59 protein-coding genes and 1 tRNA gene (1 of these 60 running past the window's edge) are annotated in these 55,835 nt (G+C 66.2%); 24 read left to right on the forward strand and 36 right to left on the reverse strand.

Annotation, left to right across the window (positions count from 1 at the left end):
* Positions 1–249 precede the first annotated feature (249 nt).
* Positions 250–1,503, reverse strand: a complete 1,254-nt coding sequence (murA, locus tag AC3A6P_RS24040; RefSeq protein ID WP_487694391.1) for a UDP-N-acetylglucosamine 1-carboxyvinyltransferase — start codon at positions 1,501–1,503, stop codon at positions 250–252.
* A 68-nt stretch (positions 1,504–1,571) separates the two neighbouring features.
* On the opposite strand from murA, the gene AC3A6P_RS24045 reads away from it, so the two are divergent.
* Positions 1,572–2,153, forward strand: coding sequence for a cob(I)yrinic acid a,c-diamide adenosyltransferase (locus tag AC3A6P_RS24045; RefSeq protein WP_487694392.1), 582 nt, complete (start codon positions 1,572–1,574; stop codon positions 2,151–2,153).
* Here AC3A6P_RS24045 and AC3A6P_RS24050 read toward each other — a convergent pair.
* From AC3A6P_RS24050 to fadD1, 16 genes are all read right to left on the reverse strand, one after another.
* A complete protein-coding gene (locus AC3A6P_RS24050) occupies positions 2,150–2,593 on the reverse strand; it encodes a DUF2550 domain-containing protein (protein ID WP_487694393.1) in 444 nt (147 codons plus the stop codon). The two genes, AC3A6P_RS24045 and AC3A6P_RS24050, sit on opposite strands and share 4 nt — an antisense overlap.
* Before the next feature lie 9 nt (positions 2,594–2,602).
* On the reverse strand, positions 2,603–2,968 hold the full coding sequence (locus AC3A6P_RS24055; protein WP_487694394.1) for a F0F1 ATP synthase subunit epsilon: 366 nt from the start codon (positions 2,966–2,968) through the stop codon (positions 2,603–2,605).
* Positions 2,969–3,004: 36 nt separating this feature from the next.
* Positions 3,005–4,435 carry a F0F1 ATP synthase subunit beta gene (atpD, locus tag AC3A6P_RS24060; RefSeq protein WP_487694396.1) on the reverse strand — a complete coding sequence of 477 codons (1,431 nt, stop codon included), beginning with the start codon at positions 4,433–4,435 and terminating at the stop codon, positions 3,005–3,007.
* Positions 4,436–4,460: 25 nt separating this feature from the next.
* The gene (locus tag AC3A6P_RS24065) at positions 4,461–5,384 is read right to left on the reverse strand and encodes a F0F1 ATP synthase subunit gamma (RefSeq protein ID WP_487694397.1); all 924 of its coding nucleotides are present in this window, start codon (positions 5,382–5,384) and stop codon (positions 4,461–4,463) included.
* 31 nt (positions 5,385–5,415) lie between these two features.
* Positions 5,416–7,065 carry a F0F1 ATP synthase subunit alpha gene (gene atpA / locus AC3A6P_RS24070; protein ID WP_487694398.1) on the reverse strand — a complete coding sequence of 550 codons (1,650 nt, stop codon included), beginning with the start codon at positions 7,063–7,065 and terminating at the stop codon, positions 5,416–5,418.
* A gap of 58 nt (positions 7,066–7,123) precedes the next feature.
* Positions 7,124–8,464, reverse strand: a complete 1,341-nt coding sequence (locus AC3A6P_RS24075) for a F0F1 ATP synthase subunit B/delta (protein WP_487694399.1) — start codon at positions 8,462–8,464, stop codon at positions 7,124–7,126.
* Positions 8,465–8,959 (reverse strand): F0F1 ATP synthase subunit B, encoded by a 495-nt coding sequence (locus tag AC3A6P_RS24080; protein ID WP_487694400.1) that lies wholly within the window; start codon positions 8,957–8,959, stop codon positions 8,465–8,467. It lies immediately after the preceding gene.
* A 9-nt stretch (positions 8,960–8,968) separates the two neighbouring features.
* The gene (locus AC3A6P_RS24085; RefSeq protein WP_192860403.1) at positions 8,969–9,223 is read right to left on the reverse strand and encodes a F0F1 ATP synthase subunit C; all 255 of its coding nucleotides are present in this window, start codon (positions 9,221–9,223) and stop codon (positions 8,969–8,971) included.
* A gap of 85 nt (positions 9,224–9,308) precedes the next feature.
* A complete protein-coding gene (gene atpB, locus AC3A6P_RS24090) occupies positions 9,309–10,088 on the reverse strand; it encodes a F0F1 ATP synthase subunit A (protein ID WP_487694401.1) in 780 nt (259 codons plus the stop codon).
* Between the two features lie 10 nt (positions 10,089–10,098).
* Positions 10,099–10,554, reverse strand: a complete 456-nt coding sequence (locus AC3A6P_RS24095) for an ATP synthase subunit I (protein WP_487694403.1) — start codon at positions 10,552–10,554, stop codon at positions 10,099–10,101.
* A gap of 259 nt (positions 10,555–10,813) precedes the next feature.
* Positions 10,814–11,986: a glycosyltransferase family 4 protein gene (locus AC3A6P_RS24100; protein WP_487694404.1), complete on the reverse strand. Its 1,173-nt coding sequence runs from the start codon at positions 11,984–11,986 to the stop codon at positions 10,814–10,816.
* 4 nt (positions 11,987–11,990) lie between these two features.
* Entirely contained in the window at positions 11,991–12,644 is a 654-nt protein-coding gene (locus AC3A6P_RS24105; RefSeq protein WP_487694406.1) for an L-threonylcarbamoyladenylate synthase, read from the reverse strand.
* Positions 12,644–13,498 (reverse strand): peptide chain release factor N(5)-glutamine methyltransferase, encoded by an 855-nt coding sequence (prmC, locus tag AC3A6P_RS24110; RefSeq protein WP_487694408.1) that lies wholly within the window; start codon positions 13,496–13,498, stop codon positions 12,644–12,646. The genes AC3A6P_RS24105 and prmC overlap by 1 nt, the downstream gene beginning before the upstream one ends.
* Positions 13,498–14,571 (reverse strand): peptide chain release factor 1, encoded by a 1,074-nt coding sequence (gene prfA, locus AC3A6P_RS24115; RefSeq protein WP_487694409.1) that lies wholly within the window; start codon positions 14,569–14,571, stop codon positions 13,498–13,500. The genes prmC and prfA overlap by 1 nt, the downstream gene beginning before the upstream one ends.
* Positions 14,572–14,671: 100 nt before the next feature.
* Positions 14,672–14,893 carry a 50S ribosomal protein L31 gene (rpmE, locus tag AC3A6P_RS24120; RefSeq protein ID WP_487694410.1) on the reverse strand — a complete coding sequence of 74 codons (222 nt, stop codon included), beginning with the start codon at positions 14,891–14,893 and terminating at the stop codon, positions 14,672–14,674.
* Positions 14,894–15,029: 136 nt separating this feature from the next.
* Positions 15,030–16,613 (reverse strand): fatty-acid--CoA ligase FadD1, encoded by a 1,584-nt coding sequence (fadD1, locus tag AC3A6P_RS24125; RefSeq protein ID WP_487694411.1) that lies wholly within the window; start codon positions 16,611–16,613, stop codon positions 15,030–15,032.
* A gap of 144 nt (positions 16,614–16,757) precedes the next feature.
* Here fadD1 and AC3A6P_RS24130 point away from each other — a divergent pair, with 144 nt between their 5' ends.
* The gene (locus AC3A6P_RS24130) at positions 16,758–17,369 is read left to right on the forward strand and encodes a TetR/AcrR family transcriptional regulator (RefSeq protein ID WP_487694413.1); all 612 of its coding nucleotides are present in this window, start codon (positions 16,758–16,760) and stop codon (positions 17,367–17,369) included.
* Here AC3A6P_RS24130 and AC3A6P_RS24135 read toward each other — a convergent pair.
* Positions 17,344–17,949 carry a maleylpyruvate isomerase family mycothiol-dependent enzyme gene (locus tag AC3A6P_RS24135; protein ID WP_487694587.1) on the reverse strand — a complete coding sequence of 202 codons (606 nt, stop codon included), beginning with the start codon at positions 17,947–17,949 and terminating at the stop codon, positions 17,344–17,346. The two genes, AC3A6P_RS24130 and AC3A6P_RS24135, sit on opposite strands and share 26 nt — an antisense overlap.
* Before the next feature lie 72 nt (positions 17,950–18,021).
* On the opposite strand from AC3A6P_RS24135, the gene AC3A6P_RS24140 reads away from it, so the two are divergent.
* Positions 18,022–18,453, forward strand: coding sequence for a MarR family winged helix-turn-helix transcriptional regulator (locus AC3A6P_RS24140; RefSeq protein ID WP_487694414.1), 432 nt, complete (start codon positions 18,022–18,024; stop codon positions 18,451–18,453).
* Here the strand turns inward: AC3A6P_RS24140 and AC3A6P_RS24145 are convergent.
* From AC3A6P_RS24145 to argS, 8 genes are all read right to left on the reverse strand, one after another.
* Positions 18,434–18,985, reverse strand: a complete 552-nt coding sequence (locus AC3A6P_RS24145) for a PadR family transcriptional regulator (RefSeq protein ID WP_487694416.1) — start codon at positions 18,983–18,985, stop codon at positions 18,434–18,436. The two genes, AC3A6P_RS24140 and AC3A6P_RS24145, sit on opposite strands and share 20 nt — an antisense overlap.
* Positions 18,982–19,692, reverse strand: coding sequence for a VOC family protein (locus AC3A6P_RS24150; protein ID WP_487694417.1), 711 nt, complete (start codon positions 19,690–19,692; stop codon positions 18,982–18,984). Before AC3A6P_RS24150 ends, AC3A6P_RS24145 begins: the two co-directional genes overlap by 4 nt.
* A 93-nt stretch (positions 19,693–19,785) precedes the next feature.
* The gene (gene rho, locus AC3A6P_RS24155) at positions 19,786–21,798 is read right to left on the reverse strand and encodes a transcription termination factor Rho (protein WP_487694418.1); all 2,013 of its coding nucleotides are present in this window, start codon (positions 21,796–21,798) and stop codon (positions 19,786–19,788) included.
* 297 nt (positions 21,799–22,095) lie between these two features.
* Complete coding sequence (gene thrB, locus AC3A6P_RS24160) at positions 22,096–23,043, reverse strand: homoserine kinase (RefSeq protein WP_487694419.1); 948 nt, start codon at positions 23,041–23,043, stop codon at positions 22,096–22,098.
* 4 nt (positions 23,044–23,047) lie between these two features.
* A complete protein-coding gene (thrC, locus tag AC3A6P_RS24165) occupies positions 23,048–24,112 on the reverse strand; it encodes a threonine synthase (RefSeq protein ID WP_487694420.1) in 1,065 nt (354 codons plus the stop codon).
* On the reverse strand, positions 24,109–25,443 hold the full coding sequence (locus AC3A6P_RS24170) for a homoserine dehydrogenase (protein WP_487694422.1): 1,335 nt from the start codon (positions 25,441–25,443) through the stop codon (positions 24,109–24,111). Before AC3A6P_RS24170 ends, thrC begins: the two co-directional genes overlap by 4 nt.
* Positions 25,444–25,448: 5 nt before the next feature.
* A complete protein-coding gene (gene lysA / locus AC3A6P_RS24175) occupies positions 25,449–26,831 on the reverse strand; it encodes a diaminopimelate decarboxylase (protein WP_487694588.1) in 1,383 nt (460 codons plus the stop codon).
* A 35-nt stretch (positions 26,832–26,866) separates the two neighbouring features.
* Positions 26,867–28,519, reverse strand: a complete 1,653-nt coding sequence (gene argS / locus AC3A6P_RS24180; protein WP_487694424.1) for an arginine--tRNA ligase — start codon at positions 28,517–28,519, stop codon at positions 26,867–26,869.
* Between the two features lie 109 nt (positions 28,520–28,628).
* Here argS and AC3A6P_RS24185 point away from each other — a divergent pair.
* Positions 28,629–28,704: transfer RNA gene (locus tag AC3A6P_RS24185), tRNA-Arg, on the forward strand.
* 59 nt (positions 28,705–28,763) lie between these two features.
* Here AC3A6P_RS24185 and AC3A6P_RS24190 read toward each other — a convergent pair.
* The gene (locus AC3A6P_RS24190; RefSeq protein ID WP_487694425.1) at positions 28,764–29,951 is read right to left on the reverse strand and encodes a site-specific integrase; all 1,188 of its coding nucleotides are present in this window, start codon (positions 29,949–29,951) and stop codon (positions 28,764–28,766) included.
* A complete protein-coding gene (locus AC3A6P_RS24195; RefSeq protein WP_487694426.1) occupies positions 29,944–30,549 on the reverse strand; it encodes a helix-turn-helix domain-containing protein in 606 nt (201 codons plus the stop codon). The genes AC3A6P_RS24190 and AC3A6P_RS24195 overlap by 8 nt, the downstream gene beginning before the upstream one ends.
* A gap of 79 nt (positions 30,550–30,628) precedes the next feature.
* Between AC3A6P_RS24195 and AC3A6P_RS24200 the strand changes: the two genes are divergently transcribed.
* Positions 30,629–30,823, forward strand: a complete 195-nt coding sequence (locus tag AC3A6P_RS24200; protein ID WP_487694427.1) for a helix-turn-helix domain-containing protein — start codon at positions 30,629–30,631, stop codon at positions 30,821–30,823.
* Positions 30,824–31,583: 760 nt separating this feature from the next.
* Here AC3A6P_RS24200 and AC3A6P_RS24205 read toward each other — a convergent pair.
* Complete coding sequence (locus tag AC3A6P_RS24205; protein WP_487694428.1) at positions 31,584–31,949, reverse strand: hypothetical protein; 366 nt, start codon at positions 31,947–31,949, stop codon at positions 31,584–31,586.
* 159 nt (positions 31,950–32,108) lie between these two features.
* On the opposite strand from AC3A6P_RS24205, the gene AC3A6P_RS24210 reads away from it, so the two are divergent.
* The 7 genes from AC3A6P_RS24210 to AC3A6P_RS24240 all read left to right on the forward strand — a co-directional run bounded on the left by AC3A6P_RS24210 (position 32,109) and on the right by AC3A6P_RS24240 (position 36,029).
* Positions 32,109–32,603 (forward strand): hypothetical protein, encoded by a 495-nt coding sequence (locus AC3A6P_RS24210; protein ID WP_487694430.1) that lies wholly within the window; start codon positions 32,109–32,111, stop codon positions 32,601–32,603.
* A gap of 56 nt (positions 32,604–32,659) precedes the next feature.
* A complete protein-coding gene (locus AC3A6P_RS24215) occupies positions 32,660–32,959 on the forward strand; it encodes a WhiB family transcriptional regulator (protein ID WP_487694431.1) in 300 nt (99 codons plus the stop codon).
* The gene (locus AC3A6P_RS24220; protein ID WP_487694432.1) at positions 32,952–33,269 is read left to right on the forward strand and encodes a hypothetical protein; all 318 of its coding nucleotides are present in this window, start codon (positions 32,952–32,954) and stop codon (positions 33,267–33,269) included. The genes AC3A6P_RS24215 and AC3A6P_RS24220 overlap by 8 nt, the downstream gene beginning before the upstream one ends.
* Positions 33,266–33,793, forward strand: coding sequence for a hypothetical protein (locus AC3A6P_RS24225; RefSeq protein WP_487694433.1), 528 nt, complete (start codon positions 33,266–33,268; stop codon positions 33,791–33,793). The genes AC3A6P_RS24220 and AC3A6P_RS24225 overlap by 4 nt, the downstream gene beginning before the upstream one ends.
* 124 nt (positions 33,794–33,917) lie before the next feature.
* Complete coding sequence (locus AC3A6P_RS24230; protein ID WP_487694434.1) at positions 33,918–34,787, forward strand: phage major capsid protein; 870 nt, start codon at positions 33,918–33,920, stop codon at positions 34,785–34,787.
* A gap of 609 nt (positions 34,788–35,396) precedes the next feature.
* On the forward strand, positions 35,397–35,777 hold the full coding sequence (locus AC3A6P_RS24235; RefSeq protein WP_487694435.1) for a hypothetical protein: 381 nt from the start codon (positions 35,397–35,399) through the stop codon (positions 35,775–35,777).
* On the forward strand, positions 35,778–36,029 hold the full coding sequence (locus AC3A6P_RS24240) for a hypothetical protein (protein WP_487694436.1): 252 nt from the start codon (positions 35,778–35,780) through the stop codon (positions 36,027–36,029).
* Between the two features lie 2 nt (positions 36,030–36,031).
* Here AC3A6P_RS24240 and AC3A6P_RS24245 read toward each other — a convergent pair whose 3' ends face one another.
* The gene (locus AC3A6P_RS24245; RefSeq protein ID WP_487694437.1) at positions 36,032–36,358 is read right to left on the reverse strand and encodes a hypothetical protein; all 327 of its coding nucleotides are present in this window, start codon (positions 36,356–36,358) and stop codon (positions 36,032–36,034) included.
* Between the two features lie 440 nt (positions 36,359–36,798).
* Between AC3A6P_RS24245 and AC3A6P_RS24250 the strand changes: the two genes are divergently transcribed.
* The 6 genes from AC3A6P_RS24250 (at position 36,799) to AC3A6P_RS24275 (ending at position 43,613) form a co-directional block, all read left to right on the forward strand.
* Positions 36,799–37,461, forward strand: coding sequence for a hypothetical protein (locus tag AC3A6P_RS24250; protein WP_487694438.1), 663 nt, complete (start codon positions 36,799–36,801; stop codon positions 37,459–37,461).
* Positions 37,462–38,731: 1,270 nt separating this feature from the next.
* Complete coding sequence (locus AC3A6P_RS24255; protein WP_487694439.1) at positions 38,732–39,391, forward strand: response regulator transcription factor; 660 nt, start codon at positions 38,732–38,734, stop codon at positions 39,389–39,391.
* Position 39,392: 1 nt separating this feature from the next.
* Positions 39,393–40,790, forward strand: a complete 1,398-nt coding sequence (locus AC3A6P_RS24260; protein ID WP_487694440.1) for a sensor histidine kinase — start codon at positions 39,393–39,395, stop codon at positions 40,788–40,790.
* Positions 40,791–40,885: 95 nt separating this feature from the next.
* The gene (locus AC3A6P_RS24265; RefSeq protein WP_487694441.1) at positions 40,886–42,241 is read left to right on the forward strand and encodes an MFS transporter; all 1,356 of its coding nucleotides are present in this window, start codon (positions 40,886–40,888) and stop codon (positions 42,239–42,241) included.
* Between the two features lie 17 nt (positions 42,242–42,258).
* Positions 42,259–43,182: a TAXI family TRAP transporter solute-binding subunit gene (locus AC3A6P_RS24270; RefSeq protein WP_487694443.1), complete on the forward strand. Its 924-nt coding sequence runs from the start codon at positions 42,259–42,261 to the stop codon at positions 43,180–43,182.
* Positions 43,183–43,328: 146 nt separating this feature from the next.
* A complete protein-coding gene (locus tag AC3A6P_RS24275) occupies positions 43,329–43,613 on the forward strand; it encodes a hypothetical protein (RefSeq protein ID WP_487694444.1) in 285 nt (94 codons plus the stop codon).
* 4 nt (positions 43,614–43,617) lie between these two features.
* Here the strand turns inward: AC3A6P_RS24275 and AC3A6P_RS24280 are convergent, their stop codons facing one another.
* On the reverse strand, positions 43,618–44,553 hold the full coding sequence (locus tag AC3A6P_RS24280; protein WP_487694445.1) for a lytic transglycosylase domain-containing protein: 936 nt from the start codon (positions 44,551–44,553) through the stop codon (positions 43,618–43,620).
* Positions 44,554–44,595: 42 nt separating this feature from the next.
* Between AC3A6P_RS24280 and AC3A6P_RS24285 the strand changes: the two genes are divergently transcribed.
* On the forward strand, positions 44,596–45,429 hold the full coding sequence (locus tag AC3A6P_RS24285; RefSeq protein ID WP_487694446.1) for a DUF1460 domain-containing protein: 834 nt from the start codon (positions 44,596–44,598) through the stop codon (positions 45,427–45,429).
* A 15-nt stretch (positions 45,430–45,444) separates the two neighbouring features.
* Here AC3A6P_RS24285 and AC3A6P_RS24290 read toward each other — a convergent pair whose 3' ends face one another.
* The 4 genes from AC3A6P_RS24290 to AC3A6P_RS24305 form a co-directional block, all read right to left on the reverse strand.
* Positions 45,445–46,059: a cation efflux transmembrane domain-containing protein gene (locus AC3A6P_RS24290; RefSeq protein ID WP_487694447.1), complete on the reverse strand. Its 615-nt coding sequence runs from the start codon at positions 46,057–46,059 to the stop codon at positions 45,445–45,447.
* Positions 46,050–46,388 (reverse strand): ArsR/SmtB family transcription factor, encoded by a 339-nt coding sequence (locus tag AC3A6P_RS24295; protein WP_487694449.1) that lies wholly within the window; start codon positions 46,386–46,388, stop codon positions 46,050–46,052. Before AC3A6P_RS24295 ends, AC3A6P_RS24290 begins: the two co-directional genes overlap by 10 nt.
* A gap of 71 nt (positions 46,389–46,459) precedes the next feature.
* Complete coding sequence (locus AC3A6P_RS24300) at positions 46,460–47,128, reverse strand: pyridoxamine 5'-phosphate oxidase family protein (protein WP_487694450.1); 669 nt, start codon at positions 47,126–47,128, stop codon at positions 46,460–46,462.
* Positions 47,129–47,181: 53 nt separating this feature from the next.
* The gene (locus tag AC3A6P_RS24305) at positions 47,182–48,852 is read right to left on the reverse strand and encodes a glycoside hydrolase family 13 protein (protein WP_487694452.1); all 1,671 of its coding nucleotides are present in this window, start codon (positions 48,850–48,852) and stop codon (positions 47,182–47,184) included.
* Positions 48,853–49,055: 203 nt separating this feature from the next.
* Between AC3A6P_RS24305 and AC3A6P_RS24310 the strand changes: the two genes are divergently transcribed.
* From AC3A6P_RS24310 to AC3A6P_RS24330, 5 genes are read left to right on the forward strand one after another with little or no spacing between them, the layout of a single operon-like run.
* A complete protein-coding gene (locus tag AC3A6P_RS24310; protein WP_487694453.1) occupies positions 49,056–50,351 on the forward strand; it encodes an extracellular solute-binding protein in 1,296 nt (431 codons plus the stop codon).
* Complete coding sequence (locus AC3A6P_RS24315; RefSeq protein ID WP_487694454.1) at positions 50,348–51,280, forward strand: carbohydrate ABC transporter permease; 933 nt, start codon at positions 50,348–50,350, stop codon at positions 51,278–51,280. The genes AC3A6P_RS24310 and AC3A6P_RS24315 overlap by 4 nt, the downstream gene beginning before the upstream one ends.
* Positions 51,277–52,110 (forward strand): carbohydrate ABC transporter permease, encoded by an 834-nt coding sequence (locus AC3A6P_RS24320; RefSeq protein ID WP_487694455.1) that lies wholly within the window; start codon positions 51,277–51,279, stop codon positions 52,108–52,110. The genes AC3A6P_RS24315 and AC3A6P_RS24320 overlap by 4 nt, the downstream gene beginning before the upstream one ends.
* A gap of 2 nt (positions 52,111–52,112) precedes the next feature.
* Positions 52,113–53,312, forward strand: coding sequence for an ABC transporter ATP-binding protein (locus AC3A6P_RS24325; RefSeq protein WP_487694456.1), 1,200 nt, complete (start codon positions 52,113–52,115; stop codon positions 53,310–53,312).
* Between the two features lie 4 nt (positions 53,313–53,316).
* Positions 53,317–54,582: a DUF4032 domain-containing protein gene (locus AC3A6P_RS24330; protein ID WP_487694457.1), complete on the forward strand. Its 1,266-nt coding sequence runs from the start codon at positions 53,317–53,319 to the stop codon at positions 54,580–54,582.
* 35 nt (positions 54,583–54,617) lie between these two features.
* Here the strand turns inward: AC3A6P_RS24330 and AC3A6P_RS24335 are convergent, their stop codons facing one another.
* Positions 54,618–55,835, reverse strand: the 3' portion of a protein-coding gene (locus AC3A6P_RS24335) for an HNH endonuclease signature motif containing protein (RefSeq protein ID WP_487694458.1). The gene runs 516 nt beyond the window's last position; 1,218 of the gene's 1,734 nt are visible here — the last part of the coding sequence; its start codon lies off the right edge, out of view; its stop codon occupies positions 54,618–54,620.

Consider the following 55,835-nt stretch of genomic DNA (forward strand, 5'->3'; position numbering starts at 1 on the left):
GTCCCCCACAGGATGTGGCAAAAACAAACAAAAACCACCAAACACACTATTGAGTTCTCAAACAACAGACCTGCAGTGAAAATCTTGTCCCGTTTCAGGGCAACCCTGCCAGCTTAAACTATCTGGTCGAGCGAGTCAAGCTTTTCTGTCTCGCGTCTCCGCGGCGACTTCAAAAGATTAGAACTACCCGCGTTCCGAAGTCAAATCCCCTGGTCAGAGCGGTTTTGCTCGTTCCGAGGCCGACCCGTACTAGCTTACGCGCTCGATCTCGGCACCCAGGCTGACCAGGTTCTCGACGAACAACGGGTAGCCGCGATCGATGTGGAACACGTCGTGTACCTCGGTGTCGCCGTCAGCAACCAGGCCGGCGAGAACCAGCCCAGCGCCGGCACGAATGTCTGATGACCAGACGGGTGCACTCGACAACTGCGGGATACCGCGCACCACGGCGTGATGACCATCGGTGCGTGCGTCGGCACCCAGCCTGATCATCTCTTCGACGAATCGGAACCTCGCCTCGAAGACGTTCTCGGTGATCATCGAGGTGCCCTCGGCGATCGATGCCAGCCCGATCGCCATCGGCTGCAGGTCCGTCGGGAAACCCGGAAACGGCAGCGTCGCGACATTGACGGCCTTGGGCCGCTCGTACTGCACCACGCGGAAGCCGTCGTCACTCTGGGTCACCGTGGCCCCGACATCGTGCAGTTTGTGCAGGACCAGCTGCAGATGCGCGGGATCCACGCCCGTCACCGAGATGTCCCCTCGCGTCATCGCGGCCGCAATCCCCCAGGTCGCCGCGACGATGCGGTCGCCGATCACCCGGTGTTCGGTCGGATACAGCTTTGGCACGCCGGTGATGGTCAGAGTCGACGATCCCGCGCCGGTGATCTGCGCACCCATCTGGCTGAGCATCGTGCAGAGATCGGCCACGTCGGGCTCGCGTGCCGCGTTGTGGATCGTCGTCTCGCCCTCGGCGAGCACCGCCGCCATCAGGATGTTCTCGGTTGCCCCCACGGAGGGGAACTCCAGCTGGATCTCGGCTCCCCGCAGCGTGTCGGCATGGGCGACGACGCAGCCGTGCTCGATATTGCAGGTCGCGCCCAGTTGTCGGAGGCCGGCTTGATGCATGTCCAGGGGCCGCGAACCGATCGCGTCACCCCCGGGCAGGGCCACCCTGGCTTTTTTGCACCGTCCCACCAACGGGCCGAGGACACACACCGAGGCACGGAACTGCCTGACCGCGGCGAAGTCGGCGTCGTACTTCGGCTCATCGGGTGACGTGATACGCACGACATCCCCGTCGAGTTCGACGTTGGCGCCCAGCCCGCGCAGCACCTCCGCCATCAGGGGCACGTCCAGGATGTCCGGGCAGTTCGTGATGGTCGTGGTGCCCTCAGCCAGCAGACTCGCCGCCATCAGCTTGAGCACGCTGTTCTTCGCTCCCCCAACAGCAACTTCGCCGGACAATCGGCTCCCACCGGTCACAACGAAACGCTCACTCACGCCGGTCAGTGTAAGCAGCCCAGAGCCCGAAGGCAGACTCCCTGGACGGACTGCCGTACGGTTTTTCCATGGCTGTGCACCTGACCCGCATCTACACCCGTACCGGCGACGACGGGACCACAGGTCTGAGCGATTTCTCCCGGGTTTCCAAATCGGATCCCCGACTGGTCGCGTACGCCGACTGTGACGAAACCAACGCCGCGATCGGCACCGCCATTGCGCTCGGCGCACCCGATCAACGCATACTCGCCGTGCTGCAGCAGATCCAGAACGACCTCTTCGATGCCGGTGCAGACCTGTCGACGCCCGTGGTCGAAGACCCCAAGTACCCGCCGCTGCGCATCACTGGTGAGTACATCGACCGGCTCGAGGGCTGGTGCGACGAGTTCAACGAGTCACTTCCCGCGCTGAACTCGTTCATCCTCCCGGGCGGGACGCCGCTGTCGGCTCTGCTGCATGTCGCCCGCACGGTCGCGCGCCGGGCCGAACGCTCGGCGTGGGACGCCATCGATGCGCACTCGGACGACATGAATGTGCTTCCCGCGAAATACCTCAACAGGCTCTCGGATCTGCTCTTCATCCTGTCGCGGGTGGCCAATCCGGACGGCGACGTGCTGTGGCGGCCCGGCGGCACTGCAACCAAGAGCTAGACGATCCGGCGCCGTGCGCGGGGGTTCGGACGCGACTCCAACCAGGACAGGAACGCCGTCAAGGCGCCGCGGTCCAAGGCGAGTTCGTAACCACGACGCCGATCCGGTGAGGAGTCGCGCAATTCGAGGACGACGATCTCCTCGGTCATGATGTCGAACTCGTCGCCGCGTGGTGAGCGACGAGACACGATCTCGATCCCGCGGCGGCTGAGCCGGCGGTTGGGCCACCACCGCATGCTGGAGAGCTGGTAGAAAACCGCTTCTCCCCCGCGGTAGCGGATGACGCCGTGACGCCATCCGTGACCGCCGACTGCGGGGACGTCCCGCAGAATCGCCGCTGTTCCGCCCTGGCGCAGATTCCACAACCGGTAGGCCATCACGCCCACCAGCAGTAGCAACACACCGACGAGCACGACCATGAAGATCATGGACGCGCTCACCGGCCGCCCCTAGTCCAGCTGGCCGACGGCGCGCAGACGCGCGCGTCCCCGGGCCGCTACTTCGGGGTCATCAGACTGCGAATCGGTCTTGGCGGCGTCCGCGTCGATCTCCGATTCGAACTCGGCCGACTCGGCGAGGATGATCACGCCTTCCTCGGTCACCGACAGAAAGCCCCCGTCGACGGCGATACGAAGGTCATCGTCGCCTTCACGCTCGACCCGGACCATGGCGTCTTCGACGAGCTGTGCGACCAACGGGATGTGCCGGGGCAGGATGCCGATTTCACCGGCGGTGGTGCGGGTGAAGACGAACGTCGCCTTACCTGACCAGATCTTGCGTTCGACGGCAACGATGTCGACGTCCAATTCAGCCACCACACACCACCTTTCGGGCCCTCATCGTCAGAACGATCACAGCTTGGCGCCGAGGCTCTCGGCCTTCTTGGCCAGATCGTCGAGACCACCGATGAGGAAGAAAGCCTGCTCCGGCACGTGGTCGAAGTCGCCCTTGGCCAGCTTGTCGAAGGCCTCGACGGTCTCCTTGAGCGGCACAGTCGAACCCGGCTGGCCGGTGAACTGCTCGGCCGCCATCATGTTCTGGCTCAGGAAGCGCTCGATGCGACGGGCACGGTAGACCAACTGCTTGTCCTCTTCGGACAGCTCGTCGATACCGAGAATCGCGATGATGTCCTGAAGGTCCTTGTAGCGCTGCAGGATTCGGATGACTTCCTGGGCCACGCGGTAGTGCTCGTCGCCGACGACGCTGGGGTGCAGAATCGTCGAGCTCGACGCCAGCGGATCCACCGCGGGGAAGATGCCCTTCGAGAACACCGCACGCGAGAGCTCGGTGGTGGCATCGAGGTGCGCGAACGTGGTGGCCGGCGCCGGGTCGGTGTAGTCGTCGGCGGGCACATACACGGCCTGCATCGAGGTGATGGAGCGACCACGCGTCGAGGTGATGCGCTCCTGCAGCTCACCCATCTCGTCGGCCAGCGTCGGCTGGTAACCCACCGCCGAAGGCATACGACCCAGCAGGGTCGAGACCTCGGAACCGGCCTGCGTGAACCGGAAGATGTTGTCGATGAACAGCAGCACGTCCTGGTTCTGCTCATCGCGGAAGTACTCCGCCATGGTCAGCGCCGACAGCGCGACGCGCATACGCGTGCCCGGCGGCTCGTCCATCTGACCGAACACCAGGGCGGTGTCCTTGAGCACGTTGGCGTCCTCGAGCTCGACCCAGAGGTCGTTGCCCTCACGGGTGCGCTCACCGACGCCGGCGAACACGGAGGTACCACCGAAGTTGCGGGCGATGCGGTTGATCATCTCCTGGATGAGCACCGTCTTGCCCACGCCGGCGCCGCCGAACAGGGCGATCTTCCCGCCACGCACGTACGGGGTCAGCAGGTCGACGACCTTCAGACCGGTCTCGAGCATCTCCGTGCGGGGCTCGAGGTCGGCGAAGGCCGGCGGCTTGCGGTGGATGGACCAGTGCTCGAAGTCCTTGGCGTAGCCCGGGTCGTCCAGGCAGTCTCCGAGGGCGTTGAACACGTGGCCCTTCACGCCGTCGCCCACGGGCACCGAGATCGAGGCACCAGTGTCGGTGACCTCGACGCCGCGGACCAGTCCGTCGGTGGGCTGCATGGAGATGGTGCGCACCAGGTTGTCACCGAGGTGCTGCGCGACCTCCAGGGTCAGGGTCTTGGCCAGTTCCGAGTAGACGATCTCGGCATGCAGAGCGTTGAACAGCTCGGGTACCGAGCCACGGGGGAACTCGACGTCCACAACGGGGCCGGTGATTCGAACGACGCGCCCTGTCACGGACTTTTCAGCGGTGGCAGTCATATCTTTCTTCGCTTCCTGGGTGGGCTTACTTGGCGTCGGCGAGCGCGTTGGCGCCACCGACGATCTCGCTGATTTCCTGGGTGATCTGCGCCTGGCGTTCGCGGTTGGCTTCCAGCGTCAGCGCCTTGATCAGGTCGTCGGCGTTGTCGCTCGCGGACTTCATGGCGCGCCGTCGCGACGCGGATTCCGACGCTGCGGCCTCCAGCAGCGCGGAGTAGACGCGGGTGGCCACATACCGGGGTAGAAGCGCTCCGAAGAGGGTTTCTGCGTCGGGCTCGAAGGAGAACAGGGTGTGCGGCCCGGTCTCCTCCTCGCCGACGTACTCCACCACCATCGGTGCGATCCGGCGAGCCTCGGCGACCTGCGAGAGCATCGACCGGAACTCCGTGGTGACGATGTGCAGCTCGTCGACACCGAGGATGCCGTCGTCGCCGGCGTCGTCACCTTCGTCGTCGGCGCCGGACATGAAGGTCGTCACCAGTACGTCGGCGATCTCCCTGGCGTTCTCGTAGGTGGGCCGCTCCGAGAAGCCCGTCCATGACTCGACGACTTCGCGTCCGCGGAAGCTGTAGTAGCCCAACGCTTTACGGCCCACGGCGTAGAGGACGGGCTGCTTGCCCTCGTCACGCAGCAGAGCGAAGAGCTCCTCGGCGCGCCGCAGCACGTTGGCGTTGTAGGCGCCGCAGAGCCCGCGGTCCGACGACACCACCAGGACGCCGGCACGCTTCGGGTTCTCCCGCTCGACGAGCAGCGGATGATCGAGCGCGCTGGCGCCGGCCAGGTTGGTGAGTGTGTTGGTGATCTCGTCGGCGTAAGGCCTGGCCGCTTCGACCCGCGCCTGTGCCTTGGCGATCCGGGAGGTCGCGATCAGCTCCTGGGCCTTGGTGATCTTCTTGATCGACCCGGCGGAACGGATGCGGCCTCGTAGCTCACGAAGTGTTGCTGCCATCTGATTCCAGACTCTCCAGTGCCGCTTTTCGTTACTTCTTCTTGGGAGCCGGCTTACGGACCTTGACCGATTCCTGTCCGAGCTCATCGGCGTCCAGTGCGTCGGCCTCGGCCTCGTTCACCACGACCGAGCTGCCGTCGGTTGCCGAGAAGCCCTTCTTGAAGTCGTTGATGACCTCGACGAGCTTGTTCTCGGTGTCCTCGGAGAGCTTCTTGGACTCCCGGATCTCGCTGAGAATGCCGTCGTGCGAGGCCTTGACGTGCTCCAGCAGGTCTGCCTCGAAGCGCTGCACGTCCTCGACGGGCACCGAGTCCAGATGGCCCTTGGTACCGAGGAAGATCGCGACCACCTGCTCCTCGACGGACAGGGGGCTGTACTGCGGCTGCTTGAGCAGCTCGACCAGGCGGGCACCGCGGTCCAGCTGGGCCTTCGAGGCCGCATCCAGGTCCGAGGCGAAGGCGGCGAACGCCTCCAGCTCGCGGTACTGCGACAGATCGAGACGCAGCGAGCCCGCCACCTCTTTCATGGCCTTGATCTGAGCGGCACCACCGACGCGGGACACCGAGACACCGACGTTGATGGCCGGTCGCACGCCCTGGTTGAACAGGTCGGACTCCAGGAAGCACTGGCCGTCGGTGATCGAGATGACGTTGGTCGGGATAAACGCCGAGATGTCGTTGGCCTTGGTCTCGATGATCGGCAGCCCGGTCATCGATCCACCGCCCAGTTCGTCGGACAGCTTGGCGCAACGTTCCAGCAGGCGAGAGTGCAGGTAGAACACGTCGCCGGGGAAGGCTTCGCGGCCCGGCGGCCGGCGCAGCAGGAGCGAGATGGCGCGGTAGGCGTCGGCCTGCTTGGACAGGTCGTCGAACACGATGAGGACGTGCTTGCCGTTGTACATCCAGTGCTGACCGATGGCCGAACCGGTGTACGGCGCGAGCCACTTGAAGCCGGCGGCGTCGGAAGCGGGCGCGGCGACGATGGTGGTGTACTCCATCGCGCCACCCTCTTCGAGGGCGCGCTTCACGCTGGCGATCGTGGTGCCCTTCTGGCCGATCGCGACGTACACGCAGCGCACCTGCTGCTTCGGGTCGCCGGTCTCCCAGGCGGCCCTCTGGTTGAGGATGGTGTCGACGCAGACGGCGGTCTTGCCGGTCTTGCGGTCGCCGATGATCAGCTGACGCTGGCCACGGCCGATGGGTGTCTGCGAGTCGATGGCCTTGATGCCGGTCTGCAGCGGCTCGGAGACTCCTTGGCGCTGCACCACCGACGGCGCCTGCAACTCGAGGGCCCGACGGGTCTCGTGCTCGATGTCGCCCTGGCCGTCGATGGGCTCACCCAGCGGGTTCACCACCCGGCCGAGGAAGCCGTCGCCGACGGGCACCGAGAGCACCTCGTTGGTGCGCTTGACCTGCTGGCCCTCTTCGATCTTGCCGAATTCGCCGAGGATCACCGCGCCGACGCTGTGCTCGTCGAGGTTGAGGGCGACGCCGAGTACGCCGCCTTCGAACTCGAGGAGTTCCTGGGTCATCACCGAGGGCAGGCCCTCGACGTGGGCGATGCCGTCACCGGCGTCGACCACTGTGCCGATTTCCTCGCGCTCGGACTCGGCGCTGAAGGAGGAGACGTAGTCCTCGATAGCGCCTTCGATATCAGCAGCTGAGATTGTCAACTCTGCCATGGCTTTTCGTCTTCCTGCCTTCGTGTTGGAGCAAATGTTCTGGGGTGCTTGGCGTGCGTCAGTCCGGCAGCCCGCTGCGGGCGGCATCCAGCCGGGTGGAGATGGATCCGTCGATCACTTCGTCGCCGACGGTGATCAGGAGCCCGCCCAGCACTGCCGGATCAACGTTGAGCTGGATCGACACCGGATGGCTGTAGATCCGGCCGAGGACCTCCGAGAGCCGGGCGCGCTGCTCGGCCGAGAGATCGGCGGCGGCGGTGACGTGAGCGACCACTTCGCCGCGCCGGGCGACAGCGAGTTCAGCCAGATCGGCGACGGCCTCATCGGCGCGTTCGCCGCGGAGCAGCTCCACTGTCTGCGCGAGCAGCGCAGCAGCGGTGTCATTGACGTCGCCACCGGTACGGCTGAGTACGTTGCGCAGCAGGCTGACTCGACCCTGTGCGTCGGTGGTCTCGTCGGTGAGCAGGCTGCTCAACCGCGGCTGCGCGTCGAGGACGCGACCGAAGCGGAACAGCTGATCCTCGACCGCCTCGCCCTCGTTGTTCTTTTCCGCACGCACCAGCAGAGCAAGGCGGGCGACGTGCTCGATGGCGTCGACCAGGTTGCCTTCGGCCGACCAGCGTTGCGAAACCGCGGTTTTCAGCAGATCCACCGCCGGGGCGCTGATCTTCCCGTCGAACAACCGTTGCGCCAGCTCCACCTTCGGCGCGGGGTTGTCGGTGGGGTCCGCGAGATGCTTGTTGAGGATCGGTTCAGCCAGCAGAAGCTTGGCAACCGAGGTCAGGTCGTCGGCCAGTGCGGTGAGGGCACCGCTATCGAGGCCGCCCGCGATGTCGTCGAACTTCTTGACCACTTCGGCCAGGGCCTCGCGGCTGGCGGCCCGCAGGTTCAGAGAGGCGCCCGCCTCGAGCACCGCCGCCGACGGGGCCATGGACTCGAGCTCACCGAGGAAGCGGTCGACGGTGGCCGACTGCCGAGCCGGGTCCGCCACGTAATCGCGGACCAGATCCTCGGCCTTCTGCACGGATTCGGCACCGAGCTCGTGCCGCAGTCCACGGATGGTCTGCTGACGCAGCAGATGCACCTGCTGGTGCCCCTGGGCCTTGATGCGCTCGGCCTCCGTGCCGGCCTGCTCCTCGAGCTGGGCGGCGATGCGCTCCGAGTCCGACTTGGCCTCCTCGGTGACCTTTGCGGATTCCGCCTTGGCGTCGGCGAGAGCCTTGGCATGCATGGCGTCGGCGTCGGCGAGCTTGCGTGCCGCCTCGGCACTTTCGGCCAGCGCCGTGCGAACGGCCTCCTGTTGCTTCTGCATCAGGCCTTTGACGGGCGGCACGACCCACTTCACGATGATGAACACGATCACCGCGAAGCCGATCAGCTGGCCGATGAAGGTCGACATTTAGCTGCTCCCACCTGATTTCACGTCAACGCCGAGGATGCGGCTGGCCAGGACGGCCGAGAGGCCGTCCACGGACGACCGCAGTTCGGTCTGGGTAGACGAGCGTTGTGCGGACAGTTGTTCGTCCGCCTGTCGCACGGTCTCGGCGACTTCACCGCTGGCCTCGGCCCGCTTCTCGTCGATGACCTGGCGACCGGCTGTGCGCGCGTCGTCACGGATGGCGGATGCCTCCGAACGCGCGCCGGCCATGGTCTCGTCATAGTCGGCTTGGGCGGCTGCCACCTGTTCGGCCGACTTGCGGTTGTCCGCAGCGGTCTTGGCCAGCATGGCCTCGCGCTCGGCGAGGACCTTGCTGACCGGGGGCACCACCCATTTCCAGATCACGGCCAGCGTGATCAAGAAGATGAGCAGCACGACGAAGAAGGTGCCGTTGGGGATCAGGAAGTTACTGGTCCCCCCGCCTTCTTCCGCTGCGAGGATGGTTAGTTCACTCATGCCGACGGTTTACTGCAGGCCCGGCGTCGCGAAGACGAACAGCGCCATGAAGGCAAGGTTGATGAAGTAGGCGGCCTCGACCAGACCGACGGTGATGAAGAAGGGCGTGAACAGCCGGCCCTGGGCCTCGGGCTGACGGGCGATGCCGGAGATCAGCGCGTTACCCGCGATACCGTCGCCGATGCCGGCGCCGATGGCACCGCCACCCAGGATCAATCCGCCGCCGATCAGAGCGCCGGCCGTGATGATGGCGTTGGGATCGATTTCCATTCCTATTTTCCTCCTTGGTAACTGGCGGCAGTACCGCCAGAGTTCATGTGGTCGTTCGGTCTGTTGTGGTGGTCAGTGCTCAGTGTTCGTCGTGATCGAGTTCCATCGCCTGGCTGAAGTACAGGATGGTCAGCAGCGAGAAGATGAACGCCTGGATCAGACCGACGAAGAGGTCGAAGGTCTTCCAGATGGCGTTGGGTGCCCACTGGATGTACCAGGGGAACATCGCGATCAGCGCCACCAGGATGCCGCCGGCGAAGATGTTGCCGAAGAGTCGCAGTGCCAACGAGATCGGCTTGGCGAGTTCCTCGACGATGTTGATCGGGGCCAGGAACGCCACGTGACCCTTGACCACCTTGATGGGGTGGCCGATGAGGCCGCGACGCTTGATACCTGCGGCGTGGTAGAAGAAGAACACGAACAGCGCCAGGGCCAGCACGAAGTTGATGTCGGACGCGGGCGGCTTGTAGAGCTCGGCCGCGGCACCGTCGGATCCGCCGTACTGCAGCGGCAGGACCGCCAGCCAGTTCGAGATCAGGATGAACGCGAACAGCGCGACCGCCAGCGGCAGCACGAACGGGGCCACCCGCATACCGACGGAGCTCTCGATCTGCCCCCGCATCTGGATGGTCAGCGCCTCCCAGAACAGCTGCACGCCACCGGGGACGCCGGTCGAGGTGACCTTCGCCTTCAGGAAGAACGCCAGGCCGATGATGATGACGGCGGTGATGGCGGTGGCGAGGATGGTGTCACCGTTGAACGTCATCCCGAACATCTCGAACACCAGGGTGTGGTGTCCGACGTGGATGGCGGCGCCGCCCTCTTCGGCAGCCAGAACGGTCTCATGCACTTGAGACATGCGAGTCAGCTCAACCCTTCGATTCCGATGCAGATACGTCTTCGACATCCAGGCCGCCCGCGCGGATCTTCTTCAGCACGGGGATGCTGGTGCTCATCACCAGCAGTGCCTGGAAGATCGCGAGTCCGAACAGCACTGCGATGCCGCCGTGGTCCTTGAAGAAGATCGCGATGGCCAGTGCGATCACCGAGATGATCATCAGGCGCATCGCGGAGTTGACGGCCATCTTCTTCTTGAGCGGGTGGTCCTGGGCCGTGATCGCTTCCACCGCGCGGCGCACCATGAGCGCGTTGAGAAGACCCAGCCCCAAGCCGGCGCCGAAGAAGAGGCCGAACCAGACGGTGCCCACGAAGGCGGCGGCCGCCGTGGCGACAGCGGTCAGCAGAACGCAGACGATGAGCAGACGAACGGGCCGGAATGCCACGGACGGAAACACCAACGGCGCTTCGTGCGCTGGTGTCGTCACTTTGTCACCTCTATCCCCACGGTCACGGGAACGGTCCCCCAATGGTCAGGTGCCTCGCCCGTCTGAGCGTATCGGAGGGCGGTGGGCGCGCTGGAATCACCCAAGGGGTAGCTCCCTAAATGTCGGTCGTGTTTCGGCGCCAGGCGACTCTCTCGCCACCGGGCCGGGCCGGCAACCCGCGAGGTTTTTCGGGTTCTGCCAGAACCGTACCACATGGTAGAGCGCCGAAAAGGGCCCCCTACTACAAACGGTCGTACGCTCAGCCCGACCGGCTCTCGCGGCGCCGCAGCAACGGAATCAGCGTGACGATCACCGCGACGGCGATCGCTGCGAGCATCACCGCACCGGTGTCGGCGGGATCGAAGAAAATGGTGCTCGCGGCACCGAACGCCACGATGCCCACCCACAAATAGATGAGCAGGACGACGCGGCGATGCGAGTGCCCGATCTGCAGCAGCCGGTGGTGCAGATGCATCTTGTCGGGGCTGAAGGGACTGCGGCCCGCCCGGGTACGGCGCACGATGGCCAGCAGCATGTCCAGGGCCGGTACGAACACCACTGCGACGACGAGCAGGAACGGGGACAGCAGCGCGAAGACGTCGCGCGCACCGTAGGCGTTCTGCGAGATGGGGCCGGCCGCCGTCGTCGCCGCGGCGGCGAGCATCAGCCCGATCAGCATCGAGCCGGAGTCGCCCATGAAGATCTTGGCGCGGTGGAAATTGTGCGGCAGGAATCCGAGGCACGCGCCGGCCAGCACCACCGAGATCACTGCGGGCGGGTAGAACAGCACGTCGCCGCCGTGATCGCGCAACAATCCGACAGAGAACACGCAGATGGCCAGCGCGGTGATCAGGCCCAGCCCGGCGGCCAGGCCGTCGAGTCCGTCGACGAAGTTCATCGCGTTGACGATCGACACCGTGAGCGCCAGCGTCAGCAGGATCGACGCCGTCTGATCCAGCACGATGGTGCCGACACCGCCGATCGGGATGTACAGGACGCTCCACGCCACACCCATGGTGACCAGCACACTGGCCGCGGTGATCTGGCCGGCGAACTTGGTCAGGGCATCCAGGCCCCAGCGGTCGTCGATCAGCCCGATCCCCATGATGAGCCCGCCGGCCACGATGACGGCAGGCATACCGGTGGAGTACACGAATCCACGGGTGAGCGCCGGGAGTTGGGAGGCCAGGAAGACGGCGGCGGCGACACCGAGGTACATCGCCAATCCGCCCATCCGCGGGGTGGGCTGGACGTGGACATCCCGTTCGCGCGGATAGGCCACCGCCCCGACCCTGGTGGCGAATTTCCGGACGGCGCCGGTCGCGAAGTAGGTGATGATGGCCGCGGTGAGGCCCACGAGCGCGAGTTCGCGCAGCGGTACGCCGGCGCCTCGATCGGAGAGTGCGAGCAGTTCGGGAGCGGCGCTCAACACCGGATCAACCGTACAGGCCGGCGGGATCTATCCCGAGAACCTCGCCGACGCGTTCTGCGGTCACCGGGCCCTGGCGCAGGATCTTGGGCGCAGCGCCGGTGAGGTCGACGATGGTGGACGCGGCAGCCTGTTCGGAGGGGCCACCGTCGAGGTACACCTCGACGAGATCGGCGAGCTGGTTGCGGGCGTCGTCCACCGTGACCGCCGGCGGGCGACCGGAGATGTTGGCACTCGACACGGCCATCGGGCCGACCTCGCGCAACACGTCGATGGCCACCGGATGCAACGGCATCCGCAGCATGACGGTGCCATTGGCGTCGCCGAGGTCCCAGTGCAGGGACGGCGCCTGCCGCACCACCAGACTCAGCGCACCGGGCCAGAAGGCGCGAATGAGCTCGCGTGCGGTGTGCGGCACCGTGTAGACCAGGCCGTCGATGGTGTTCCACGACCCGACCAGCACCGGCACCGGCATATCGCGGCCGCGGCCCTTGGCGGCCAGCAGTGCCGCGACGGCCGAGGCGTCGAACGCATCGGCGCCGATGCCGTACACCGTGTCGGTGGGCAGGACGACCAGCCTGCCGCCTTTGGCAGCGCTGACCGCCGAGGCGATACCCGCGTCACGCTGCGTCGGATCGGAGCAATCGAACACCGTGCTCATCAGGGGCACCTTTCCTCATTCCGCGTCGCGGTCACGAATCGGGGGCGACCGGCGAGGTCTCGCCGTGGCACCACGTCGCGGAACAGGCCGGTGCCGGTGAGCGCGTCGACGGTTTCGGCGGAGGTGGTGTCATCGTGTTCGATCGCCACGTGACCGCCCGGGCGCAGCCATCGGCCGGCGTGCCGCACGATCGGGTGGATCACCGCCATACCGTCCGGACCGCCGAACAGCGCGTGGTGCGGATCGTGCTCGGCGACCTCGGGGTCCAGCACGGCACCGTCGGGAATGTAGGGAGGGTTGGCCACCAGCAGGTCGACCCCGCCGTCGAGGTCGGGCATCAGAGCCGGTGCGGTGACGTCGGCCCGCACGAACTCCACGGCGGTGCCGTGGGCGTTGCGCCGCGCGTAGTCCAAGGCGGTGGGCGAATCGTCGACGGCGATCACCCGGGCGTCGGCGCGGTGCCGGGCCAGCGCCACCGCCAGTGCACCCGAACCGGTACACAGGTCGACCACCACGGGGGCCATCGAGACTTGTTGTGCATCAAGCACTTTCGTGGCCCACTCGAACATCGCCTCGGTCTCGGGGCGGGGAATGAAAACCCCGGGCCCGACGTGCAGGGTCAGCGGACCGAAGGGGGCGGTGCCGGTGAGGTGCTGCTGTGGGATGCGCTGGGCGCGGGCGGTGACGAGTTCGCGGAATCGGGTGTAGAACTCCGGGCCGGGTTCGTCGACGAAACGCAGCCGGCCGCGCTCGATTCCGAGCACATGCGCGGCCAGTTGTTCGGCTTCGGCTGCGGCCGAGCCGATTCCGGCGGCCGCCAACGTCTGCTCCGCTGCGTCGAGGGCCGCGCGCATCACGCCTGCTGGAGCCGGGCCTGTTTGTCGGCGTCCGCCAGTGCGTCGAACAGCGGGTCCAGCTCGCCGTCGAGTACCTGATCGAGGTTGTGCGCCTTGAAGTTGATCCGGTGGTCCGCGATCCGGTTCTCCGGGAAGTTGTAGGTGCGGATCCGCTCACTGCGGTCGACGGTGCGGATCTGGCTGGCGCGATCGGCGGAGGCGTCGGCCTGGGCCTGCTCCTCCTTGAGCGCCTGCAGACGGGCCGCCAGCACCTGCATGGCGCGCGCCTTGTTCTGCAACTGCGACCGTTCGTTCTGGCAGGTGACGACGATGCCGGTGGGCAGGTGGGTGATCCGGACCGCGGAATCGGTGGTGTTCACGCCCTGGCCACCCTTGCCGGAGGACCGGTAGACGTCGATGCGCAGGTCGGATTCGTCGATCTGGACCTGTTCGACCTCTTCGGGTTCGGGGTAGACGAGCACGCCGGCGGCGGAGGTGTGCACCCGGCCCTGTGATTCGGTGACCGGGACCCGCTGCACGCGGTGCACGCCGCCTTCGAATTTCAGCCGGGACCACACCCCGTCGAGGGAGTCACCCTTGCTGGCGATGGACAGCGTCGCGTCCTTGTAGCCGCCCAGATCCGAGGTGGTCTCCCCCAGCATCGTGACCGACCAGCCGTGGCGTTCGGCGTAGCGGATGTACATACGCGCGAGGTCGGCGGCGAACAGCGCCGACTCCTCGCCGCCTTCACCGGATTTCACCTCGAGCACCACGTCGTCGGCATCGTGCGGGTCACGCGGGGCCAGCTGATCGGCGAGTTGGGACTCCAACTCCGACACCCGGGTCTCGAGATCGGTGACTTCCTGCGCGAACGACGGGTCTTCGGCGGCGAGCTCACGCGCGGCCTCGAGATCGCCGCGCGCCGCTTCGAGCTTGCGATGCGTGGAGACGATGGGCGCCAACTGCGCGAAACGCCGACCGACGCGGCGGGCGTTCACCGCGTCGGCGTGCAACTCCGGGTCGGCCAGCTGACGTTCCAGGTCGGCGTGCTCAGCCACCAGCGCGTCGATCGCGGTTGCGCTCTGCGTCATCACTCACCTCCATGGGTCAACTGCGGGAGAACCGGCTGGAAAGACAAAACCGACGCCCGTCCTGTGCGTGCGAGACGACAGGCGGGCGCCGGTCCGGTGGCTACTTGTCGGCAGTCTTGCGCTTGCCGTAACGAGCCTCGAAGCGGGCAACGCGGCCGCCGCTGTCGAGGATCTTCTGCTTGCCGGTGTAGAACGGGTGGCACTGCGAGCAGACCTCGACCACGATGTGGCCGCTGTCCTTGGTGCTGCGGGTGGTGAAGCTGTTGCCGCAACCGCAGACCACAGTGGTCTCGTTGTAGGCAGGATGAATGCCGGTTTTCATAGTGTCCTCTTCAATCGATGGCCGCCGGGTCGCCCTTGTCGAACCTGGCTAGCGGGCGTGAACCGGAACCTGAGGTGGTCGACGGTCGATTATGCCAGGTCAGCCGTCGCTCTCCCAAAACGCCGGATGGGCGCCTCTAATTCCCGTGGCGATAAACCCGGGACCGCGCGTCCCGTACCCAGAGCTGACCGCCGGGAGGCGTCGTGCCGTAGGCCACCAGTTGGCGTTTGAGCACCTTGTTGGTGGCCGTCGCGGGCAGTTCGTCGGTGACCCACACATGGCGCGGCCACGCCTTGGGCGACAGATCGGGCTGGCCGGCCAGGAAGTCTCCGAACTCCTCGGGATTCAGCGTCGAATGGTCGCGCAGGACCAGCGCGGCCATCACCTGATCGCCGACGTGCTCGTCGGGAACCGCGTAGACCGCCACCTGGGCCAGCACCGGTAGCCGCATCAGGATGCGTTCGATGGGTGCCGATGTCATGTTCTCGCCGTCGACGCGCATCCAGTCCGCGGTGCGCCCGGCCAGGTAGATCCAGCCGTCGGCGTCCCGGTAGGCCAGGTCGCCCGACCAGTACATGCCGTTGCGGAGCCGCTCGTCGGTGGCGGACTTGTCGTTGTAGTAACCCTGGAACAGTCCGGCACCGGTGGTGTTGACCAGTTCCCCGATCGCTTTGTCGCCGTTCACCAACGCCCCGGAGGTATCGAATTCGGCGACCGGGCACTCGGCGAGTGTGTCCGGGCTGTAGATCGCCACACCGGGGAAGCCTCTGCCCACCGAGCCGCTCGGGCAGTCCGCTTCCCTGGTGACGATCACCGCCCCCTCGGTGGATCCGAAGCCGTCCCAGACGGTGCATCCGAAGCGCCGGCCGAACTCGGCGATATCGCGGTCGCCGGCTTCATTGCCGAACGCCACCCGCAGCGGATTGTCGGCGTCATCCGGGCCTTCGGGGGTGGCCAGGACATAGGCCAACGGCTTACCGACGTAGTTCATGTAGGTGGCGCCGTAATGGCGCAGGTCATGGACCAACCTGGAGGCCGAGAACGTCGCCGGTGCCATGGCGGCGCCCGCGGCGACGGCCACGCTCCAGCCGGCCAGCAGTGCATTCGAGTGGAACAGCGGCATCGACAGGTAACAGACGTCGTCGGCGCCGATGTCGAAGCGCTGCACCAGCGCCGTGCCGGCGAACAGCACCGTCATGTGCGCCACCTGCACCGCCTTGGGATCGCCGCTGGTGCCCGAGGTGAAGATCATCATGAAGGTGTCGGTGGCCGTCACCTCGCGGTGCGGCGCGAACGGCCCCGCGTTGTCCACCAACTCGTTCCACTCGGCGGTCGCGGTGTCGAGGATGCGTACCCCGGGTAGGTCGAGTCCGGCCAGCAGCTCGCGGTGTTCGGCGTCGGTGAGCAGGATCTGGCAGTCCGACCGCAGGATGTCACCCGCGAGGGCGCTGCCGCGGCGGGTGTTGTTGATACCGCAGAGCACATAACCGCCCAGGGCCGCCGCGGCCATGGCGGTCAGCATGTCGGGGGTGTTGCCCAGCAGCGCGCCGATGTGCAGCGGCCGAGCCTGGTCAGCGACCCCCAAAAGGGCGGCGGCGTGCGCCTGCGCGTCGGCGAGGTGCTGGCGCCAGGTCCATTCCCGATCGCCGAATCGTACGGCCACCGCCGGATCGTCCAAGCGCTCCCGCAGCAGCTGCTGCACGGTTGTGCAGTCGGACACTGATTCACCCCTCGTGTCGTAGTGAACAGATTGGCAGATCTGTTCATCGTCACGGTGCCACATCTGGCACGGCCGGGTCATGGGTTCTGTCAAGATATTCAGCGTTACACCAGCTATGTCGGGGGAATCGAGGAATCGACAACGGTGACCGCCAGTCCAGACACCCAACCGCGCGCGGGGGCGCGCTCCGTTCGCGATCGGTTGATCGACGCCGCCGAAGCCTGCCTGCACGAGAAGGGCATCCGCGCCACCACCGTGTCGGAGGTCGCCGAGGCCGCGGGTGTGTCCCGGGGATGGCTCTACCGGCACTTCCCCGACAAGGCCACCCTGTTGGGCGCCGCGATCGTCCGCCTGAACGACGCGTTCTGGGGTGAATCCCATGCGGTGCTGGCCGAAGTCGACGGGTTGGCCGACCAGATCGCCGCCGGAGTGAAACTGGGCCGCAGCGCCTACGACTCCCCCGGTGCCCTGTTGATGAAATTACGACGCGACGAACCCGAGGAGTTCGCGGCGTGCGCGGGAGCCGGCGTGCAGGGTCTGGTGCCCGACCTGGGGGCCTTCTGGACTCCCTACCTCACGGCGGCGCAGGACCGCGGCGAGATCCAGGTCGAGGATCTGGCCGAAGCCGCCGAGTGGGTGGCGCGCGGCCTGCTGACCATCGCTACCGTGCCGGGCAACACCCTCGACCCCGACGACTCCGCCGCGGTGCTGCGTTACGTGCAGCGCTATGTCATGCCGGGTCTGCGGCAGAGCTGATCGCACCCGGTGCCCATCGACCACCGAGCACCAGCACCAGGTCACGTATCGGGGCGCGCAGAGGGGTCCCGGTACCCACGGCGAAATCCGCGTCGTCGGCCACCAGGCGGTAACCCGCAAGCTCTCGGCGAGGGCTCATCGGAAACCGCATGTGCCGCAGGTGATGTGCGACAGCGACCGCCGCAGGAGTGGGCATCGGACGGTCGATACCCAGGGGCTTTGCGATGTCCTGCCCGTGCACCAGCACGTCCATCAGCGGATCGAGCGGCGTGCGCGTGGGCGGACGGCGTCGAGACCCCACGATGGCGCGCAACGCCGCGGTGATTTCCTCACGAGTTCGGCCATCCATCGCCACGAGCCGGTCCATCATGGCGTCGAACCGGAATCCGGACCGCAGGCCCGCGACCATCATGCGCCGGACGTCGGCATGCAGATGTGTGAGGTGAGCCGCGACGTCACGCACGCTCCACCCTTCGCACAGTGACGGCGCGTCCCACTGTTCGGCGGTGAGCCCGTCCAGCATGTCGGCCAGATCAGCCCGTTGCTCATCAACACAGCGCCAGATCTCAGCGGAGGACAGACCCATGGAGATCACCTCATCTAATCAGGCAACCTGACTATTTTGGTCAGGACTTCGTACTAAAGTCAACCCATGGGCCAACCGAATTCACCGCTGCTGATGTTCACTGCGCACCGCGCGGCGGAGAGCCAGGTGTTCAGCGCCCTGCACGGCGCGGGCTTCGGCGATCTCACCTTGGCGCAATGCCGGTTGGCGCAACGACTTTCACCCGACGGCATCCGCCTCACCGAACTGGCCGAGCAGGCGCAGATCACCAAACAGACCGCGGGTGCGTTGGTCGACGAGCTGGAACGGAACGGCTACGTGACGCGGCAGCCCGATCCCGACGACGCCCGCGCGCGGCGGGTGGTGCTGACCGCACGAGGCGTCGACCTGTGCCGCGCCGCAGCCGCCGAAGTGGAGAAGGTGGAGGCCGGCTGGCGCGCACACCTGGGTGCGGCCGACTACCGCCGGCTCCGCGAATCCCTGATCCGCCTACGCGAGATCACCGACCCGTACCAGTGAAGGTGAAGTCGTCGAGCCTCTCCAACAAGTGCGCCGTCCAGGAAGATTGGGAGGCGAACGTCCCCCGCCACAGCTCGAGCAGATGCTGGGCGTGCGGTGGCGCAGCCGGATCCGGCCACAGTGCCTTCATCTCCTCGAGTTGGCCGTCGATGGCCCGCGTCGTCTGCAACCGCTGGTCCAGCAGGTGGCGCACCCGGCTCTTCGGGAGGCACTGCATGAAGGCGATGCCGGCGCCGAACTCCTCGATGTCCGGGTTGGTCAACGCGGCTTCCAGCAGCGTGAAGAATTCGTCGGCGCCGGCGGCGGTGATCCGGTACGCCACTCGCGCCGGTCCCCGAGGACTGCTCTGCGGCCCGGTGGCGCTCAGCTTGCCCTCGCGCTCCAACTGTTTCACCGCGTGATAGATGGACGGCGGTTTGACCGCGGTCCAGGTGTCGACGCGCCACGACATCAGCTCACGGTGGACGGCATACCCGTGCGCCACGCCGTGCATTCGCACCACACCCAGCACCAACAGCCGGACCGCGCTCACTGCACCCACCTCTCGATCTGATCCAGGGCGGTCAGCTCGGATGCCAGCTGCGTCTTTTCGTCGTCGGTCAGCGCCATCGCCGAGAGTTCGGCGCGCATGGCGCCCGCCAACTGGAGGTCGCCGAGCACAACCGCCAGCTCGGCACGATCGGCCAGCGCCCGAGCGATGTCGAGGCGGCCGGCGTCGGCACGGTGCCGGCGCAGCGCCACGTCGAGCGCGCGTGCCGCGAGCACGTCGTCGTTCTTGAAATCGCGGAAGATGCGCACGTTGTCATGGGCCTTGGCCAGCCCGGAAAGCTGGCGGGACCCGCCGTACTCGACATCGGGTTCGTCGCGGTTGATCACGATGAGGCAGTTTCCCGACGGGTCGTACAGGCAGAACCTCGTCTGACCGGGCCGCAACCGCGTCAGCCGTGGCAACCCGAGGGCCAGCACCCGTCCGTAGCAGGCTCGTAGATTCGCGACGAACCGGGCATGGACCGGCGCCACGTCGTCAACCAGGACCAAGCAGCCGCCCGAGTTCTCCTCGGTGCGATCCAGGTTCGGCGACGCGTCCTTGAAATGCACTTCCACGTCCTCGAGTTGCAACGCCAGATACAGATACGGCCGTTCCTGACGGTGAGTGACGAGGAAACCCAACGCTTCGTAGAACTCGACGGTGGCGGCGAGGTCGAGGCAGGGCAGGACCGGCACCGTGGTCATCGTCATGACCCCACACTACTCAAGTTTGACTAGCCATCAGGGGAAACGAAAAGCCCCCACCGGAGGTGAGGGCTTCTCGTTACGGCGAACCGGACGGGACTAGTCGCGGTCGTCCATCGAACCAGGTGCGGTCTTGGAGACCTGGACCAGGAACTCGTAGTTCGTCTTCGTCTTGCGCAGCTGGCTCATCAGCAGGTCGATGGCCTGATGCGAGTCGAGTCCCGACAGCACCCGGCGCAGCTTGTGCACCACGGCGAATTCGTCCGTCGAGAGCAGCAGCTCGTCCTTGCGGGTACCGGACGGGTTGACGTCGACGGCCGGGAACACCCGGCGCTCGGCGATCTTGCGGTCGAGCTTGAGCTCGGCGTTACCGGTGCCCTTGAACTCCTCGAAGATCACCGTGTCACCGGTGGAGCCGGTCTCGACCATGGCCGTGGCGATGATGGTCAGCGAGCCGCCGTGCTCGATGTTGCGGGCGGCACCGAGGAATCGCTTCGGCGGGTACAGGGCGGTGGAATCCACACCACCGGACAGGATGCGACCCGAGGCGGGCGAGGCGTTGTTGTACGCGCGGCCGAGGCGGGTGATCGAGTCCAGCAGCACCACCACGTCTTTGCCCTGCTCGACCAGGCGTTTGGCCCGCTCGATGGCCAGCTCCGCAGCCTGGGTGTGGTCTGACGGCGGCCGGTCGAAGGTGGAGGCGATGACCTCACCCTTGACCGAACGCTGCATGTCGGTGACCTCTTCAGGGCGTTCGTCGACGAGCACGACCATGAGGTGGCATTCGGGGTTGTTGCGGGTGATCGCGTTGGCGATGTCCTGCATGATCGTGGTCTTACCGGCCTTGGGCGGGGACACGATCAGCGCACGCTGGCCCTTGCCGATCGGCATGATCAGGTCGATCACACGTGTGGTCAGCTTGTCCGGGCTGGTCTCGAGACGCAGCCGCTGATTCGGGTACAGCGGGGTGAGCTTGCCGAATTCCGGCCGGTTCTTGGCGGCCTCGACCGGTCCGCCGTTGACCGTGTCCAGGCGGACCAGCGGGTTGAACTTCTGGCGCGTGTTCTGACCACCGCCTTCGCCTTCGCGGGGAACACGCACCGCGCCGGTGACCGCGTCACCGCGGCGCAGACCGTTCTTACGGACCATGTTCATGGACACGTAGACGTCGTTGGGCCCCGCGAGGTAGCCGGAGGTCCGGACGAACGCGTAGTTGTCCAGCACATCGAGAATGCCCGCGACGGGCTGGACAACGTCGTCTTCGCGCAGCTCGGTGTCGCCACCGCCGCCTTCGCCGCCACCACGTTCACCGCGGCGCTTGCGGTCACGGAATCGACGCCCGCGCCGGCCCTGCCGACCGTCACCGTCGTCGTCGTCACTGTTGCGGTCGTTGTTCCGATCGCTGTTCCGATCGCTGTTCCGATCGCTGTTCCGATCACTGTTGCGGTCGTTGTTTCGATCGCTGTTGCGGTCGTTGTTCCGATCGGTGTTGCGGTCGTTCCGGTTGCGGTTCGGCTGCTCACCGCCCTGCTGGTCACCGCGGTCACCCTGTTTGGGCGCTTCGGTGTCAGTCCTGCTCTCGGCGCGGTTGTCCGACTTGGCACCGCGACCGTCCTCGGTAGCCGGTTTCTCGTCGGCCCGGGTCCGGTTGTCCTGTTTGGGCTGCTCCTGTTTGGGCTGCTCCTGTTTGGGCTGCTCAGGAGCGGCCTCGGCGGGAGCGCCGGACTGCCGTGAGGCGCTGCGACGTTCACGGCGCCGAGGTTCGGCGGGCGCCTCCGGGGTCTGGGTGGCGGCTTCTGCCACGGGTGCGGGTGCGGCCTCGGCGGTGCCGCCATTGCGGCCGCCGCCGTCGGCCGGGGCAGCGCCACCGGCGCTGGACTGCCGCTCACGAATGGCGGCGATCAGGTCGCCTTTACGCATTCCCGACGTGCCCTTGACGCCCACTTGAGCGGCCAGAGCGCGGAGTTCCGGCAGCACCATCGAGGTCAGAGACCCGCTCGACTTGCCGGAGGCAACCTCCGCGCGACCGCGGGGCGCCGAAACGTCGGAGGTCACAACCGGCAGCTCGGTCTGGGAGGCGCTGTCAGCCGTGATGAGGTCCGTATCAGTCACGGATTTCCTTTCTTCCCCCACAGCGAGTGGTGTGGAGGTTTAGCTGCGATCAGCAAAACGCTGAGCGCGACGTCCCACCGTCGACTCTGCAACGGTGATCGCCGGGATTCGCGGCAAGGGGCGAACCGTCAGTCCACAAGTTGATCACGAGAAAGTTGGTGGTCGTCCTAGTGTCGGCGCAGAAGATGCTGCGATTGCCGGGACGGCACCGAGGATAACCCGCTTCTTGGGCGGAAGCAAGAATGTGGTGATCGGCGTGTGCTTCTCCGGGCCGCCACTTCGGCGGCTTCGGCGGCCTCAGGCTCGGGCCGCCACCCCGGAACTCCAGCGAACTCCGTCGCCTACGTTCACTTCCTTGACGGTGAATCCATGCGCGGCGCCGAACTCCAGCGCTTCGGCAGGCAGGTCCTGCGCTGCGCTGAGGGCCATCACCGCAGGTCCGGCTCCGGACAGCACCGCTGCAATGCCACAACTACGCAGCACCCGCAAATATTCCGCCGAGGCCGGCATCGCCGCCGCGCGCTGCGGTTGGTGCAGGACGTCCTCGGTGGCCGACATCAGCAGGTCGGGACGCTCGGTGAGCGCGACGACGAGCAACGCGGCCCGGCTCAGGTTGAAGCGGGCATCGGTGTGGCTGACGTTCTCGGGCAGCAGCACCCTGGTCTCGGCCGTCGACGACCGCACCTGGGGAATGGCCGAGAACAAGCGAATCTCCGGATGCACCCGGATGGCGGCTGCCTCGTAACGGGGCTCATCGCCACCGGTCTCCTCGGTCCAGGACACCACCGCACCACCGAGCACAGCGGCGGCAGCGTTGTCGGGATGTCCCTCGAACTCCGATGACAGCTGCACCAACTGGCGCGTGTCCATGGTCGTCGAATTGACCTGCGCCGCAAACCCATTCACCGATGCCAGACCGCCCACCACGGCCGCTGCCGACGAACCGAGACCCCGCGAATGCGGAATCACGTTGCGACAGCGCACGATCAGACCCGCAGCGCGCAGACCCGCAGCAGCCAACCCTCGTTCGATCGCCCTGACCACCAGATGCTCGGACCCCAGCGGCACCTGCCCGGCGCCCTCACCCTCGACCTCGACAATCAGGCCGGAATCCGTTGTCTCGACGATGATCTCGTCGTACATACCGACAGCCAGACCAAGGCTGTCGAAACCGGGACCGAGATTGGCGCTGGACGCGGCGACGGTGGCGCTGGCGGTCAGTCCAGCAGGCAGGACCTGAGTCATCGAGTCAGCCCAGACCCAACTGCGCCACAACGGCAACGGGGTCGACGGGCACGGCCGTGACGGTCGGCATGCCCTTGAGTGCGGTGTCGGGATCCTTGAGTCCGTTGCCGGTGACGGTGCACACCACTTCTGAGCCACGCTCGACCCAGCCGTCTTCCACCGACTTGAGCAGCCCGGCGATGCTGGCCGCCGATGCGGGTTCGACGAAGACACCCTCACTGCTGGCCACCAGGTGGTAGGCCGCGAGAATCTCCTCATCGGTGGCGGCGAGGAAGCGGCCACCGGACTCCTGCTGGGCGGCGACGGCCCCACTCCACGAGGCGGGTGCGCCGATCCGGATGGCGGTGGCGATGGTCTCCGGGTTCTTCACCGGCTCGCCGGTCACCAGCGGTGCGGCCCCGGCGGCCTGGGTGCCCAGCATCCGCGGCAGCTTGTCGGCCAGTCCGTCGCGGTGGTATTCGCGGTAGCCCTTCCAGTACGCGGTGATGTTGCCCGCGTTGCCGACCGGAAGCGAGTGCACATCGGGGGCGTGACCCAGGGCGTCGACGATCTCGAAGGCGGCGGTCTTCTGCCCCTCGATGCGCACCGGGTTGACGCTGTTGACCAGTGCGATGGTCGGGAAGTCGGCGGTGAGCTTGCGGGCCAGTTCCAGGCAGTCGTCGAAGTTGCCGTCGATCTGAATGATCTTGGCGCCGTGCATCACTGCCTGCGCAAGCTTGCCCATCGCGATCTTGCCCTGCGGGATCAGCACCGCGCAGGTGATACCGGCCTGGGCCGCATACGCCGCCGCCGAGGCCGAGGTGTTACCGGTCGAGGCGCACAACACCGCTTTCTGGCCGCGGGCCACCGCGTCGGTGACGGCCATGGTCATGCCGCGGTCCTTGAAGGAGCCGGTGGGGTTGAGCCCTTCGACCTTCAGATGCACTGTGCAGCCGGTGTGTTCGCTCAACCGCTTGGCATGGATGAGCGGGGTGGCCCCCTCGAGCAGGGTGATGGCCGTCCAGTCGTCGCCGATCGGCAACCGGTCGCGGTAGGCCTCGATCAGGCCAGGCCATGGCTTGTGCGTCATTCGCCGGCCCCTTCCATGCGCAGAACGCTGGCCACGCTGGACACCACGTCGAGGTCCTCCAGCGCGGCGATGGTCTCGGACAACGCCGCGTCGGTGGCCTGGTGGGTCAGCACGGCGATCCGGGCGCCCACCCGCTGGCCGCCTTCGTTGACGACGCCTTCCTGGCGCACTTCGGCGATGGAGACCTCGCGTTTGGCGAATTCGGCTGCGACCGAGGACAACACGCCGGGGCGATCCGCGACATAGAGGCTGACGTAGTAGCGCGTCGGGATCACGCCGATGGAGGCGATGGGCAGCTTCGCGTACTTGGACTCGCGCGGCCCGCGTCCACCCTGCACCCGGTTGCGGGCAGCCATCACCAGGTCACCCATCACCGCCGAGGCGGTGGGGGCTCCGCCGGCACCCTGGCCGTAGAACATCAGCCGGCCGGCCGCCTCGGCCTCGACGACCACCGCGTTGAAGGCACCGCCCACCGACGCCAGCGGATGATCCAGGGGCACCAACGCCGGGTAGACCCGCGCCGACACACGCTGTTTGCCTTTGCCGGTGGTCAGCCGTTCGCAGATGGCGAGGAGCTTGATGGTGCAACCCAACGCTTTCGCCGACTCGAAGTCCTCGGCGGTCACCTTGGTGATGCCCTCGCGGTACACGTCGTCCGCGGTGACCCGGGTGTGAAAAGCGATGGACGCGAGGATGGCCGCCTTGGCGGCGGCGTCGTATCCCTCGACGTCGGCGGTCGGGTCGGCCTCGGCGTATCCGAGCGCACTGGCATCGGCCAGTGCGTCGTCGTAGCTGGCACCCGTCTCGTTCATGGCGGACAGGATGTAGTTGGTGGTCCCGTTGACGATGCCGGCCACCCGCAGCACCGTGTCACCGGCCAGCGATTGTGTCAGCGGGCGGATCACCGGGATCGCCCCGGCGACAGCCGCTTCGAAGTACAGGTCGACGCGCGCCTTCTCGGCGGCCTGGGCCAGTTCTCCCGTGGACTGCGCCATCAGCGCCTTGTTGGCGGTGATGACCGACTTGCCCCGCTCCAGCGCGGTGAGGATGGCCTTGCGCGCCGGTTCCACCGGACCCATCACCTCGACCACGATGTCCACGTCCTCGCGGGCCACCAGCGCCTCGATGTCCTCGGTGAGCAGCTCCACGGGCACCCCGCGGTCCTTGGCCACCCGCCGGACACCCACACCGCGCAGCACCAGTGGCGCCCCGATGCGGGCGGCCAGGTCGTCGGCGCTCTCCTCGATGATGCGCACGACTTCGCTGCCGACGTTGCCGAGTCCCAATACCGCTATGCCGACCGGCTTTTCCGTGTTTGCCTCGTTGGCCACGTCTTCTACCCCTTCACTTCCAAACTCAGTAGGTCATCGACCGTCTCCCTGCGCAGGATCAGGCGTGATCGCCCGTCGCGCACGACCACCACCGCAGGGCGGCCGAGCAGGTTGTATCGGCTCGACATGGAATAGCAGTAGGCGCCGGTGGCCGCGACGGCCATCAGGTCACCCGGTGCGACGTCATCGGACACCCACGTGTCACGCACGATGATGTCTCCGCTCTCGCAGTGCTTTCCGACGATGCGGGCCAGCGTGGGCGCCGCCTCGCTGGTGCGCGACACCAACCGGATGTCGTAGTCGGCGCTGTACAACGCCGGGCGGATGTTGTCGCTCATACCGCCGTCGACGCTGACGTAGCGCCGGGCCGCGGTCGGGCTGATCGCCACGTCCTTGACGGTGCCGACCTCGTAGAGCGTCACCGTCCCAGGGCCCGCGATGGCACGGCCGGGTTCGACGACGAGCTTGGGTGTGGGCAGGCCCACCGCCGCCGACTCGTCGGCCACGATCGCTTTCAGCTTGGCCGCCAAGTCCTCCATGGGCGGCGGATCGTCCTGTGGCAGATACGAAATGCCCAATCCCCCACCGAGATCCACCGTCGAGATCTGCGCGGTCTTCTCCACCCCGAACTCGGCGACGACATCACGCAGCAGACCGAGAACGCGGTGCGCCGCGATCTCGAAGCCGGCCACGTCGAAGATCTGCGAGCCGATGTGACTGTGCAGGCCGACCAGTCGCAGGTTGTCGGTTTCGAACACCCGGCGCACCCCGGCCAGCGCCGCGCCGGAAGCCAGTGACAGGCCGAACTTCTGGTCCTCGTGGGCGGTGGAGATGAACTCGTGGGTGTGCGCTTCGACGCCGACGGTGACGCGCACCAGCACGTCCTGCACCACGCCCGCTTCGCCGGCGATCTTGTCCAGGCGGTCGATCTCGATCATCGAGTCGACGACAATGTGCCCGACGCCGGCTTTGACGGCGGTGGTCAGTTCGGTCACCGATTTGTTGTTGCCGTGCAACGCGATTCGCTGCGGCGGGAAGTCGGCGTTCAACGCGACGGCGAGTTCCCCGCCGCTGCACACGTCCAGCGCGAGGCCTTCCTCGTCGACCCAGCGCGCGATCTCGGTGCACAGGAAGGCTTTTGCCGCATAACGCACGTACTCGCCACCGCCGAACGCCGTCGCGATGTTGCGGCACCGGAACCGGAAGTCGTCCTCGTCGATGACGAACAGCGGCGTGCCGTAGTCGGCAGCCAGTTGCGAGACCGTGACACCGGCGATGCTGACTTCACCGTCGGCGCCGCGAACCAGATTGCGGGGCCACACATTCGGGGCCAGCCGCAGCACCTCGTCGGAGGTCTGCGGTTTCGGCGGCGCACCCGCGTGGTGGATCTCCTCGGCGTGCCGGGGTCCGGCAGGGTGGACGTTCACATGCGCTCCGGTGCACTGACGCCGAGGATCGCCAGGCCGTTGGCGACCACCTGGCGGGTGGCCTGGCACAGCGCCAGGCGCGCGGCGTGCAGGTCGCCTGCCTCTTCGTCACCTTGCGGCAGCACCCGGCAGGAATCGTAGAAACGGTGGTAATCCCCGGCGAGGTCCTCGAGGTAGCGGCACACCCGGTGCGGCTCACGCAGATTCGCCGCGGTCTCGAGCACCCGCGAGAACTCCCCGATGTTGCGGATCAGGGTGCCCTCTTTGTCGTGGGTCAGCAGTTCCAGGTGCTCGGTGCTGGGAATCACGCCCAGCTCCGCAGCATTGCGGGCCAGCGCCGAGAGCCGCGCGTGCGCGTATTGCACGTAATAGACCGGGTTCTCGCTGGAGGCCGAGGACCACAGCTCGAGGTCGATGTCGATCGCGGTGTCGACCGAGCTACGGATCAGTGAGTACCGGGCGGCGTCCACGCCGAGGGCGTCCACCAGGTCGTCGAGGGTGATGACGGTGCCCGCCCGCTTGCTCATCCGCACCGGTTGGCCGTCGCGCACCAGATTGACCATCTGGCCGATCAGCACCTCGACGGTGTTGGGGTCGTCACCCAGGGCGGCCGCGGCGGCTTTGAGGCGCGCGATGTAACCGTGGTGGTCGGCGCCCAGCATGTAGATGCACAGGTCGAATCCGCGCTGCCGCTTGTCCAGGTAGTACGCCAGGTCGCCGGCGATGTAGGCGGGCTGCCCGTCGCTCTTGATGACCACCCGGTCCTTGTCGTCGCCGAACTCGGTGGTGCGCAGCCAGGTGGCCCCGTCTTTTTCGTAGATGTTGCCGGTTTCGCGCAGCCGCGCGATGGCCTGGTCCACCCGGCCGGAGGTGTGCATCGAGTCTTCGTGGGTGTAGACGTCGAAGTCGGTGCCGAATTCGTGCAGCGATTCCTTGATGTGGTTGAACATCAAGTCCACGCCGATCGAGCGGAACGTCTCCTGCTGCTGCTCGGCGGGCAGGCTCAGCACGTCGGGCGCCTGCTCCAGCACCTTGGCCGCGATATCGGCGATGTAGGTGCCGGCGTAGCCGTCCTCCGGGGCGGGCCGGCCGGTGGCCGCCGCCACCAGGGAGCGGGCGAACCGGTCGATCTGGGCGCCGTGGTCGTTGAAGTAGTACTCGCGGGTCACCGCGGCGCCCTGCGTGGACAGCAACCGGCCCAGCGCGTCGCCGACCGCTGCCCAACGGGTGCCGCCGATGTGGATGGGGCCGGTGGGGTTGGCCGAGACGAACTCGAGGTTGACGCTCAACCCGTCCAGCAGCGCGGAGTTCCCATAGGTGTGGCCGGCGTCGATGACATTGTTGACGATGCGCCCCTGGGCGGCCGCGTCGATGCGCAGGTTGACGAACCCGGGCCCGGCCACCTCGGCCGAGGCGATACCGTCGGCAGCGGCCAGCGCCTCGGCCAGCCAGCCGGCCAGCTCACGGGGGTTGGCGCCGACCAACTTGCCGACCCGCAGGGCCAGGTTGGTGGCGTAATCGCCGTGCTCGGGGTTGCGCGGGCGCTCAACGGTGACCGTCGCGGGGAGAGCGTCGGTGTCCAGGTCATGGGCGGCCAGCACCCCAGCGGCGGTGCTCTTGAGCAGCTCGGCCAGATCGGCGGGTGTCACGGGGGTCCATCCTATGGTCTGGGGTGGTCGGGGCCCGAATCGATTACCGCGGACGAAGCAGTCACTTCGATGCGTTAGGCTGTGCAGGCCCAATGGCGCATAACTCAGCGCCCCCGTAGCTCAGGGGATAGAGCGTCTGCCTCCGGAGCAGAAGGCCGCAGGTTCGAATCCTGCCGGGGGCACCATCTCACCAGGCGATTCTCTGCGCCTTAGGGTTATGAGCCGTCACGTACAGACGTCAGTGTCACGTCGATGTCACAACTGCGCTCAAACTCTTCGCGGCTGCCGTAAGTGCGTCCGGTTGCGAGTGGACGTACAGCTCAGTGGTGATCGTCGGATTCGCGTGGCCCAGCCACTTCGCAATGACGGCAATCGGGACACCACGTAGGTGCATTGCAGTCCCGCAGGAGTGCCGTGCGTCGTGCAGGCGGATCGGGGTGACCTTGGCGTCCTTCCCCAGCTTCCGCCACATCCTGGTCAGCGCATCCGGGGTGTAGGGGTCTCCGATCTCGTTCACCGCGACATAGCCGGAATCGCGATGCTCGACGCCGAGCGCCAGCCGCTCCTGCGCGTAGCGCGCCGAGGCCTTCTTCAACACCATGGCGAGGCCATCATCGAGAGGCAGTGTGCGCCGGGACGACGCCGTCTTCGGATCGTTCTCCACGACGACACCTGAACCGGCCTGCACGCGGTTCCGCTCGATCCTGATGGTCCTCGCTTCAAGGTCCACATCCGACCACCGCAGCCCGGCGATCTCCCCCCGTCTGAGGCCGGTCAGCGCCAGATACCACAGGTGCCCGTTGCGGTCGATGTCGGCGGCCCTGAGCACCTTCCTGATCTCGTCCGGGGTGTAGGTCGCCATTTCGGCATGTGCCTTGGGCGGTTTCTTCATGGCGGCAGCGACGTTGTGCGCCAGTTCCCGGCGTTCCATCCCGTAGGCCAACATCGCGCGCCAAGCATCGACGGCCTTGTTCAGCGACCGGGCCGACCACTTGCGGCGGGCGGTGCCCTTGGCCGTGAGCGTGCCACCGTCGCGCAGTTCCACCAGGAGGCGATCTAGATCCGGCCGGATGAGCTTCTGCACCGGCAACCCACCGTGACGCTCACGCAACGGCGCCAGGCTGTAGCTCAGCGCGTTGATCGACGTGGCGCGGGCATGGTGCAGGGACGCTAGGAAGTCGACGGCCAGCTCCTCGACCGTGACGGCCTTGCGTGGGACGAATGTTCCGGTGGCGGCTGCGGAGGTCACCTCGGACAGCCCATCGCGGGCGAGTTTCTCTGTGGCGTAACGGCGTCGGACCTGTCGACGCTTGCCCGTCGCCGGGTCGATCCCGGCGTCGACGGTGACCTGGTACCGCACGACGGGCTTGCCAGTCTTGCGGTCGACCACCTCGATCTTCTTGATCTGCGGTGGCAGCTGTTGTCTAGGCATCGTCAGTGTCTTCCTGTTGCGTCCCCCAGATCTGCGCCTGGGCGGTTGTTATCCGTTTTTCGGTGGCTGCCAATTGAGCCGTCAGATCCGCGACGGCCGACTCGCGCAAGTCGGCGGGCAGTGCACTATGCGAGGTGGAAAGAATCTGTTGGCGGAGGTCCCGCAGGCGGGCAACGTCTTCGACGAGACCGGTTCCAGCGTTGTCCGGGGCTACCTGCCACCCGCTGCGCCCGCTGACCCATCCGAGCGCCGCCTGGGAGTCGACCACCTGCCCGGGCAGCACCTCCACCAGCTCCCCAGGGAACTGATGGAAGACGAGGAGCACCGGCGGGAGGTCCAACGCACGTGCGAGTACCAGAAGCTCGGCGGCGTCCAGCTTTCCAGCGCGTGCGTTGTTCTCGATCTTGGAGACGGCTACCCGGGTGATCGGGTAGCCGAGATTACGCGTGAGCTCGGAAAGCTGAACTGCAGACAGGCCCAGGGCTTTTCGCCTTCGCAATACCGCCTCGCCCACCCGTCCGGCCAGATCCATTTCCCACTGCTTGGCGACACCATCGACGTTCGGCATTGCTACACCCTTACGCAGTTTCTGATGCATGTCAGCACTATCCGATACACTTTCGCATATCGATCACATTACATCAGAATGTGTCGCATTTCAGAACACTCGAGGTGACATGGAAAGCCACAAACGACTACTCCCGATGGAGACGGTGCAGGACCGCCTAGGCGTCGGGAGGTCCACCGCCTTCGGACTCGTCCTGCGCGGTGAACTGCGCAGCGTCAAAATCGGCCGTCGACGCCTCGTTCCGGAGACGGCCTTGGCGGACTACATCGCGCAGCTGGAGACCGCGACAGGGGAAGCACCTTGAGGATGCGTGCCGTCTACCCGGACTTCTACAGCGCCCGAGAGTTCGCGCCCCTAAGCCTGGAACATCGTTTCGGACTCATCTCGCTGTGGTCCTACGTCGAGGACAACGGCGTGGGGCGCGATGACGTGAACCTCATCGTGGGTGCATGCTTCCCCTTCGAGATGCGTGACCCAGCCTTGTACGAGTGGGTCGACACCCTCCTCAACACCCTGGCGGCCACGAAGATCATCCGCCGGTTCTCCGCCTACGGCGTGGCGTACTTCGAGTTCGTGGAGTGGGACAGGTGGCAGAAGCCGAAGAATCCCGCGAAGGTCAAGTACCCCCGATCGGACCAACTTCCTACGGAGGCGGTGGGTAGTTCCTCGGTAGACGCTACGGAGGATGTCCGTACGGTCTCCGGCGAGCCTACGAACGGTCTACCGGAAAGTCGCTCCGTAGTTCGGAGGTTGGAGGTTGGAGATCGGAGTACGGAGACTGGAGGTAGGAGCCCGGGGGGTGCAGGGGGGTGGATTAGCGACGGATCTGACCTTGACGGTCAATCGCCACCCGATGCGCCACCGCAAGCGGATGGCGCCGAGGCGGATGATTCCCGTCTCGATGCAGATGGACATCAAGCTGATTGTGCTGATTGCCATCAGCCAGCTACACCAGGCAAGCGTCTTTGCGATCGCGATGCTGCGCTACGGGAAAAGGCCGTCTACGGAGCACGGACAGGACGACTGCCACGGGTTGGGGCGCGACCATGAGACCTGGGACAGACTCACCTTCCGATCGGATCGACAACCGGCGTGCAGCACATCTCAATGATGTGGGCAGCCCTGGGTTCATCGCTGCTGTCGTAGTAGGAGTTGATGGACTCGAATATCCCGTCCTGGTCTCCGAGTCGCATATCGGAGATCGTGCCGCCAAGGTGAACCCCAAGACGCCCCAGGCTCCACACGAGCAAGTGGGTCCTCTGCCGGACGTGTGGCGCGCCCGCGTCGAACACTCTCGCTTCCGGTGTAACCGCATAACCACTGCCGGGACCCCATGCAGGATCGTGGTCGCCGCCAATTCGCTTGCCTGCTGGCATCACCGCACCGCCGCCGACACCGGCGATGCCGGAGCGTTGGAAGTCGATCAGCACCTCCAGGATGGTTCGCGATGAGTGTCGACTATGCCGTTCACCTGGTGGTCGACCCAACCAAGCCCATGGTGCGCAGTTGTCCCGGCTGCCTATCCGCCCACCACCTACACCCCTGCTTTCCCCAGTGCTGGCATCGCCAAGAAGAGGACACCCACCCCGATGACTGAACCGAACTGGCTCCGTGAACCGCCCGCTGAGGCATACGCCGCAGTCCTCGATGCCGCCGAACACTGCGCCGCGATGCGGCCCGAGGAAGGCAGGCTGCTGGTGGCCGCCGCCGCCTTCGAGGTCGAGCCCCGATGGCTTGCCAACGCGGGTGCGCGTGCCCTTGCCCGCACGGTGGCCGGACCCCACGCCAGCACGTGGTGGACGAAGTTACGCGCCGAACTGAACACCTTCACCGACGCTGAACGGTCCCTGGAGGTGGTCGCCAACTTGGAGGTGATCGCAGTCGCCGAAGCGATGGAGCGCGGCGCATTCGCCCGGGTGGAGCAACTGGTTCTTGGAACACATTTCCTGCCTACCGATTACGCGGCCATTGCTGCCCAGCACATCGGCCTCATCGTGGCCCATCTGGAAGCCGAGGGCATCGATAGCGCCTCAGGGCTAATGTCGCGCCTCCGGGCAGCTTGTGGGCTTGGCGGTGCCCCTTGACGGCTCGACCACGATCATCGAGACGTGGTGTACCGGATCGGGCTGCCGCCGAGGGGGTGGTCGGATTGCTCGGTGAGATCTTGAGTGGAGTTCCGAAGCTCCCAGGAGCTGCCTGCCGTGGCCATCACCCGCAGTTCGACGGGGCCACACCAGGAGACCGCGCTGCCGCCCTGGCGATGTGCGCCCGGTGTCCAGTCGAGGCTGAGTGTTCGGCTTGGTCGGAGATCGAGCGGCGTCCCCTGGTTGGAGTTCTCGCCGGGCAGTTCAGAGGTACCGGCAAAGATGGATCGTGGTGCAGCCGGCGCGATGTTCATGATGTAGACGATTCCAAATCTGAAGGGGCGGACAATGACTGACAGCATTGACCTGACCGGCATCGGCGAGCACCGACCCGACAACAGGCGCGGGTACCTCGTCTTCACCTCGTTGCCCGGCCCGATCCAGGACGCCGAGGACAGTACCCAGGCCTTCGACTTCGACCACCGGTGCAGCTTCGCCAGCATCGTGTCCGTGCGGCCCGCCAGCGCCACGGAGAAAGCTCTCCTCGGCTACCTCGGGCACTCACTACCTGCCAACCTCGAAACCCGCGTCGAATGGCTCACGGACGGCGTGAGGAACCGCAGCTGGCCATCGTTGAAGATCACCCCGGAAGGAATCGCAGAATGACAATCCCCAACAACCCCACCCCACCCGTAGGCGAGCCCAGTTCGGCCGGCAACGGAGACCCCCAGGACCCGGCTGCCGACGACCCACAGCACGATCCGGCCGGTGATCCCGACGACGCCAGCGATGATCCGGCCGACGATCGTGCCGACGATCCGAGCGACGGTAGCCCCAACACCGAGGCCCGCCGCTACCGGCTGCGACTCCGTGAGGTCGAGGCCGAACGCAATGCCCTCCAGGACATCCTGGACCGCACCCGTCAGAGCATTGTGAACAACGCGCTGGAGTCGGTGCAGCTCGACATGCGGCTCCTCACGGCGGCGAAGTACACCGTCGACGGGTTGATCGGTGAGGATGGACTCATCGACGCCGACCGACTCGGGGAAGCCATTGAGGGCACCATGGCCGAGTTCCCGACTAGGCGTACTCCGGGCATCCAGCCAAACGTCATGCAGGGGTTCCACGCCGCCGACCATGGCCGCCGGGCAGGGAACTGGAAGTCCGCTATCGATGGTGCTCGCGGGTAGACTCCCAACTGCGCCAGCACGTACGGCCTGTGGCCAGTCCTGACGCACGATCCGCCCCGAGGGCACCCGGCAGACACCGACCGTCGCCGGAGACACCACACCCGTGCTCTCGGAAGGCAATTCCATGTCCCTGTCATCGACCAACGGCGCTGCAGTCTTGCGGCCGGAGGACGTTCAAAGCCTGGTCGTCATGCCCCTGATCGCCAGCTCCGTGGCGGCCCTGGCCTCGACGGTCGTCGTCACCGGCTCACACCAAACACGGTTCCCCGTCATCGTCACCGACCCTTCCAACAGCTGGGTCGCCGAGGGGGCCGAGATCCCCGTCAGTGACCCCGACGTGGAGGAACTGGTGGTAACCCCGCGCGGGCTGAAAGGCTTGACCGTGGTCAGCAATGAGCTGGTCGCAGACTCCGATCCTTCGGCTCTCGATGTCGTCGGCCAGGGCCTTGTTAGGGATCTTCGTGGCAAGCTGGACAGCGCGTTCACCGGGCACAGCGTGGCCAATGGACCCGCCGGGCTCGAAAGCCTCACCGGCGTGCAGGAGACGACTCGTTCGTTCGACGGCAGCCTCGATGTCATCGCCGAGGCCGTCAGCCTGTCTGAGAACAGCGGGTCGCCGGTGACGAACCCCGTTGACCAGCTCATCAACTTCAGCCTGGTCGCGAACCCGCTCGACGTGTTGCGCCTCTCCGTGGCAAAGGTTTCTGAAGATAGCCACCAGCCCTTGCTAGGGCCTGACGCAACGGCCATCACCGGCCGAAGCGCTCTCGGCGTTCCAATCCTCAGCACACCCTCGTGCACGGAGGGAATCGCCTGGCTGGTCCCACGAGATCGGACGTTCCTGGTGCTCCGTGACAACCCCGAGGTAGTGGCGGATGGAAGCGCCTTCTTCTCCAGCGCGAGAACTGCAATCAGGTGTGTACTTCGAGCTGCCTTTGCCTTCCCCCACCAGGAGGCAGTCGTGCGCGTCATCATGAACGAGGGCGGCAGCTAGTACCTGCTCCACCAGGCAGCTCCTTGTCCCGGGACCACTGCCTGGTTGGTGCAGCCACGGCCCCCGACGCTTCCATCACCCGGGCGTCGGGGCCGTGTCATGTCTGCGCATGGAATCGACTACACCGCAACACAACTCACGACTACTCGTGATACCGAAACCCATTGGTGCACAATAAATCTCGACAATCCAACCATGTTGTAGCACAACAGATCTCAGCCAACGAGGTGAGCTCAGCAAACCTATTGTTCCGCAACGCCGCTGATAGGGTGGGGGGATATCCCTACCCGGCTACCTCCGAAGCCGACCGGGACGGCCTGGCTCGCGTTGTCCGCAATGCGTCGGAAACACTCAGACCGCCCGGCTGGGCTGAATGCCGTTGCGTCAGCTAACATTCCACAGGCCCGAAATAACGTGTCCGAGTGGGCACTTCGGGAGCCCAAAAGCCGCAGGTCAGAGGCCGTTTTCTCGGAGATAACACCCGCTTGAGGTCAACGACACAGTCACCGCGAAATGCACTGTCCAGCAAAGCATGCCATAGCGCGTCTGAGTCTGTATAGCATTGTCTACCAACGCTTTTCGACCACACCTCGACATACACTCGACGCCATGACCGACACCGCAGGCCAGCGGCTCCGCGACCGCCTCGACGCCTCGCTGGCCGAACGCGGCCCCGGCTGGGAGTGGACGAGCTTTGACCTGGAGTGCATCGAGTCAGCCGCCCGCCATGCCGACCGCGCCGAACAGCTGCAGAAGCTCTATGACGCCGAGATCGAGCGCGGTGATGATGCCCGGGCGGCATCTCTGACCAGACTGGCCAGCGAGGTACGGCACCAGGAACGTCGAGTTCTGGAGTTGGTGGCCATGGTCAGCGTCTCCGATGAAGTGCCGAAGTCGCGGCAGCATCAGGCGGCGGCCGATACGAGGTGGCGCCGGAAGCGTCAGCGTGAGGAGGCCCGCGTCGTGGTCCCGATCAGCAGGGAGTCCTAGATGCCACGGTTCAGCTACGACAAGGCCACCGTCGACATGCGGCCCACCGGCCTGGGTCCCATCACCGAGCATGTCCTGGCCCGCGAGGAACATCAACAGGCCCGGTATGGATCGTTGGGCCGCCCCGGTCACATCTTGGCGGCGTTGCGCTGCGGTGAATCCGTGACGGTGCCTGTGAGCCTAATCCCGCGCAGGTTCCACCGCCCGGGCTGGGAGATGGGGATGCGGGTCGAGATCACGCCCGAGATGTGAGTTCACCGGTTGGGCCGACCCTCCGGCTCACGGAGCACCCGTGAGCCAGGCCGCCCGCCCCGGGCGCTGCTGTTCCTCGCGCTGATGTGGCTGTGGCAGGAGCCGCACACCCCGACCAGCTGCGGCGTGCCGTCCGGTAGGAACTCGACGTCCAGGCCACCATCGGCGTCGTCGACAACATGGTGAACCTCGGTGCTGGTGACCGTGCACCGGCCTGGGATCGCCAGCTGGCATGTGGGATAGCGGCGCAGGACACGCTGGCGTAGCCGCTGATTCATCCGACGAGCACCGTTGCGGGGCCGCTGCCGCCGGTCACCAGTCCATGACATGTGGTCTAGTGTCCGCGCCACGCGCCAACTTGGCTGTCGTCGCATGCACCGAGGGACAAGCTACGCATCGATTCGGCGCCTCCGTAGGCTAATGAAGTGGAGACGACGACCAGGCACGAAGTAGCCCGGAACCAAGACATGCTTTCTCGGGGATCTGTCTACTCAGCAGTTGGACCTTGAAACGGCGTATCCGCTTAGAGATGGCAGAGAGGACCGACTCCGTCGTTGTTAGGCCTTATGGATCCAGGCCTGTATCGCGACCGTCGATCCGCTAGGGTTTGCGAAATCGGAGGTCTGCAGTGTTCGACGTGTTAACCCAGGTCAGAGGTAGCAGTGGCATACGATGCAACTGTCACATGAAGCTCAATGTCACCGTGCGTAACACTATGGATGGTTTAAGTCGTCGTGTTCGTTGTGCTGAGAGGAAGGGGTGACGGCGGGTGGCGACACTGCAGATTCCGGATCGGGATCACGCTGCACTGCTGGAACTTATCCGCCTAAAGCCTTCTGACATCGAGTCACTTAAGGCTGATTTACAAGCAGCTGACGGCCGACATTCACGGATGGTCGCAGCGCTGGACAAGTACATCTCCCAGGGCGCCTCGGCTTTTCATGCCCTCGTTTCGCTGGGCCTCTTTGTGCGTGAGCGGGAGGCAACTGCCGCTGACGTCAGCGCCGCACTCAAGACAGCCGCTGCCGAAGCTGACGGAGCACAGAGCCGTACAGACGACCTGATTGATTTGACGGAGCTGATCGATAACCCGGCGATCCTTCAGTTCATCAAGGCAGTTGAGCTGCGAAACGCATACGAGCATGTGTTGTCCGATTCGCGGATCGTGACCGACGTTCGCCCTGTATTCCCGGACGGTGCGATCGATCGCGTCAACGCAGCAATGATCAACCACACCATTCTGCTCACATACCAAAGCGCTCCAGATTCGGATACGAGACGGCTTTATCTCGCAGTAGACATCGAAGACATGAAGAAGCTAAAGGCTCAGATCGACCGCGCGTTGTCGAAAGAAGCTGCGACACGGGCATTCATTGATGCAGGATCGGCTATACGGCTGGAACCTTCCGAGGGGCCGGAGACTGATGAGTAACGAAACGGGGAGAATGTAACTCTTGAAGGAAGCAGACTCAGTTCGATGAGTAACAAAAACGCACGCACGGTGACGGGATGACGCCCAACGCCATCGGCCCCGGCAATCTCCAGCCGCAGAGGCTAGTTGCTGGCGCGGGACATACCCCGGGTAGTGGGCGGCTCCAACGGCGGAGTCGCAAAGTGCAGGTTGCGCCAGGGTGGGTTCTCGAGACGCAAGGAGCGTTCGACGTTTCGTACGAGTATCGATTCGAGGGTCAAGGGCGACGGACGCAGGAATACTTCCCGCGGCCCGAAATGCTCAGCTCCGGGGACGACGTAAAGGATCGCTTACTCGGTGCACTCAAGGGATCAAAATCTGACTGGCGAACGGCCGCTTCGCTCGGGCGTCAACTCGGCATCGATACGATTGAAGTGAGTGAGATGCTCCGTCTTCTTCGAAAGGACGGGAAGGTACGCAATCCGTTTGGGGCTACAGGCGAGGAACTGGCGTACTTCCGGCCCGCTGGCCGCAGGATGACGTGGCAGGAGCGGCTCCGCCGACTCAGGCTCGCGTTTGAGCGAACGCCTGTTGTCGGGGCAAATGATTTGGAGTGAGGTCTTTTGGCTGGGCGTTTTGGGGGCCGCGATGGCGGAGACCCTTCCGATCATCCAGATTCGAAAGGTGCCGAAGAAGCACCGGCCTGAATGGCTCAGCGACAAGCTGTACTGGTCTGTAGGAGTCTTGCTCCTCTTTTTCGGAGGATGCACGGCAGCATATGGTCTCCCTGAGGGTGCGCAGGGTTGGGCTGCGATACAGATGGGCGCAGCTGCGCCAGCCCTCATCGCGGGCATCGTTCGGACTCCCCCCAAGATCGGAGGTCCGGGCTCCGTCGACGTAGAGGACGAGGCGCCGCAATAGTTCCGGCGAACAGGAAGCCACCCAGAATGACGGCGGGTCCTACCTCCCCACCTTGCAGCTGGGGCTGAATGCAGTGCCTGCCAACAGTTTGGTAGCAACAAGCGACGAGCGTGTCACGACGTTGTCACAACCCCGGCGAAACTAATCCACAGACGCTCGCGAACGACTCTAGACGTCGACGAACTATATGCCCTGTTCAGGGCCTTAATCTCTGGATATATACCGAACCCTGGCGAACGGTTACGACCCTCCACAGACAGTACTGAGCTGCCTCCGGAGCAGAAGGCCGCAGGTTCGAATCCTGCCGGGGGCACTTTCTCACCAGCGAACACAACCGATCGGCAGGTCGGCGTGTCGTACCTTGAGGTCGATGCGAATCGCGGTGGTGGAAGACGACGACGGTCTGGGCGACGCGCTGGTCGAAGCGCTCGCCGAAGTCGGCCACGCCCCGATCAGGATGCGTCGCGGCGCTGACCTGCTGCTCGGACACCGTGACGTCGACATCGCCCTGCTGGATCTGGGCCTGCCCGACGTCGACGGCCTGACAGTGCTGCGGCAGTTACGCGCGGTCAGTCAGCTCCCGGTGGTGGTGCTGACCGCCCGCGACGACGAGCGTTCGGTGGTGCGGGCACTGCGCGGCGGCGCCGACGACTACGTGGTCAAGCCGGCGCGCCTCGGCGAGCTCCGCGCCCGGCTCGAGGTTGCGGGCCGACGGCACGGTCAGGCGGCCGAGCCGGCGCCCGAGACCATCACCATGGGCGACATCGTGGTCGATCTGGGGGCCCACCGCGTCCACGTCGACGGCCGGGAGGTGGCACTGACCCCCAAGGAGTTCGAGCTGCTCGCCCACCTGGTGGTCCGTCGCGGCGAGGCGGTGAGCCGTCAACAGCTCATGGATGCCATCTGGGGTGATGCCTATGTGGCGATCTCGCGCAGTCTCGACGTGCACATGACGGCGCTGCGGGCCAAACTCGGCAGGCCGGACGCGATCGCCACCATCCGCGGGTACGGCTACCGCTGGAGTAGATGACGTGTGGCGGCGCGTGTTGCTGGTCCTGGTGGCGTACTCGGCCATCGTGGTGATGGTTCTCGCAATTCCGTTGGCGCTGACCGTCAGTCGCGAACGTCTGCAGCGTTTCGGGGAGAGCAGATTCGCGGCCGCGGCGTACTTCGCCGACCTGGCGGCCCGCGACGAGGACTCCGGGGATCTGGAACTGCGGGAAGCCGCACAGCGCTATCACTCGTTGTACGGCGAAGGCGTGCTGGTGGTCGACAGGGACGGGGCCGCGCGCGCGTCAGCGGGTATCACCACCGCGTCCGACGGGGTGGCGGACGCGGTGTCCGCGGCGCTGCGCAACCAGCGAAGCGATGTGCCGTCGTCGTTGACGCCGTGGTCACATCCCGACGTGCTGATCGCCGTTCCGGTAGGGACGGGAACGCAGGTGGACGGCGCGGTTGTGTTGTCGGCATCGACGGCGGCCGCCGCCGGTGACGTGGCGCGGGCTTGGGCCGTGATCGTGGCCGGCGCCGTCGCTCTCCTGACCGTGGTCTCGGTGATCGCGGTCGCGTTGTCACGGTGGACGGTACGCCCGCTGACCATGCTGTCGATGCGGGTGCGTTCACTGAGCGACCGGGTACTCGACCGTCTGCCCGCCAGCGTCGCCGCGACGTCGTCCCACGACACCCGCTATGCGGGCCCGCCCGAAGTCCGCGAACTCGGGAGGGCGTTCGACGTCATGGCCGACAACGTGGAGGCCGCAGCGGCCGCTCAGCGGCGCCTCGTCGCCGACTCGGCACACGCCCTGCGAAACCCGCTGGCCGCGTTACGCATTCGGCTCGACACCCTGGGCATGGGACTGGCGGGTAAATCCGCCGAGGCCCACCGCAAGACCACCACGGAGGTGGATCGGCTCAGCGGCGTCGTCGCCGACCTCCTGGCGTTGGCATCCGCGGAATCAAGGCCGGTGGAAGACAGTCGCACATCGTGTGACATCGGCACGGTGCTGGCAAAGCGATACGAATTCTGGTCGGGCGCCATCGCCGAGGCGCAGATGACGTCGGCGATCGTCACGCCGGCGACAGACGCCGTTGCGGCAATCCCCCAGGACGACATGGACCAGATCCTGGACGTCCTGTTGAGCAACACGGTGAAATACGCCGGAGCCGGCTCACACGTCGAGATCGGCTGCAGCACAACCGACGACGAGGTGACGGTGTGGGTCGAGGATTCGGGCCGCGGAGTTCCGGAACGGGACCTTCCCATGCTGGCCAACCGGTTCTTCCGTGCCTCGGGCACCGTCGGTCAGGGCACCGGCCTGGGGCTGGCGATCGCCCGCGCGCTCACCGAGCGCGCCGGCGGCACGTTGACCGTCAGCGCACGCGTCCCGTCGGGACTTCGAGTCGAGCTGGTGCTGCCGGCGTCGTCCTAAGGGAATGTAAGGATGCCCGACAGCAACTTCCCATTCGGCTGTGACTGCCTTCACAGTGAGGAAGCAGCAGTCGTTTGAAATGGAGGAGCTGTCCCATGAGCAACCCGGCCACCGCACTCGGCCCGGAGAAGTCGCCGACGTCGTCGCCCGCCGCCACCCGGCGGGCCGTGCTGAACACGCTGCGGGGCTCGTCCGGAAACCTCGTCGAGTGGTACGACGTGTACGTCTACACCGTGTTCGCGACGTACTTCGAGAGCCAGTTCTTCGATTCCGCGGACAAGAACTCGACCATCTACGTCTACGCCATCTTCGCCGTCACCTTCGTGATGCGCCCGGTCGGCTCGTGGTTCTTCGGCCGCTTCGCCGACCGCCGCGGCCGACGTGCGGCACTGACGTTCAGCGTGTCTCTGATGGCCGCATGCTCACTGGTCATCGCGCTCACCCCCGGACGCGAGAGCATCGGGGTGTGGGCGGCGGTGATCCTGGTGCTGTGCCGGCTGGTGCAGGGGTTCGCCACCGGCGGTGAGTACGGGGCATCGGCCACGTACATGTCCGAGGCGGCCACCCGCGAACGGCGCGGTTTCTTCTCCTCCTTCCAGTACGTCACCCTCGTCGGCGGCCATGTGCTGGCCCAGCTCACCCTGCTGGTGCTGCAGACCTTCCTCAGCCAGGAACAGATCGAGGAATTCGGTTGGCGCATCGCCTTTTTGATCGGCGGGGTGGCAGCGGTGGTGGTCTTCTGGCTGCGGCGCAGCATGGACGAGTCACTGACCGCCGAACAGCTCGACGCGGTGCGCCGCGGCGACGACCACGGGTCGGGCTCACTGCGCAACCTGTTCGTCCATCACTGGCGGGCGCTGCTGACCTGCTTCGCCGTCACCATCGGCGGCACCATCGCGTTCTACACCTACAGCGTCAACGCACCCGCGATCGTGAAGTCCACCTATGAAGACCACGGGATGACCGCGACCTGGCTCAACCTGATCGGCCTGACATTCCTGATGGTGATCCAGCCGATCGGCGGCCTGATCAGCGACAAGGTGGGCCGCAAGCCGGTGCTGGTGTTCTTCGGTGTCGGCGCGGTGTTCTACACCTACGTCCTGATCACATTCCTGCCGAAGACCACATCGGTTGCGGCATCTCTGACGCTGGTCTGCATCGGTTACGTGATCCTCACCGGCTACACGTCCATCAATGCCATCGTGAAGGCGGAACTGTTCCCGTCGAATGTGCGTGCCCTGGGCGTGGGACTGGGCTACGCCCTGGCGAACTCGGCATTCGGTGGCACCGCCCCGCTGATCTATCAGGCCGCCAAAGGCGGTGGCCACGTGCCCTGGTTCATCGCCTACGTCACGGTCGTGATCGCCATCTCGCTGTTGGTCTACATCTTCGTGCTGCGGAACAAGTCCGAAACCGAACTGGACCGCGAACAGGGCCGCGCGTTCGTCTGACGGCCTAGATTTGACCGGTGTTCGATCGGCGGACGGCGCTTCGCGGCGCGGGTGTTCTGGGCGTCGTGTTGGCCACGTCGGCCTGCGGGGTACGTCCCGACGCCGAACTGAGGTTGGCGGCAGGTGAGTCCGGAGGCTTCTTCTGGGAGTTCTCCGGACTGCTGGCCGCCGCCCTCGACCGGGCCGGTGCGGCCCGCGTCACTCCCCTGCATTCCGAGGGCTCGGCCGACAACCTCGAGGCGCTGCGCTCCGGACGCGCCGAACTGGCGCTGAGCCTGATCGACACCGCCTACGAGAGCGCCGACCGGGACACCCTGACGGCGGTGGGCTGTGTGTACGAGAACTACTTCCAGGTGGCGGTGCGCCACGACTCCCCGATCGTCTCGACCGACGATCTGCATGGGCGCCTGGTGAGCGTCGGTGCCCCGGGGTCGGGAGCCGCCTCGTTGTCGGCCCGCGTGCTCGCCGCAGCGGGACTGCCGCAACCCGGCGACATCCGCAGTGTGGAGTTGCCGATGCGGGAGGCCGCCACTGAACTCGCCGGCGGGACCGTCGACGCGGTGATGTGGGCCGGCGGGCTGCCGACCCCGGCCTTCACGGCCACCGACGCCGGGATCCGGCTGCTGGACCTCACCGCAGTGGTGGCCCGGCTCAGAGAGTCGTACGGGACCACCTACGAAGCGGTGCCCGTCCCGGCCGACGTCTACGGGCGCCATGCCGCGGTCACCACCGTCGGCGTGGCCAACCTGTTGTTGGCCCGACGGGATGTCGCCGACGACGCCATCGCGAGCATCGTGGACGTCCTCATCGACGATTCAGCGGATCTGGTGCCCGCCCAAGCGGTGGGCAGCCAGTTCCTGGACGCGCAGTCACTGATCCTCACCGGTGCCATCCCGTTACATCCCGGGGCTGCGCAGGAGTACCGCCGCCGGCACGGCTGAGCACGTACTCCCGACTGTGCCCGGCCATGGAGTTTCCTCCGGGTCCGCTGTGGGGCAATGCGGCTGCGGCCGGCGCCTCGTTACCGTGAGCACAACGCGTCCTCCTGTCCGATGGATCGGATGCTCGACGGGAATGACCGACACTCATGGGCAGAAATCTGATCTTCGCGGGAGCCGCCGTGGCCGCCCTTCTGATGGGCACCGCGGCACCGGCCACTGCGAGCGAGATCGTGGCCGATCCGTCAACGGTGTCGGCCAGCTCAGGAGCGGGCAGTCAGGTGCGGACGGCGGCGGTACAGGGCGATGTCCGCACCTCGGGGACCCAGGGCCTGGTCCGGAGCAACGTCAAAGCCGTGCCCGGAACCCGAGCCCAGCCCATGCCGACACCGAACACCTGCGACGGAGAGCTCAACTACACCTGCGACGACTGACGGCCTACTGCGGATTGGTCGCCAGGAACTCCTCGACCGGGATCGGTGCCGCAGCGGCGTAACCCACCGGCAGAACCACGTCGCCGGCGGTGGTGCCGTAGTAGACGTCCCAGCGGTAGTACCCGCCGAAAGCGCCCGGGTTCGACGCGATCACCGCCGCGTAGGCGCTGACGGCCCGGACGTAGCGGTTGGAGTTGTTGTAGCGGTAGAGCGCCTGGTCGCGGTTGCCGGCGAAACCGTGCGCCGCCAGGAAACGGCCGGCGGCCATGATGCTGTCGTGGGGCGACCGGATGTCACCGCCCTGTCCGTAGCTGGCGAATGTCGACGGCAGGAACTGCATCGGCCCTTGCGCACCGGCGGTGCTCACACCGTCGACGCGCCCGAACGCGGTCTCCACGAAGTTGATCGCGGCCAGGTAGTTCCAGCTGACGCCGGTGGCTGCCTCGGCCTGGCGGTAGTAGCCCAGCAGCTGCTGTGCCGGCGGGGGCGACACGATGCGCCATGCGGGGACCGTGGGTTTGCCGACGCGACTGCTCAGGGCGGTGAGGTCGCGCCGTGCGTCGACGTTGCGGATGTAGGCCTCGAGCAGCGGGGCCGGGACCCGTCCCCGCGCGATCGCCTCCCACTCGGGATGGCGCCCCAGCGCGCGGTACGCGGCTTGCTGACGCCGCGCGGCAGCGACGAGTTCGGCTTCTGTCGACGACGGGTCGCGTAGCGCCTGCTCGTCGCGGACGAGATCGTCGGCGAGCTGGGCAGGGTCGGCCGCCAATCGTGGTTGGGCGCGTTCCGGTGGCCGCGGGGCAGCCGGCTGGGTGGCGACGGGTTGGGAGGACTCGGTGGACGGTGGTGTGACGGCCGACGGTGTGGTGGCCGGCGGCGTGCAGCCGGTGAGCGCCACCATGATCGTGACGACCACGGGCACCGCGGCGCGAAAAGGCATACGGCTCAAAAACTCCACTCTCCGGCATGTCGACCCACCCGAGTGTCCCCTATCTGCCGTCGGACATCAATCAGCCGACGGCCACGTACAGTGGGCCGCGTGCGCCGGTGTCGTATTGCATGGCTGGGGTTGGTGGCGGCCCTGGTGCTCGCCCTGAGCCCCGTGCCCGTCGCATCCGCGGTGCCGGTTCTGATCTCCGCGGACAGTGAGCGGATACTCCAGACGATGCTGGCCGTGCCCGCGGACACGGTTTCGGCTGCCTTCCTGGGAACTCCCTACGGCGCAAACACTCTCGTCGGCTCGGCGGACGAGCCCGAGGAACTGGTGGTCGAGCTGCAGCGGGTCGACTGTTTCACCTACGCCGACTATGTCGAAGCCCTCAAGCGCGCCGGTGGCGATCGAAATGCATTCATGGACAGCCTGATCGACATTCGGTACAAGGACGGCGTGATCGGATTCGCCAATCGGAAGCACTTCTTCACCGACTGGGCCGCGACGGCGCCCGCGGTGGCCACCGATATCACCGCCGGCCTGAGCGACAAGGCGATCGAGACCACGAAGAACCTGAACGCGAAAGACTCCGGTGGGGTGTACCTGCCGGGTCTGCCGGTCGTCGCGCGCACCCTGTCCTACCTGCCCAGCGAGCAGGTGGACGAGGAGGTGCTGAGCCGGTTACGCACCGGGGACTATCTGGGCGCGTACGCCGACGACGGTGGCCTCGACGTCACGCATGTCGGAATCTTCGTCAGCACGCCGCAGGGACCCCTGTTCCGCAACGCCTCGTCGTTGAGCGCGGACAACAAGGTGGTCGACACACCGCTGGCGGACTACCTCGCCACCGTTCCGGGTCTGGTGGTACTGCGTCCGGTGGTGTGACACGCTGCTCGCCACCTAGCAGCAGGCCCTGCCTTTCCACGCCTCGCGGCCCTCTTTCACGGCGACGGCGGCGATCACCAATCCGGCAACCGGGTCGGCCCAGGACCAGCCGAACGCGCTGTTGAGCACCAGGCCGGCGAGCAGCACCGCCGACAGGTAGGTGCACAGCAGGGTCTGCTTGGAGTCGGCCACCGCAGACACCGACCCGAGTTCGCGGCCCGCCCGGCGCTGCGCGTAGGACAGCACCGGCATGATCACGAGACTCGTTGAGGCCAAGACGATTCCGATCGTCGAGTGCTCCGGCTCCCCCACCCCTGCGAGCGAGCGGACCGCATCCACCGTGACATAACCCGCGAGCCCGAAGAACGACAGGGCGATGATCCGCAGGGCGGCCTTCTCCCGGGCCTCGGGATCGCGACCGGCGAACTGCCAGGCCACCGCAGCGGCCGACGAGACCTCGATGACGGAGTCCAATCCGAAGCCGATGAGCGCCGTGGAGGACACCCGCGCGCCTTCTGTCAGGGCCACCACGGCTTCGACGACGTTGTAGGTGATGGTCGCAGCGACGAAGCACCGGATCCGCCGCCGCAGGATGAGGCGGCGATCCGCCGAGACGGCGGTCACCGGCACCCGCAGACGCTGCCGTCGGCGCCGATGCACACACACTCCCGGTCGACCGCCAGCACCAGACCCATCAAGTCATCGAGGGCGTGGCCGATACGACGGTCGGCCAGCTCGTACCGCGCGCGGCGTCCTTCCGGCACGGCGACCACGAGACCGCAGCCGCGCAGACACGCCAGGTGATTGGACAGGATCTGCCGCGACACCCCGAGACGATCGGCCAGTTCCGCCGGATAACTCGGTGCATCGTTGAGCTGCAACAGGATTCGGGTCCTGGTCGGGTCGGACAACGCATGCCCGAACCGGGCGAGTGCCTCCGTGTGTGCCACCGTGTGCATACCCGGACAGTACAGGGCTTTCTGTATCCAGAAAAGAATGTATCAATCTTGGCACTCGTCGTGCACCATGACTAGGCGTCCGGGCGCTTGTTCGCCAGGCCGCCGGTCATGCCGCGCACCGACCCCGGCACCGGCACACCGGTGGGGCAGTCCGGCGCGCGTCGTGGCTCCCCGTAGACCGTGGTCAGCGGCACCACACCGGCCCAGGCGCCGGCCGCGACGTCCTCATCGGGGTCGTCGGGCCAGCCGGCACTCACCTTGAGCGACCAGTTGTCCTCACCGATGGCCATCCTCAGGGCCATCGTCGCCGCCAGCTCCCTTCTCCTGCTGGCCCGCAGTTCGGCAACACGTCCGGGGATGAAGGAGTCGGTGAGCGCCTCCAGGTACGACTCCTTGTCGTCGTCGGCCACCACCTCGAAGCTCCCGTACAGCACCGCGCTGCGATAGTGGAAGGAGGACTCGAATCCGCTGCGCGCCACCACAACCCCGTCCAGCGTCGTCACCGACACCGCCACCGCGGCGCCCTCGGCCACCGCACGCATCCAGGGTGAGCCGGTGGAACCGTGGATGACGAGGTCGTCGCCGATGCGGGCGAACCCGGTGGGAAAGATGACCGGGTGGCCGTCACGTACCAGCGCGACGGTTGCCAGCGGGGTGGCTTCGAGCAACGCGTACAAGTCGGCGCGCGAAATGTTCTGCTTTTCACTGAGACGGGAGACCCGCGTCGAAGGCTGCGACACAGGTGCAAGCGTCCCATCTCGGCGCCGATCGCGCGCGGGAATATCGTCCGGGCTCAGACCGCCAGCCAGGCCGCGGCGTCAGGCGGCAAAGTGGTGAGCACCTCCGGCACCGACGCCACCACCACCGTCGCACCCGCGGGGAGTTCGACATCGGTGGTGCCGGTGTTCACCCAGCACTGCGCGGCGCCGCGGGTGAAGGCCAGCACATCCGGCCCGGTGGCCTGCCACTGCACCTGGGCGGTGGGCTCCCACAACTGATCCCGCGACGCCAGCGCAGCACGGTACAGCTGCAGGAAGGACTCCACGTCACTTTCCTGGACCTCGACGGACAGCTCACCCCAATGCGGAGGCTGCGGCAGCCACGTCGAGGACGTCGACCCCGGTGGCGAAAACCCGTACGGCGCATCACCCTTGGTCCACGGCAGTGGGACCCGACAACCGTCGCGGCCCACATCGGTGAACCCGGACTGCACCCAGGTGGGATCCTGCCTCACCTCGTCGGGCAGGTCCTCGACCTCCTCGAGCCCCAGTTCCTCCCCCTGGTACACGTACGCGGTTCCCGGCAGCGCCAACTGCAGCAGCGCGCACGCTCGCGCGCGCCGCCGGCCCAGGGCATGGTCAGCCGCTTCCTCGGCCCAGCGGGCCCGCTCCCACTCGCTTTCGATCGAGTCCTCGGGCTGCGAACGGGAGTACCTGGTCACGGTCCGTGGCACGTCGTGGTTGGACAGCACCCAGGTGGGCGGGGCCCCCACCGACGCCGCGCTGGCGATGGCGTCGTCGATCACCGTCCGCAGGCTGCTCGCCCGCCACGGCGCACGCAGGAAGTCGAACTGGAAAGCTGTGTGCAGTTCGTCGGGCCGCAGATACCGCGCCAGCCGCTCATTGCTGGGCACCCACGCCTCGGCGATGAAAACCCGTTCCGGCGCATAACGATTGGCCACCGACCGCCAGCCCCGGTAGATCTCGTGCACTCCGTCTTGATCCCACGCCGGATGCGATTCGTTGTGTTGGGCACCTTCTGTGGGCGCACCCCGGTCCGGCAGGCCCGCCGCCTTGACCAGACCGTGGGCCACATCGATCCGGAAGCCGTCGACCCCCTTGTCGAACCAGAACGCCAGCACACTCTCGAATTCCGCGCGCACCTCCGGATGTTCCCAGTTCAGGTCCGGCTGCGCCGGCGCGAACAGATGCAGGTACCACAGACCGTCATCGACGCGTGTCCACGCCGGACCGCCGAACACCGACTGCCAATCGTTGGGCGGCAGTTCACCGTCCGGACCGCGGCCGGCCCGGAACAGGTAGCGGTCCCGGGCGCCGGGCTCGTCCCGCAGGGCGGCCGCGAACCACGGGTGCCGGTCCGAGGTGTGGTTCGGGACGATATCGAGGATCACCCGGATACCCACTGTGTGAGCCTGCCGGATAAAGGCCTCCGCCTGGTCCAGGGTGCCGTAGGTCGGCTCGATCGACCGGAAATCGGCGACGTCGTAGCCGGCATCGGCCATCGGCGAGGGGTACCAGGGATTGATCCACACTGCGTCGATGCCGAGCTTGGCCAGATACGGCAAACGGGACGTCAAGCCGGTGATGTCACCGATGCCGTCTCCGTTGCCGTCCGCGAAGCTACGGATGTAGACCTGATACACCACCGCCGTCTTCCACCACGCCGCGTCGGGCTCGACGGCCAACGGGGCGCTTTCGCCCGTAGTCACAGTTGTCACAGTCATCAGCGTTGACTGTGCCCTTTTCGGTGTCAAGCGAAACCGAATGCGACGCGCACACTTTCGTTTTGCCCCGCCGACCGGTTTCGGCGTCGCAACGCTTTCGAGACCCGCGGGACACTTCCAGCAGGTTATGATCTGTGCCACACTGGCCGAAGCGGTAGCCGCAGATCACTTCGACCTGTCCGCAGCGTGGCGGTGGAGGCGCGATGAAACGTTTGGCATTTCGGCGTGCGACGGCTCTTGCCGCGGCCCCTGTTGTGGCCGCCGGGCTGTTGACGGCCTGTGGCGGCTCGTCGGGGCCGCCGGTCCTGACGTGGTACGCGATGCCCGACAACGGCGGCGCCGCGACACGTGCGCAGCAATGCGCCGACGCCTCCGGCGGCGCGTACGAGGTCAGCCTGGAAGTGCTGCCGGCAAATGCGACGGGTCAGCGGGAGCAGCTGGTCCGCCGACTGGCCGCCGGTGACACGTCGATCGATGTCATCAGTGTCGATGTGGTGTACACCGCCGAGTTCGCCAACGCCGGCTTCCTCCGCCCCTACACCGAGCAGGAGACCGCGCGGCTGACCAACGGAATGCTGCCCGCACCTGTCGAGACCGGCATGTGGAAGGACAAACTGTACGCCGCACCGTTCAAGACCAACGCCCAATTGCTCTGGTACCGAAAGTCACTGGCGCAGGCCGCGGGCGTCGACCCCACCAGTCCGGGTTTCACATGGGACGAGATGATCAAAGCCGCTGTGGCACAGGACAAGACGATTGCCAGCCAGGGCGCCCGGTACGAGGGCTACATGGTGTGGGTCAACGCTCTGGTGCTCTCCGGGGGCGGCCAGATCCTCGAAGACTCCGAAGCCGGGCGCAATGCCAGACCGTCGCTGGCCACCCCGGCCGGCGAGAAGGCCGCCGAGATCATCGGCAACATCGGCCGCTCCCCCGCCGCGCCGGCGGATCTGTCCAACGCGCAGGAGGAACAGTCCCGGGCGACATTCCAGGGTGAGCGTGGCGGTTTCATGGTCAACTGGCCGTACGTGCTGGCCGCCGCGCGCGGCGCTGCCGAGGAGGGCAGCCTGGCGCAGGAAGTGGTCGACGACATCGGGTGGGCCCGGTATCCACGGGTGTTCCCGGACCAGCCCAGCGCACCGCCCCTGGGCGGGGCGAACCTCGGAATCGGCGCCTACTCGGAGCATCCCGAGGAAGCGGTGGCCTTGGTGGAATGCGTCAACGAGTTGGAGAAGGCCACCCAGTACATGCTCGACGAGGGGGAACCCTCGCCGTACGCGGCGTCCTACGACGATCCCGAGGTGCGCGAGAACTACCCGAATGCCGACCTGATCCGCGAGTCCATCGCCGAGGGCGGCCCGCGCCCGCTCACCCCGTTCTACGTCGACGTCGCCGGCTCGATCTTCCAGACCTGGCACCCCCCGGCCTCGGTGACCGCTGAAACACCGGCCCGGACAGATCAATTCATGGCCGATGTGCTCAGCGGAAGGCGGCTCCTGTGACCACCCTGGAAAAACCGAGCAAGTCGCAGAAGGCCGCCGACGCCACCACCAGCGACCGGGTGAAGGGCGAGCGCCGGCTCGGCTTCTACCTGACACTGCCGTCCTACATCGTGATGATCCTGGTGACGGCCTACCCGCTGGGCTACGCCCTGGTGTTGTCGCTCTACAACTACCGCCTGACCGATCCGGCCGGGCGTGAGTTCGTGGGTCTGTCGAACTATCTGGTGATCATCACCGACCCGGTGTGGTGGAACGACTTCATCACCACCCTGCTCATCACGATCGTCACCGTGGCCGTCGAACTGGTTCTCGGATTCTGGTTCGCGTTCGTGATGCTGCGGATCATCCGCGGTCGTGGTCCCTTGCGCACCGCCATCCTGATCCCCTATGGCATCGTCACCGTGGTCTCGGCGTTCATCTGGCGCTACGCCTTCGCCATCGACTCGGGGTTCGTCAACCAGTGGTTGAACCTCGGGTCGTTCGACTGGTTCGGTGACCGCTGGTCGGCGATCTTCGTGATCTGCCTGTCCGAGATCTGGAAGACCACCCCGTTCATCTCACTGCTGCTGCTCGCCGGCCTGGTGCAGGTGCCCGAGGACATGCAGGAAGCGGCGAAGGTGGACGGCGCCACCGCGTGGCAGCGCCTCTACAAGGTGACGCTGCCGAACATGAAGGCCGCCATCATGGTGGCGCTGCTGTTCCGCACCCTGGACGCCTGGCGAATCTTCGACAACCCGTTCGTGATGACCAACGGCGCCAACAACACCGAGACCATCTCCTTCCTGGCCTACCGGCAGAACGTGACGCTGGTGAACCTCGGCATGGGGTCCGCGGTCTCGGTACTGCTGTTCCTGTCGGTGGTGGCCATCGCCTTTGTCTTCGTCAAGGGCTTCAAGACCGACCTGTCTCAGGTGAGGGGGGACCAGTGAACTCGGCCAAGGCCAACAGATGGTGGACCATCGCCGGCATCGCCATCGTCCTCTACAGCTTCTTCCCACTGGCGTGGATGATCAGCCTGGCCTTCAAGCCGCCGGCCGACATCGTGTCCGGGAGCCCTCAATTCCTGCCCACCTCATGGACTTTCGACAACTTCGCCACCATCTTCAGCGACTCGTTGTTCACCCGGGCGCTCATCAACTCCATCGGCATCGCCCTGATCGCGACCGTGATCTCGGTGGTGATCGCGATGTTCGCCTCCTATGCGATCGCCCGGCTGGAGTTCCGCGGAAAGAAGCTGCTGCTGTCGCTGGCGCTGGGGATCGCGATGTTCCCGCAGGCCGCGCTGGTGGGGCCGTTGTTCAACATGTGGCGCGGACTCGGCATCTATGACACCTGGCTGGGTCTGATCATCCCCTACATGACCTTCGCCCTGCCGCTGTCGATCTGGACCATGTCGGCGTTCTTCCGGCAGATCCCCTGGGAGATGGAGCATGCCGCCCAGGTGGACGGCGCCACACAGTGGCAGGCGTTCCGCAAGGTGATCATCCCGCTGGCCGCACCCGGAGTGTTCACCACCGCGATCCTGACGTTCTTCTTCTGCTGGAACGACTTCCTGTTCTCCATCTCCTTGACGTCGACCAACAGCGCCCGCACCGTGCCCGCGGCGCTGGCGTTCTTCCAGGGCGCGTCGTACTTCGAATCAGCAGTGCCCTACATCATGGCGGCCTCAGTGATCGTCACTATTCCCGTGGTGATCCTGGTGCTGATCTTCCAGCGCCGGATCGTCGCCGGATTGACCTCAGGAGCAGTGAAGGGATAACCATGGCCGAGATCACCATGCAAAACATCGTCAAGCAGTACGGCGACGGCTTTCCAGCGGTCAACGACGTCAGCCTCGACATCGCCGACGGCGAGTTCATGATCCTCGTCGGCCCCTCCGGCTGCGGAAAATCGACACTGCTGCGGATGATCGTGGGACTGGAGGACATCACCTCCGGTGACATGATCATCGGCGGCAAGAGGGTCAATGACAAGGCCCCCCGGGATCGCAACCTGGCCATGGTGTTTCAGAACTACGCGCTGTACCCGCATCTGACCGTGTTCGAGAACATCGCGTTCCCGCTGCGCCTGGCCGGCAAGCTGTCCGATGACGAGATCCGCAAAACCGTCACCGAGGCCGCCCAAACCCTGGAGCTCCAGGACCATCTGGATCGCAAACCCGCGAATCTGTCGGGCGGCCAGCGTCAGCGTGTCGCCATGGGGCGGGCCATCGTCCGCCACGCCGACGCATTCCTGTTCGACGAGCCGCTGTCCAATCTCGACGCCAAACTCCGCGGCCAGATGCGGATGGAAATCCTGCGCCTGCAGCGCAAGCTCGGCGTGACGACCGTGTACGTCACCCACGACCAGACCGAGGCGATGACCCTCGGTGACCGCGTGGCTGTGCTGAAAAAGGGCATCCTGCAACAGGTTGCCAGCCCGCGTGAGCTCTACGACCAGCCGGTCAACCTGTTCGTGGCGGGCTTCATCGGCTCACCGCCGATGAACTTCGTACCGGCCTCGGTGCGCGGCAGGCAATTGGAGCTGCCGTTCGCGTCCATCCCGATGCGTCCCGAATGGGAGAAGGTCACCGAAGAGGGCAAGGTGTACATCGCCGGTATCCGTCCGGGTGCCTTCGAAGACGCCAGCCTGATCGATGCCGACAAGAGCAACCGCGGTGTCTCCTTCGACGTCGACATCGACATGACGGAATGGCTGGGCAACGAGCAGTACGCGTTCGTGCCGTTCGAGGCGCCCGCCGAGATCACCAGTCATCTGGCGCAGTTGGCCTCCGAACTGGACAGCGAGCAGCTGCGTACCCAGCTCTGCGTCGAGCTGGACCCGTTGAGCCGGGTGCGTTCGGGCGACAAAGCCAAACTGTGGCTGGACACCTCTCGTCTGCACCTGTTCGATCCGCAGAACGGCAACAACCTAACCCGCACAGCAGGTTCGGAGCAGCGCGAACCGGTCAACGCCGGCTGAGGCCATGCGCGCACCGGAGCTGCGGCTGCGGGCACCGACACCCGACCTGGTGGCACTGCCCTGGGAATTGCCGCTGTCCGAGTGGATGGTGCCCGATGTCCCGTTGCGTGACATCGCCGTCGGGCCGAGCCGGCACCTGGTCAAGTTCGTCGAATGCGACGGCAAGCTGTGGGCGTTGAAGGATCTGCCGCCACGCATCGCGGTCAAGGAGTACGACGTCCTGCGGCAACTCGAGGACATGGAACTCAACGCCGTGCGCCCCGCCGGGGTGGTGCTGCAACCCGAACACGAGACCGCGATCCTGGTGACCCGCTATCTCGAGGGCTCGTGGCAGTATCGCCGGCTGTTCATGCGGCTGCCTCCCGACAAACCCAGGCACCGCGCGCGGCTGCTCGACGCCATGGCCTCGCTGATGGTGGAGTTGCACCGCCACGGGGTGTTCTGGGGTGACTGTTCGTTGGCCAACACGCTGTTCTCCCGTGACGGCCAGGTGCTGCAAGCCGCGCTGGTAGACGCCGAAACCAGTGCAGTGCATCCGAATCTGTCTGACGGTCAACGACAATGGGATATGGAGATCCTGGTCGAGAACGTGGCGGCGGGCATGATCGACCTGGCCGCCCGGCTGGACCGCCCCGAGGACCTCAACGATGTCCTGATCGCCGAGGCGTTCAGTGTCCGCGAGACCTACGACCGGTTGTGGGAAACCCTGCACACCGAACCGGTTTTCGGGTTCGCCGACCGCTACGAGGTCGAGGGAACCATCCGCAAGCTCAACGAACTGGGCTTCGCGGTGGACGAGGTGTCGCTGCAACCGGTCAGCGCCGACCCGAGCCAGTTGCGCCTCAAAGTGGCCGTCGGCGACCGCCGCTACCACGCCCAGCATCTGCGCGCCCTGACCGGTCTGGACGTCGGTGAGGGCCAGGCCAGGATCCTGCTCGGTGATCTGCACGCCTATCAGGCGCAGTTGTGCCGTGAGGCCGGCGAGGACGTCGACGAGGGCACCGCGGCGCGGCTCTGGTTGATGGAGGTGGCCACCCCGACCATGCACCGGGCGCATACCGCAGTGGGCAACGCCGGTTCCGATATCCAGGCGTTCTGCGATCTGCTCGAGGTGCGTTGGCTGCTGTCCGAGCAGGCCGGGCATGACGTCGGCACCGAGAAAGCGCTTGTGGCGCTGGCCCGTAACCGGGTGCCGGCCGACTCCGCCGCGGAGATGGTCGTTGTCGAGGTGCCCACCGAGCCTTTCGAAGTGCTCTCCGAGGACGACTAGCACGTCCCGGCAGTGGGCCGAGGCACCCCACCCACTCACGGTGGTAATTCCTCACCACGTTCCGCGCGGTAGGCGGCGTTGAGCGCGCGCTCTGCGGCGATGCGGTAAGCGCGGTCCTTGGCCTTGCTGCGTTTTCGTTTTGGCATCTTGACCGATTTGTCGTATGCCGGTGGTGTTCTCGGGCTGCCCCGCTGCACCGGAGCCGAGGTGACGTCCGCGGCCGGGAACAGCAGCCGGCTCAGCGGAATGCTGGTGTAGGTGTGACCAGTCGGGGTGGTCACACGTATTGTGCCGTCGGGGTTTTGCGCATCCGACCAACCGTCGCGGAACGTCTTGATCAGGTGATCGTGTCGGCAGTATCCCTTGATGTTGGAGGCGTGCGTGGGCCCGCCGGCGCCCCAGGCGATGGTGTGGTCGAGATCGGCCTCGTCGATCGGCCGGTCACAGCCCGGCATTCGGCATGTCAGATCGCGCGCGCGAGCGAACTCGCGGTCCACGTCGCGGATCCGGTACCCGTCGGCCGGGTCAACGGGCGGAGGCTTGACATGCCGTACTTCGGCGCCGGCGGCGAGCAGCGCGGCGATCAACGCATTGGGCACCACCCCGAATCCCGGGATGAACCCCGGCGGCGATCCCCTCTCGGGGCGCTCCCGGCCCTCTGACTCCACGTCCTGGTCGGTCGCCGGGTCTACGGCCTCGGTCTCCACGGGCGCGGCGCACTGGCGAGCGCCGGGTGCCGGCTCTCCGCCGGTCTGTTCCTCGGACGCACCAGCGGCGGGACCGGACCGTACATCGGCAGCGTCCGACGGCGAAGGCGCGTCGGCTTGGGTCTGTTCCTCGGACGCACCAGCGGTCCTGCTGTCGACGATGGGCACGTTTTCGGGGGCCCGAGGGAACACCCCCTCGCCGTGGATCAACGCATCCGGCTGGCTCTCGAGCAGGGCGGCTTCGCCGTAGATGTGCACCACAAACCGTGACGCCACCCCGTCATCGGCGGCGGCGGTGCACGTGGGCGACCCGCACAGGCATTTGAGGTGGTCGGCATCAGCACCCAACGCTTCGGCAGCATCGGCCATCCGCTGATCCAGGGTCCGCGGATCATTGGCGCACACCCCTTTGGCCAGCGCGCGGACCCGCCCCATGAACAGCGTCGCGCCCGGCTTGCTCAACCGCATCACTATGGTGGTGACCCCGGACCGGTCATCGTTGTGGTGCACCCGGACCTCGCGGCCCCGCATCGTGTTGCGGACCCG

This window comes from Mycobacterium sp. Soil_C_30 (assembly GCF_057656995.1).

What these genes read in the sequence shown, in the direction of transcription:
- AC3A6P_RS24265 (WP_487694441.1), top strand. Translation starts at nt 40,886, where the DNA reads ATGAGCAACCCGGCCACCGCACTCGGCCCGGAGAAGTCGCCGACGTCG.
- AC3A6P_RS24065 (WP_487694397.1), bottom strand. Translation starts at nt 5,384, where the DNA reads ATGGCAGCAACACTTCGTGAGCTACGAGGCCGCATCCGTTCCGCCGGG.
- AC3A6P_RS24140 (WP_487694414.1), top strand. Translation starts at nt 18,022, where the DNA reads ATGGGCCAACCGAATTCACCGCTGCTGATGTTCACTGCGCACCGCGCG.
- AC3A6P_RS24325 (WP_487694456.1), top strand. Translation starts at nt 52,113, where the DNA reads ATGGCCGAGATCACCATGCAAAACATCGTCAAGCAGTACGGCGACGGC.
- rpmE (WP_487694410.1), bottom strand. Translation starts at nt 14,893, where the DNA reads ATGAAAACCGGCATTCATCCTGCCTACAACGAGACCACTGTGGTCTGC.
- AC3A6P_RS24305 (WP_487694452.1), bottom strand. Translation starts at nt 48,852, where the DNA reads ATGACTGTGACAACTGTGACTACGGGCGAAAGCGCCCCGTTGGCCGTC.
- AC3A6P_RS24105 (WP_487694406.1), bottom strand. Translation starts at nt 12,644, where the DNA reads ATGAGCACGGTGTTCGATTGCTCCGATCCGACGCAGCGTGACGCGGGT.
- AC3A6P_RS24190 (WP_487694425.1), bottom strand. Translation starts at nt 29,951, where the DNA reads ATGCCTAGACAACAGCTGCCACCGCAGATCAAGAAGATCGAGGTGGTC.
- AC3A6P_RS24075 (WP_487694399.1), bottom strand. Translation starts at nt 8,464, where the DNA reads ATGTCGACCTTCATCGGCCAGCTGATCGGCTTCGCGGTGATCGTGTTC.
- AC3A6P_RS24235 (WP_487694435.1), top strand. Translation starts at nt 35,397, where the DNA reads ATGACCGACACCGCAGGCCAGCGGCTCCGCGACCGCCTCGACGCCTCG.
- atpA (WP_487694398.1), bottom strand. Translation starts at nt 7,065, where the DNA reads ATGGCAGAGTTGACAATCTCAGCTGCTGATATCGAAGGCGCTATCGAG.
- atpB (WP_487694401.1), bottom strand. Translation starts at nt 10,088, where the DNA reads ATGTCTCAAGTGCATGAGACCGTTCTGGCTGCCGAAGAGGGCGGCGCC.
- thrC (WP_487694420.1), bottom strand. Translation starts at nt 24,112, where the DNA reads ATGACGCACAAGCCATGGCCTGGCCTGATCGAGGCCTACCGCGACCGG.
- AC3A6P_RS24255 (WP_487694439.1), top strand. Translation starts at nt 38,732, where the DNA reads ATGCGAATCGCGGTGGTGGAAGACGACGACGGTCTGGGCGACGCGCTG.
- AC3A6P_RS24245 (WP_487694437.1), bottom strand. Translation starts at nt 36,358, where the DNA reads ATGTCATGGACTGGTGACCGGCGGCAGCGGCCCCGCAACGGTGCTCGT.
- AC3A6P_RS24225 (WP_487694433.1), top strand. Translation starts at nt 33,266, where the DNA reads ATGACAATCCCCAACAACCCCACCCCACCCGTAGGCGAGCCCAGTTCG.
- AC3A6P_RS24280 (WP_487694445.1), bottom strand. Translation starts at nt 44,553, where the DNA reads ATGCCTTTTCGCGCCGCGGTGCCCGTGGTCGTCACGATCATGGTGGCG.
- AC3A6P_RS24080 (WP_487694400.1), bottom strand. Translation starts at nt 8,959, where the DNA reads ATGAGTGAACTAACCATCCTCGCAGCGGAAGAAGGCGGGGGGACCAGT.
- AC3A6P_RS24200 (WP_487694427.1), top strand. Translation starts at nt 30,629, where the DNA reads ATGGAAAGCCACAAACGACTACTCCCGATGGAGACGGTGCAGGACCGC.
- prmC (WP_487694408.1), bottom strand. Translation starts at nt 13,498, where the DNA reads ATGCGCGCGGCCCTCGACGCAGCGGAGCAGACGTTGGCGGCCGCCGGA.
- AC3A6P_RS24210 (WP_487694430.1), top strand. Translation starts at nt 32,109, where the DNA reads ATGACTGAACCGAACTGGCTCCGTGAACCGCCCGCTGAGGCATACGCC.
- AC3A6P_RS24220 (WP_487694432.1), top strand. Translation starts at nt 32,952, where the DNA reads ATGACTGACAGCATTGACCTGACCGGCATCGGCGAGCACCGACCCGAC.
- AC3A6P_RS24240 (WP_487694436.1), top strand. Translation starts at nt 35,778, where the DNA reads ATGCCACGGTTCAGCTACGACAAGGCCACCGTCGACATGCGGCCCACC.
- AC3A6P_RS24230 (WP_487694434.1), top strand. Translation starts at nt 33,918, where the DNA reads ATGTCCCTGTCATCGACCAACGGCGCTGCAGTCTTGCGGCCGGAGGAC.
- AC3A6P_RS24330 (WP_487694457.1), top strand. Translation starts at nt 53,317, where the DNA reads ATGCGCGCACCGGAGCTGCGGCTGCGGGCACCGACACCCGACCTGGTG.
- AC3A6P_RS24310 (WP_487694453.1), top strand. Translation starts at nt 49,056, where the DNA reads ATGAAACGTTTGGCATTTCGGCGTGCGACGGCTCTTGCCGCGGCCCCT.
- AC3A6P_RS24275 (WP_487694444.1), top strand. Translation starts at nt 43,329, where the DNA reads ATGGGCAGAAATCTGATCTTCGCGGGAGCCGCCGTGGCCGCCCTTCTG.
- prfA (WP_487694409.1), bottom strand. Translation starts at nt 14,571, where the DNA reads ATGACGCAGAGCGCAACCGCGATCGACGCGCTGGTGGCTGAGCACGCC.
- AC3A6P_RS24195 (WP_487694426.1), bottom strand. Translation starts at nt 30,549, where the DNA reads ATGCATCAGAAACTGCGTAAGGGTGTAGCAATGCCGAACGTCGATGGT.
- atpD (WP_487694396.1), bottom strand. Translation starts at nt 4,435, where the DNA reads ATGACTGCCACCGCTGAAAAGTCCGTGACAGGGCGCGTCGTTCGAATC.
- thrB (WP_487694419.1), bottom strand. Translation starts at nt 23,043, where the DNA reads ATGACTCAGGTCCTGCCTGCTGGACTGACCGCCAGCGCCACCGTCGCC.
- AC3A6P_RS24045 (WP_487694392.1), top strand. Translation starts at nt 1,572, where the DNA reads ATGGCTGTGCACCTGACCCGCATCTACACCCGTACCGGCGACGACGGG.
- AC3A6P_RS24150 (WP_487694417.1), bottom strand. Translation starts at nt 19,692, where the DNA reads ATGACGATGACCACGGTGCCGGTCCTGCCCTGCCTCGACCTCGCCGCC.
- AC3A6P_RS24295 (WP_487694449.1), bottom strand. Translation starts at nt 46,388, where the DNA reads ATGCACACGGTGGCACACACGGAGGCACTCGCCCGGTTCGGGCATGCG.